This is a genomic window from Xanthomarina sp. (assembly GCF_035306705.1).
In the GTDB taxonomy this organism is placed as follows: Bacteria; Bacteroidota; Bacteroidia; order Flavobacteriales; family Flavobacteriaceae; genus Xanthomarina.
The window spans coordinates 1-47,243 of sequence record NZ_DATGNO010000072.1; the positions used below are offsets into that span (position 1 = coordinate 1).

Sequence of the window (47,243 nt, forward strand, 5' to 3'; positions counted from 1 at the left end):
CACCTCTTACCATTCCGAACAGAGAAGTTAAGCCCATTAGCGCCGATGGTACTGCATTTGTGGAAGAGTAGGTCATCGCCTTTTTTAGAGTCCCGATTCATTTTAATGGATCGGGACTTTTTTTTTATAACTTTTTTTGAAATGTTTTAAATGGCACTATCTACATTTTAGAAGGTTATCTTCAATCGTTAAGTTCCATACAAGCCTTATCACTATTTGTTTTTGAAAGCAGTGTTCTCCTTAGCTTAAAAGCTTACGAAGGATAGTTTAATGCTGTTAAATGGTTTCTTAGTATAAGATTTATGTTTTGAAAGACACTCTCTAATACGATTAAACGAAAACGAGCAAAACTACATGATTGGTTTTAAGTACCCTATAAATGCTTATTTTGAAGAAAGGAATATTTGGAACAGTACTAAACTCTATGTTGATGCATAGCTGAAATTCATATAAATAGTTATACGATTTTTTTAAAGGCTAAATCAGAAGATAATTGCTACTTAAGACAACTCTTAACAGTAAAACGAATAGAACGAGACGGCCAAAAAGAGGTTTTAATCTCTAATTAGAATGTTTTATAGTTATTTAATAGTCCCTTATAAGGTTAAGGACCAATTATGTTGAAGTTTTCTAAACTTTTTTAATTCATTTCGAAGAATGGGAAGATAGTCTTTTCCATTGCTATTTGATTTTTCCAATCGACTGCAATTTTTATATAATAAATTGGTCAATCGTTTAACAGACGCAATGTGCTTGTATTTCTTATCGCTATATTTTTCTAATTCAGCTTTTTCTATTTCTGGCGCTAAAGAGGTAGATTGTTGCACAATATCTCCAGAGAAATAGATGTTTGAGTCTTCCCTACCGTCAGGTTTGAGATATGCCAAATCTTGATTTAAATACGTAGATATACTACGTGATAAAGTTATAATTTCCATTGCCTTTTGATAGATAGGAGAATGGTACAAGTGTGTTGACATAATTAATACGTACTTTTTAAATAATTCTATCAAATTTACCAACAAGTTTTCATTTTCAACTTTAGATATTAAAGTAAAATGGTATATTTACTTTAATTATTAACGTAGAATTCAATTATTCTTTAATATGAGTTTAGATCAATTAAATTGGAAGATTCTAAATTGTTTGCAGAGCAATTCTAGGCTTTCTAATGCCGAAATTGGCCGACAAGTGGGAATAAGTTCTCCTGCCGTTTCTGAGAGAATTAAGAAAATGGAGGATCTTGGAATTATCCAAAATTACCATACATCCGTTTCTCCTTTTGAAGTAGGATATCAATTAAAAGCACTTATTACTATTCGGGCTTTTATGGGAATGCTAAAACCATTTTTAGAAAAGGTGAAAACGTTTGACGAAGTTCTAAATTGCTATAGAATTACTGGTAACGAAAATATAGTTATGGAAGTTGTATTAAAAAATCAGAAACACTTAGAGACTTTTATCGATCAGTTAATTGTTTATGGGGAAACAAAAACTCAAATAGTTTTGTCTCATGTTATTAAACATCATCCTGTAAAACCATTAAAATAGAATTATAAGTCGGTATCATTATCATCAAAGCCGTTATCATTAAAAGGGAGATCGTTATCTGGATCATGATCGTCATAGTTTATTCCTGGTGGATTAAAAAGCCCCCATCTATCTATGATGTAATTCCAGCAATCAAAAGTTTTTACCCATTCAGCAAATAACACTCTAAATACTTCTATTTCTTTTCTTAATAGATCGAGGTATTCTATATCCTTATATCCATGCATTTGCAGGCCCCGCGAATCTGTTATAAGTTCTCTAGCAGCTTGTCTTATTATTGCTGCATTTTCCATTTTAATGTCGTATAGCATGTCTTCATCGCCGGCACCAGCTATTTTGGCAGGAATGATGAGAGAGTTCTCTATAAGGCTTTCAAGATTGTATTTAATCATATCTTCTTCAAATTCCTCTTCAAATTCAATTTCGCTATTTTCTGCAATCTTCACTATATGATCCACTATTTCCTGAATTTCCATGGCTTTCAGAAATATTAGTGATTTTTCCCATTCCTCTTTCATATTAGAACCCTTTTATTCAAACTTAATACTCGCTAAAATCATCTTAAATATAACTCATTTTTTGATTTCAAATAGCGTTTTAAATAATAAAGAAGTCCAACGCATATAAGCCCTAAAATAGCCATGACTCCCCAAGTTATATTAAAGCCATAGCGAGCAACTAAATGTAGACCGGTGTTATGTCCAAAGATATGTGCTACAGAAAAAGCAATTGTATATAAGGCCATATATTCTCCTTGATTACCTTTTTTAGCTCGTTGCAAAGCAAAGGAATTGGAGAAAGGAAAAGCAATCATCTCTCCCACAGTCATTAATAACATTCCAATAACCAATATTCCAACCCAGGCGGTTAAGTCAAGGACTAAAAAGCTAATTAGGGTTAAGAGCGCGCCAAATATCATGAGCCCAGGTTTTGTGTATTTGGTATGTTCTAACCATTTAATAAGTGGCATTTCGAACACAAAAATAAAAAAGCCATTTAAGCCTAAAAGCAAACCAATTTTAAATTCAGATAATTTATGGATGTCTTTATAATACAAAGGCATGGTTGAAAAATATTGTAAAAAAATAATTCCAAATAAGGACATGGCCACCAGAAAAATCCAGAATGCTTTATCTTTATATGCAGATTGGGGATTTTGGTTAATTACTGGATCTAAAGTTTTTACTTTTTTAGGATTTAAAACTTTTATAAGTAGGAAAGTAGCCAAAATACAAGTGAGTCCATCGGCTATAAATAGGCCTCTATAACTAATGCTAGTAATAATTAAACCGCCAATAGCTGGTCCGGCGGAAAACCCTAAGTTTATAGCCAAACGAATTAATGTTACCGAACGTGTTTTATTTTCTGGTTTACTATGGGCACTCAATGCCACGAACATGGCAGGGCGAAACATATCTGCAACGAGCATGATTATAAAAATTCCTACACAAAATGAGGCAAAGCTGTTCAAGTATTGCAATCCGATAAAAAGAACGCCCGTACTTAGTAAACTTCTAACCATGACTTTATAATAGCCTATTTTATCGGTTAGCTTACCTCCCAACCAAGCTCCAAAAACCGATCCGAGACCAAAAGCAGACATCACCCAACCTACTTCTCCAAGGGTAAAATGTAGGCTTTCGGTTAGATATAAAGACAGAAAAGGGATAACCATAGTTCCGGCTCTGTTAACTAAGGTTACCAGGGCCAGCCACCACACTTCAGAAGAGAGTCCTTTAAAAGTGTTTATATAATTGTTAAACAGTAATTTCATTTAAAAGTGATGATTCTTCATTTCCATATAAATGGAAATCTTTTTTATTAATTAGATCCCAACTTCTAGCAGGATTAATTCAATAATATAAAATGAAGCTTCACGGCTTCATTAAAAGTAAAAAAGCCCAACGTTATCGTCGGACTTTTATATATAGCTTCAATTGATAATTTTATGGCTAGTACATATCGTTAGCCTTCTTCTTTAAAGAAGAGGAATGCTTTCTATAAATTACAATATAATTAATCATTGATTTTTACTTTTTAATGAATCAAATCTAAACAAAATAGTTTAAAGTTGTATTTTTGAAATGTAAAAAATATTAAAATGAAATACTTCTTAAATTTTTTTTTATTGCTTTCAGTTTTAAGTTGTTCTCAAAAGAAACAACCAATTTTAGGCGACACTGATTTTCAAAGAAAGATGAATGCAGATTTTAAAGATGCCTCTAAGTCGCCATTAAAAGATAAAGATCGAAAAGGTTTTACGGGCTTGGATTTTTTTAAGTTCGATTCTTCTTATGTAGTTCAAGCTTCGTTTGAAAGAACACCAGATGAAGTTCCTTTTAAAATGAAAACGACTACAGATAGAATGCCTATGTATGTGAAATATGGAGTTGCAACTTTTGAGTTAGAAGGACAAGAGCACCAACTTAATATCTATCAAAGCATGGATTTAATGAATGAAGAAGGTTTTGAAGACTATCTTTTTTTACCATTTTTAGATACAACAAATGGGGAAAGCACCTATGGAGGAGGACGATATTTAGATTGTGAACCACCAACCAACGGAGTAATTGAAATTGATTTTAATACAGCATATAATCCTTATTGCGCGTACAACGAAAAATATTCTTGCCCGATTGTGCCTAGAGAAAATTACTTAGAAGTTAAGGTGGAAGCAGGAGTTAAAGCTTTTCAGAATCATTAAAAAACACGGTTTTTGAAAATATTTCAAGGAAGGTATTTTCTACTTAACCAGAAACATTCCTAAAAAAACTGCAAGAAAGCCCAATACAAAACTTGCAATAGTATAAATAGCAAAGCTCATGAAATCTCCAGCTTTTAAAAAGACATGATTTTCATAAGCAAAAGCGGAAAAAGTAGTGAATCCACCACAAAAACCAGTTGCTAAAAGCAGGGTGTGATTTTGTGAAAGGGCATTGTTTTTGGCTGCAAAACCTAAAATAAGTCCAATAAGTAAACTTCCAATAATATTGGCCACCAAAGTACCATAAGGAATTCCAGTTTCATAGCTGTTTAAATATTTTCCAAGAAGATGTCTTAGTACACTTCCAAAACCGCCACCTATAAAAACGAGTAAAAGTTGTTTCATCTAATAGGTTTTATCTTTTTTTAAAGGTTCTTTTTTATTAATCTAAAGCTAGATATAATTCTGTCACCCAATCGGCCGGATTTAGTATTTTAGATGAATCAGTAACGTGTACCTCAAGCATAGGACCTTGTTCTGCTAACTTTAAATCGTTTTTAGGAATATAATCTATAGAGGTTTCCCAAGCTTCTTTTAAGTTGCTATAATTACCTTTAAGTGTAGTTTTTAAAGCTTTAAACGGCTCTAATTGTCCTGTTAAAATATCGCTTTCTACAGTAATTACTTGATTGGTAGTAGGTACACAGCACGAAAACATAACCGCATTGTTCGCCTCGTCCCAATTATGATAAAGGACAAAAGGAGGTCCTGCAGTTGTAATGTTGTTCTCTTTAGCATAAGCACTAACTTCGGCCATCATTTTTTGTTTGACGGCTTCATGATCGTTCATTTTAGCGGAAGTGGAATTGTATAAATAAAAACCTCCTCCATGTTGAGTAATATAATCAACCTTTATAGAATAAACTTTCATAGAAGCTACAACCACACTATCTAATTTTTCTAAACCTCTCTCAAAATCTGGACCTATCATTTCATCAAATCCCCCAGTAAAAAGGGCATAGGCTTTTAGTTTAAATGGAATTTTGTCTGAACTCAAGGTCCACGAAACTTCTGTTTTATTTTCGGTTCTTGGATTAAATTCCCAATGAATTTCCGATGGCTGAAAATCACCAAATTGTAACTTTTGATCTATAGAACTGTTTTCTGAAGTTGCACTAGTTTTTATCTGGCCTTTGCCATCGTTGTCTTCCCAAGCATAAGAACTTCCAACACCTTTGGTTTGCTCTCCTAATGTAACAACGACATCATGATTGTTTTCGGTCCAAGCAGACCAGGTTTTCCAGTTTTTAAAATCTATCACATTATTATAAATAACTTGAGCAGGCGCTTCAATAGTTCGAGTTCTTTTTATTTCAAAGGAATTTGGCTGTACAGCAATATAAATGGTTAATCCAATAATTAAAATAAGAATTAAAAATAGAATATATTTTAGTGCTTTCATGTTGGGAGTCTAGTTGTTTTTCAAAGATAATCAATTTTGTAGTATCTCAATATATGTTACATTTGTAAAACACTAAATAAAAAATAAAAGATGAAAGTTACACATGTATTAGGTTTTGCTTTAGCCTTAACTGTTTTTGTATCTTGTAAAGAAGATAAAAAAGAACCAGTTGTTGAAGTTGCCGAAGTAAAAGTAGAAAACACCTTCGATTACAATGTTGAGCAGTTTGCCGACATTAAGTTGTTACGTTATCAAATTCCAGGATGGGAAAATTTAACGTTAAAAGAACAAAAATTGGTTTATTATTTAACCCAGGCAGGTTTGGCCGGAAGAGATATTATTTGGGATCAAAATTATAGACATAATTTAAAAATTAGAACAGCTTTAGAAGCTATTTACACCAATTATTCTGGAGATAAAACGAACAGCGATTGGTTGGCTTTTGAAACTTATTTAAAGAGAGTTTGGTTTAGCAATGGAATTCACCATCATTATTCAAACGATAAGTTGAAGGCAGAATTTTCTCAAGACTATTTAAAAACTTTATTAGCTGAAACCAATACGGCACTAGAAGAAGAGGCTTTTAATGTTATTTTCAACAACACCGATTCAAAGAAAGTCAATAAAGCTAAAGGTGTTGATAATGTGGCACTTTCTGCCGTTAACTTTTATGGGCCAAGTGTAACCAATGCAGACGTAGAGAAGTTTTATAAAAGTAAAAAATCTCCAAATCCAGAAAAGCCTTTGTCCTTTGGTCTAAATTCTAAGTTGGTAAAGGAAAATGGACAATTAAAGGAATTGGTATATAAATCGGGAGGTTTATATGGTTCTGCTATTGACGAAATTATTAAATGGTTAAATCTAGCCCAAGGAATAGCCGAAAACAAAGCTCAAGGAGATGCTATTGGCTTGTTAATCCAATATTATAAAACAGGAGATCTTCAAACTTGGGATGATTATAATGTAGCTTGGACAGCTGCCACAGATGGGAATGTAGATTATATAAACAGTTTTATTGAAGTATATAACGATCCAGTAGGTTATAGAGGAACTTTTGAGTCTATCGTTCAGATTAACGATTTTGACATGTCTCAAAAAATGAAGGTCTTATCGGATAATGCGCAATGGTTCGAGGACAATTCGCCTTTAATGGACGAGCACAAAAAGAAAAATGTGGTTGGAGTAACTTATAAAGTAGTTAATGTTGCTGGTGAAGCTGGAGATGCTTCCCCAAGTACGCCTATTGGCGTTAATTTACCAAATGCCAATTGGATTCGTGCTGCTGTTGGGAGTAAATCTGTTTCCTTAGGAAATATAATTGAAGCTTATAACAATGCAGAAAGTTCTGGACGTTTAAAAGAATTCGTAAACGATGAAGAAGAGTTAGAGCTAGAAGAAAAATACGGTCAAGTAGCCGATAAATTACATACAGCCTTACATGAAGTTATTGGTCATGCATCTGGACAATTAAATCCTGGTGTTGGAGAAACCAAAGAAACACTTAAAAATTATGCGTCTACTTTAGAAGAAGGTCGTGCCGATTTAGTAGGTCTTTACTATTTATACAATCCAAAATTACAAGAACTAGGATTGGTCGATGACTGGAAATCTTTAGGAAAAACCGCTTACGATGGTTATATTAGAAATGGATTGATGACGCAATTAATCCGATTAAATTTAGGTGATGACGTTGAACAAGCACATATGCGAAATAGACAATGGGTGAGTGCTTGGGTTTTTGAAAAAGGTAAAGCAGACAACGTGATTGAAAAAATAACTCGCGACGGAAAAACCTATTATAACATTACGGATTATGATAAGTTACATGATTTATTCGGACAATTATTACGAGAAACACAACGAATTAAATCTGAAGGAGATTACCAAGCAGTTGAAACTTTGGTAGAAACCTATGGAGTAAAAGTAGATCAAGATTTACATGCTGAAATATTAGAACGTAATAAGCAATTTACAGGAGCTCCTTATAGCGGGTTTGTAAATCCTATCTTGGTTCCTGAAATGGATGATAATGGCGAAATTACTGCTATTAAAGTAACTCAGCCAGAAACTTTTTCCGGTCAGATGTTGGATTATAGCAAAAACTATAACTTTCTTCCAGAAGTGAATTAATTAGATAATTACTTATAAAAAAGCCTTAATGATTCTTTCATTAAGGCTTTTTTATTGATGTCATTTTGAAGCAGTAATTATTTATTAACGCTAAATTTCAATAAAATAAAGTTTAATACAAGTAATAAAAACAAGATTAATAACGAATTCATAATAGTAGAGTTTATTATATATCGTAAAATTCTCAAAATGTTACCCGTTTTTTAATTATTTTTTTTAAAAATGATAGTTTGATTGGTGAAAATGAATTTATTAAGATTAATAAAATCAAACATTCTTATTGTTTTCTAATAAAATCACTTCATCTACGTTGGGAAGATTATAACAGATTACTTGAAAAACCATTTAATGGAAGCAATAAATATGATAAAAGAAATAAAGGCCAATAAAATCCAAACACTTCCTTTATAGTATTTTTTATGAAGCTTTAAATCGCGTCTATACGTATAGAAAATGGCGATAATAAAAACAACTGCAAATAAAATTCCAAAAACCCATTGTCCTTTAGTAAACATATTCTTAATTTTAGACAAAATTACAAAAACATTCCATTAAGATTTCTGTTTTAAGGAATGAAAAATTTTAATTAATAATTTCCGATCTGTCTGCAACAAACAGGTTCCGAACTAAAAGCAATAAATTTCCATGAAAAATAAAATAGAAGCAGTTAAAGCTTTTCACACAGCATTTAAATTAGGTTATCGCGAAACACCTAAGGCACATTTAGGAATTGAAAAAAACTTGCTTCGTTATAAATTAATGCGCGAAGAAAACGAAGAATATTTAGATGCAGCAAACAACAACGACTTGGTAGAGGTTGCCGATGCTTTGGGAGATATGCTCTACATTCTATGTGGCACCATTATAGAGCATGGCATGCAACATAAAATTGAAGAAGTTTTTGAGGAAATACAACGCAGTAATATGAGTAAGCTTGGGGAGAATGGAGAGCCTATTTATCGCGAAGATGGAAAGGTACTTAAAGGTCCCAATTATTTTCAGCCAGATATTGCAACGATTCTAGAGAAATAGTTGTTAAGAAGATAGAAAAAAGAATAATGTGCGCTTCTTATCAGGATGATTTTGTTTGAAAAGTGTTAGTGTTTTTTTTTAAAAGTGAATGGTAAATGGTAAAAAGCAAACCAAGATATTGAGTTACTAGTACCCTTTAAATTTATTATAAAAAGGTCGAAAAAGACAATCTTATTCAGGCATGCTCAAACTCAGAACTATTTAACTTCATGTCTCCAACCGTGTTTATCCTCAGATATGTTATGTTGGATTTCTTGTAATTGCTTTTTAAACATAGCAGCAAACGATCTATCGTTTTCAGGAATTTCAAACACTTCATTTCCATGTTCGAATGCAGAAATCGGACTCACAACTGCAGCAGTTCCAGCTCCAAAAATCTCCTTTAAACTACCATTTCTTGCGGCTTCTTTAATTTCAGATACGGGAACGCGTTTTACATCAACAGCAATGCCATTGTCTTCGGCTAACTGTAGGATGCTTCTTCTAGTAATTCCATCTAAGATTCTATCGCTAATTGGAGCAGTAACAAGTGTGTCATTTATTCTAAAAAAAATGTTCATGGTACCCGCTTCTTCCAAAAATTCATGTGTACTGGCGTCAGTCCAAATAATTTGTTGATAACCTTTTTCTTGAGCTAAAGCAGTTGGGTAAAACTGAGCAGCGTAATTTCCTGCAGCTTTAGCGAATCCAACACCTCCATTGGCCGAGCGACTGTATTTTTCAGCAAATAGAACACGTACTTTCCCAGAATAATAGGCTTTTGCCGGAGAGCAAATTATCATAAAACGATAGGTGTTTGCTGGCGATGCGGAGATAGCAGGTTCTGTTGCTATAACAAATGGTCTTAGATATAAAGAGTTTCCAACTCCAGGTTGAATCCATGCAGCATCCATTTTTAATAAAGTTTCTAAACCTTTAAAAAAATATTCTTTAGGAAAAGCGGGCATGGCTAATCTAGCCGAAGATTTATTTATACGTTCTTGGTTATCTTCCGGTCTAAACAACCAGATTTTCCCGGCTGCGTCCTTAAAGGCTTTCATACCTTCAAAAACTGCTTGTCCATAATGAAAAACTCTGGCTGAAGGCTCTAAAGTCATCGCCTGATAAGGCATGATTTTAGGTTCTTGCCATGCACCATCTGCGTAATCGCAAACAAACATATGGTCTGTAAATGTTCTTCCAAAAGTTAAATTTTCAAAATCCACATTTACAATCTTGGATGTGGCAGATTTCTCAATGCTCAATGGGGTGTTTGAAGGGTCTATCATGATGCTTTATTTGTTCTGCGAATGTAAAAAATTTATGTCTATTAAAAAACCAAAACTTTTTTTAAAAAAAACGTATATTTGTCGATAGTCTCAATTTAATTTATATTTGTTATGAAATATTTTTTTACCCTTTTTGTTTTTGCAATCCTAATTATTTCTTGTAAAAACAACACAAACGAAACTCCAGAAGTTTCTGAAGATAAAAAAGAATTAGCTTATGTTTCTTTTGGTGATGAAATAGTTGCCGATCAAGCTGTCGAGCTACTTTCTATGGCAGAAGATTATAAAAACATGAAGGTTGGAGATAGTGTTTCAACCAAATTAATAGGGAAGGTCGATCAAGTTTGTCAGTCAAAAGGTTGTTGGATGAAAATGGATTTAGGAAATGACGAACAGGTAATGGTAAAGTTTAAGGACTACGGTTTTTTTATGCCTAAAAATATTGCTGGAAAAGATGTTATTGTTGATGGAAAAGCTTTTGTAAGCGAATTGTCTGTGGACGAATTGCGCCATTATGCTGAAGACGCAGGAAAGACAGAAGAAGAAATTGCAGCTATTACAGAACCTAAACGCACCTATTCTTTTGTAGCTAATGGTGTTCTTTTAATAGAAGAATAGATGAGATTATTATTTTTCAGTATGTGCGCCTTACTATTTGTTTTAAGTTGTAAACAGATCGAGGAGTCTCCAGAAGCAGCTACAGAGTTAATGGTTTACGATATGTATCAACCATCCGAAATGGCCAATCTCATGAACGAGATGTTTGCTCAAAATTTGAAGGTAAAACAAGACATATTGGATGGAAAAGTTCCAACAGAATTCCCGTTGGACTTTTTAAAAATTCACACAGCAGAATTATCAGATTTTAAAAGTAGAAACGAAACTTTTCGGAGTTTTTCTAAACTATTTATAGAAAGTGAAAAGGAAATTTTCAATACAGAATCTCTAATTCCTATTGAAGAACGTTTTAATAATACTGTAAATCTTTGTATTTCTTGCCACCAAACGGAATGTACTGGTCCCATCTCCAGAATCCAGAAATTATTAATTAAATAGATTTTGGAACGTAAAATCATCACAACTGCCGATGGTTCCAAAACAATTCAACTTGTAGAATTAGACGAGCAGTACCATTCTCTCCACGGCGCTTTACAAGAATCCCAATATGTTTTTATTAAACAGGGTTTGCAACATGTTATTAAAACTAGACAAAACACTGCTGAGCCTATTTTAATTTTGGAGATTGGTTTTGGCACAGGATTAAATGCTATGACTACTTTAGTTGAAGCCAAAAAATCCCAGATTTCAATAAACTATGTAGGTGTAGAAGCTTATCCTATTTCAAAGGAAGAGGTTTTGGCACTTAATTATAACAGTCTGTTTCAAGATGGCAGTATTAATCTGCTTTATGAAAGTATTCATTCCAGCTCTTGGGAAAAACCTATTGAAATAACACCATATTTTACCTTAGAAAAACAAAAAAAGCATTTTCATGAGATAGTAGGCACTCAGGCTTACGACCTTATTTATTTCGATGCATTTGGACCACGAGTACAACCTGAACTATGGACAGAATCTATGTTTAAAATCATGTTTGATTCTCTGAAAAATGAAGGTGTTTTAGTTACCTATTCTGCTAAAGGAAGCGTGCGTCGTACCATGCAAGCTGTCGATTTTTTAGTAGAAAAACTTCCAGGTCCTCCAGGAAAACGTGAAATGCTAAGAGCCCGGAGAGGCTCTTAGCATTCGGTTAGCGCAGCGAGTCAAATGCCTTCAAAGAGAGGCTCTTAGCATTCGGTTAGCGCAGCGAGCCAAATGCCTTCAAAGAGAGGCTCTTAGCATTCGGTGAGCCTTACGTACCAAATGCTCTCGAGAATGGAAATTCGTTGATTGTATCTGTAAAATGGCTCCTTAGATAAAAAAACTATAACATGTGGTTAATAGGCGAGCCAAATACGTCTAATAAAAAACAATTCATTCCTTTAAAAACCTATAAACTTTAGTTAAATCTGTTAAACCTAATCTAAAGTGTCTGTTAAAGGCCATGTTAAGCCGTATCTTTAAATAAAAAATGAGCATGAAAGTTTTAATTACTGGAGCTACGGGATTAGTAGGAAATGCCATTGTAGCTCAATGTAAAAAACAATCTATTTCTGTGCATTATTTAACGACTTCAAAGGAAAAGATTGAAACTACGGAGAACTATAAAGGTTTTTACTGGAATCCAGCCAAACAAGAAATTGACAAGTCTTGTTTTGAAGGTGTGGATGCCATCATCAATTTAGCTGGATCCCCAATTTCCAAGAGATGGACAAAAAGTTACAAACAAAATATTTTAAATAGTAGGTTGCAGTCGTTGCAATTATTAAAGACAGCCATTGTAGACGAAAATATAGATATCAAACAATTAATTTCTGCGAGTGCTATTGGTATTTACCCTGATTCCAAAATCAACTATTATGAAGAGGGAGCATCGTCTATTTCTTTAGGGTTTTTAGGAGAAGTTGCAGAGAGTTGGGAAAAAGCAGCGGATGAATTTTCTGATTTGGGTATGGTAGTCACAAAAATTAGAATTGGTTTAGTTATGGATTCCAAAGAAGGTGCATTGCCGCAAATGGCAAAACCTATTAGGTTTGGGGTTGGAGCTGCTTTTGGAAGTGGGCTTCAATGGCAATCTTGGATTCATAAAAGGGATTTGGCTGGTATATTTTTACATGTTTTAGAACATGAATTGGAGGGGGTCTTTAACGGAGTGGCACCAAATCCAGTGACAAATCTGGAACTGACTAAGGCCATTGCAAAAACGCTAGATAAACCCTTGTGGTTGCCAAATATTCCAAAGTTAGCAATGAAACTGGTTTTAGGAGAGATGCATGTGTTGCTTTTTGAAAGTCAGCGCGTGTGTTCCAAAAAAATTATAGATACAGGTTTTGTACATCGTTTTGTAAATCTCAAACCTGCTTTAGACGATTTATTACAATAAAAAAAACCGTTACAATTGTAACGGTTTTAATTTTTTTAGCTTAAAAATCATTAAGATTTTGTTGCTTTCACATCAATTTGAAGTTCGATACCATCGTTAATGAACTTATCTCCTAAGTTATCAAAAAATGATTTTGAACCATATTGTACATTCCATTTAGAACGATCAATTGTAAAAGTTTCACTAGTAATAGCAATAGACTCACCATTTTGGTCAATGTTTACAGGAAAAGTAATGTTGTTAGAAACATCTTTCATTTTTAAATTTCCAGATAACATAGATTTTCCATCTATAGTTTCCAATTTAGTTACTTCAAAAGCAGCAGCAGGAAATTGCTCTACATTAAAAAAGTCAGCACTTTTTAAGTGACCCGTTAATTTGGCATGGTTTTCATCTTCTTCTGGCATGTCTTGTACATAAATAGAGTTCATGTCAATTAAAAATGTACCACTTTCTAAAACATCGTTATGGATAGTAAAAACTCCATTTTCAATGTTTATGGTTCCGTGGTGAGAACCTGTTGGTTTATGTCCTTTCCAAGTAATGCTAGATGTGGCAGAATCTACTTTGTATTTTGTAGAAACATCCGTTTTTTCAGCTACAATTTCGGCTTCACCTGTAGTAGCCTCTTGTGCTTTATCTTTGCAACTTGTTAAAGCTAATGTCATTGCAGCAACTGTTAAGATTGTAAAAAATCTTGTTTTCATAATAAAATATTGTTTATAGTGTTAATTTGCAAAAGTAGTCATTTCCCGATGAATAAATTCTAAAAGAAATATTAAAGTTTTTTAATGACATTTTGACATTTTTATAATAATGGCAGTACTTTTGCCATTCAAAAGAAGTATTAAAAATAATTTATGAGATACGACTATGAGTAAGAAAAATAAAAATACAGATATAAATTCCGAACAAATTGAAGATCAAGTTATTGATCAGGTGGAGCTAAGCAATGAAGAAAGGCTTGAAGAAGAGCTGAAACAAGAAAAAGACAAGTTTTTACGTTTATTTGCTGAGTTTGAAAATTATAAAAGACGAACATCTAAAGAGCGTATTGAATTTTTTAAAACTGCTAACGAAGATGTGATGTTGGCCTTGTTGCCAATTTTAGATGATTTTGACAGAGCTTATATTGAAATTTCTAAAACTGAAGAAAAGGATTTATTGAAAGGTGTGGAATTAATTAGTAATAAATTAAAAAACACTCTGGAAGTAAAAGGCTTAGAAGAAATTCTTTTAAATCCTGGTGACACCTTTAATGCTGATGTCCATGAAGCTATAACTCAAGTTCCAGCTCCTTCAGAGGATTTGAAAGGAAAGATTGTTGATATAGTTGAAAAGGGATATAAGTTAGGCGATAAAACAATTAGATTTCCAAAAGTAGTTATAGGACAATAAGAAGATGGCAAAACGAGATTATTACGAGATATTAAAGATTGAAAAAAACGCCACTGCTGCTGAAATTAAAAAGGCATACAGAAAAAAGGCCTTAAAATATCATCCTGATAAAAATCCGGACGATAAGGACGCTGAAACAAAATTTAAAGAAGCAGCCGAAGCGTACGAAATATTAAGCAATGCCGATAAAAAAGCACGTTACGACCAATTTGGTCATCAGGCTTTTGATGGAAACGGTGGCTTTGCTGGAGCTGGCATGAATATGGACGATATATTCAGTCAGTTCGGTGATATTTTTGGAGGTGCTTTTGGAGGTGGAGGAGGATTCTCTGGTTTTGGAGGTGGCTTTGGAGGTCAGCAACGACGTGTAAAAGGTAGTAATTTACGTATTCGAGTTAAATTAACCCTAGAGGAAATTGCTAATGGGGTTGAGAAAAAAGTTAAAGTAAGACGTAAAATCCAAGCCAAAGGCACTACGTACAAAACCTGTAGTATGTGTAACGGTTCTGGACAAGTAACACGAATTACAAACACCATATTAGGACGGATGCAAACGGCAACCACTTGTACTACTTGTGGAGGAGCCGGACAAACTATAGATAAAAAACCAGAGGGCGCAGATGCACACGGATTAGTTATTAAAGAGGAAACAGTTTCTATTAAAATTCCAGCTGGAGTTGTAGATGGAATGCAGTTAAAAGTCTCTGGAAAAGGAAATGAAGCTCCAGGAAATGGTATTTCGGGAGACTTGTTAGTGGCCATTGAAGAGGAGAAACACGATACTTTACAACGAGAAGGAGATAATTTACACTACGATTTATATGTAAGCTATCCAGATGCGGTATTAGGAACTTCTAAGGAAATCGATACCGTAACAGGAAAAGTGCGTATTAAAATAGAACCTGGAGTCCAATCTGGAAAAATATTGCGTTTAAGAGGAAAAGGTATTCCTAGCATTAATGGATATGGAAAAGGAGACTTATTAGTACATGTTAATGTATGGACCCCAAAAACCTTAAACAAGCAACAAAAAGACTTTTTTGAATCTATGAAAGACGATGAACATTTTGCGCCTAAGCCAGAAAGCTCAGACAAATCTTTCTTTGAAAAAGTTAAAGATATGTTTACTTAAAATAATAAAACCTTGTGAAACCCGCTTAAATTTGCGGGTTTTTTCATTTTTAGGAACTTATTTATTCTTAATTTTCATTTGTTTATTAAAAATGACTATATTTGGAATATCACTATTTTAAAATAGTGGTTTTTTTCTTTTTCATAGCAATTTTTTCCCATCCTAAAATATTTTATATTTCAGGGTGGGTTTTGTTTTTATACCCTTGTTTTGTTGTCTCACTAATTTATAGGTTTATATTAGGGTTTACGTTAGCACATTTAATATCTTTACCATTCTATTTCTAATAATAAACTCGTATGAATAACCTATTAGAAGCCCATTCTGTTTCTAAAAAATTTGGAGATTTTACAGCATTAAACCAAGTGTCTATTGCTGTTCCAAAAGGAAGTATCTATGGCCTACTTGGTCCAAATGGTGCAGGTAAAACAACCCTGATTCGAATAATTAATCAAATTACCATGCCAGATCAAGGCGAGGTTTTTTTAGATGGGGAGCCTTTAAAGGCCCATCATATTAGAGACATTGGCTATTTGCCAGAAGAACGTGGTTTGTATAAATCCATGAAGGTAGGAGAGCAAGCCATGTATTTAGCACGTTTAAAGGGATTGAGTAAATCGGAAGCCAAAATTAGATTAAAATATTGGTTTGAAAGATTGGAAATTGGGGACTGGTGGAACAAGAAAATCCAAGAACTCTCCAAAGGAATGGCTCAGAAAATCCAATTTATTGTCACCGTTTTGCATGAACCAAAGCTGTTGATTTTCGATGAACCTTTTTCTGGTTTCGACCCCATTAATGCCATTCTTATTAAAGATGAAATTTTAAGGTTAAGAGAAAATGGAGCGACTGTTATTTTTTCAACACATCGCATGGAATCTGTCGAGGAATTATGCGATCAAATAGCCTTGCTACATGAGTCCAATAAAATTCTTGATGGGAAATTAACAGATATCAAGAAGCAATTTAAAACCAATACATTTGAAATAGGCATTAGAGCTTCGAACAATTTCTTATTGGAAAAAGAATTGTCTGAAAGATTTATGGTGTCTTCGGCTAATTTTAAAACCCTGGGAGATGATTTGAAACTCAATGTAAAACTGTCTAAAAACGATGTTCCTAACGATTTGTTGAGCTTTCTAACTTCCAAAGGAGAAGTGTCTCATTTTGTGGAAGTCATCCCAAGTGCTAACGATATTTTTATTCAAGCTATTAAGAACAACTAATATGAATCATTTAGGATTAATCATAGAAAGAGAATACTTAACCAAAGTCAAGAATAAATCATTCATTGTCATGACTATTTTAAGTCCAATCATCATGATTGCGCTTATTGCTGTCGTTGCTTATTTATCTCAAATTAATAATAATAAGGAGCGTACCATCTCTATTTTGGACGAATCCGGAATTTTAAAAAGTTCGTTTACAGATACAGAAACCGTTAAATATCACATCCTTGAAAATATAACTTTAGAAGCTGCCAAAAAGCAAGTTCTAGAAAACAAGGAGTATGGCTTGTTGCACATTGACAACTTTAGAGATATTAATGAACTTGGTAATCACATCAAGTTTTATTCCGAAGAACCAGCTTCATTAACACTAATGTCTGCTTTAGAAAGTAAGTTGGAAAAACAACTAACCGATGTAAAACTGGAATTTGAAGGTGTGGATATTGCCCAAATTAAAGCGGCCAGAGTTAGCGTAAACATAGATCAAGAAAGTTTTGTTGGTGAAAAAACCTCTAAAATCGACAGCGTAGTGAAACTTATTTTTGGTGGCCTAGCAGGTTATTTATTATTTATGTTTATCATTATTTATGGTAACATGATTATGCGAAGTGTTATTGAAGAAAAAACCAGTCGTATAATTGAAATTATTATTTCCTCGGTAAAACCAATTCAGCTTATGCTAGGAAAAATAATTGGCACCTCTTTGGCTGGAATTACACAATTTGTAATTTGGATCATTCTTGGAGGTGTTTTAATGACAATCTTATCCTTGGTTTTTGGAATAGATCTTGCCCAATCGCAATCTGGTCAACAGGAATTGTTAAACCAAGCCATGCAAAATCCAGATGTAAATACCGAAATTCAAAACGTTATAACGGCATTCTACAATTTGCCTATTACCAATTTAATTATTGCGTTTATTTTGTTTTTTATCGGAGGTTATTTGCTGTATAGTTCTTTATATGCCGCTATTGGTGCTGCTGTAGATAATGAAACTGATACCCAACAATTTTTATTGCCTATTTTAATGCCGTTAATCTTGGCTGTTTATATAGGTATTTTTACTGTAATTGAAGATCCGCATGGTACAGTTTCTACTGTGTTTTCGTTTATACCATTTACCTCGCCCGTTGTTATGTTAATGAGAATTCCTTTTGGCGTTCCGGTTTGGCAACAATTGCTATCTTTCGTTATATTGGTAGGAACTTTTATGGTAACAGTTTGGTTTGCAGCAAAAATATACCGTGTTGGTATTTTAATGTATGGTAAAAAACCTAGCTATAAAGAGTTGCTTAAGTGGATTAAATATTAAAATAAGTTTAGAGAATATATAAAAGAGAATAAAATATAAAAATGCCAAGAATATTAGTAATAGAAGATGAAGCAGCCATTAGACGTGTATTGGTTAAAATTCTTTCAGAAGAAAATGCCGATTATCACGTAGAAGAAGCCGAAGATGGTTTAATTGGAATTGAAAAAATTAAAAACGAGGATTTCGATTTGGTTTTATGCGATATTAAAATGCCAAAGATGGATGGTGTTGAGGTATTAGAAGCCGCTAAAAAAATAAAACCCGAAATTCCAATGGTTATGATTTCTGGTCATGGAGATCTAGATACTGCTGTAAATACCATGAAATTGGGCGCTTTCGACTATATTTCAAAACCACCAGATTTAAACAGATTGTTAAATACCGTTCGTATTGCATTAAACAGCAAAGAGCTTGTGGTTGAAAACAAACGCCTTAAAAAGAAGGTGAGTAAAAACTATGAAATGATTGGCGAAAGTGAAGCCATTTCAAGTATAAAAAAAATGATTGAAAAAGTGGCACCTACAGACGCCCGTGTGCTAATTACTGGCCCAAATGGAACAGGAAAGGAATTAGTTGCACATTGGTTGCACGAAAAAAGTGAACGCTCAAACGGGCCTTTAATAGAAGTTAATTGTGCTGCCATTCCTTCAGAGCTTATAGAAAGTGAATTGTTTGGCCATGTAAAAGGTGCTTTTACAAGTGCTGTAAAAGATCGAGCAGGAAAGTTTGAAGCAGCTAATGGTGGTACTATTTTTTTAGATGAAATTGGAGATATGAGCCTGTCTGCTCAGGCCAAAGTACTAAGAGCCTTGCAAGAAAGCAGGATTCAACGTGTGGGTGGTGAAAAAGATATTAAAGTAGATGTACGTGTTATAGCAGCTACCAATAAAGACTTAAAAAAGGAAATTGAAGCTGGGAATTTTAGGGAAGACCTATACCATCGATTGGCAGTAATACTTATTAAAGTGCCATCCTTGAACGAGAGGAGAGAAGATGTTCCTTTATTAATTGACTATTTCTCCGAAAAAATATCAAACGAACAAGGCACTGCAAAAAAATCATTTTCTTCAAAAGCTATAAAAATGCTTCAGGAATACGATTGGACAGGAAATATTCGTGAACTTCGAAATGTGGTAGAACGTTTAATTATTTTAGGCGAAAAAGAAGTTGGGGAAGACGATGTTAAAATGTTTGCTTCAAAATAATCCTTAGAAACTCTTTTCTTCATGAAAAAAATAGATGATAAACAGTTTAAAGTTACCAAACCTATTCATTTAAAGGAAATTCCAACCACTTTTAATTTAGAAGCAGATACTGAAAAAATTGAAAAAAAGCTTGGGAAAATTAGAAAAAAACTAGCTATAGTTCAAGATACTATGTATGCGCATGGAAAATATGCGGTTTTAGTGTGTTTGCAAGGAATGGATACAGCTGGAAAAGATAGTTTGATTCGTGAAGTTTTTAAAGATTTAAACGCAAGAGGAGTGGTAGTCCACAGCTTTAAAGTGCCAACATCCTTAGAGTTGAAACATGATTATTTATGGAGACATTATATAGCGCTGCCTGCACGTGGAAAATTTGGTGTTTTTAATAGAACACATTACGAAAACGTGTTAGTAACTCGCGTACATCCCGAGTATATTTTAGATGAAAATCTACCCAATGTAACTTCTTTAGAAGATGTAAACGACGCTTTTTGGGACAAGCGTTTTGAGCAAATCAATAACTTTGAAAAACACATAGCCGAAAACGGAACTGTTATTTTTAAATTCTATTTACACCTTTCTAAAGAGGAGCAAAAAAACAGATTGCTTCGTCGTTTAGAAAAGAAAAATAAAAATTGGAAATTCTCTCCAGGAGATTTAAAAGAGCGAGAGCTTTGGGGTACGTATCAGACGTGTTATCAGGATGCCATAAATAGAACATCTAAACCTCATGCTCCATGGTTTACCATACCTTCAGACGATAAGCCCACAGCAAGATATTTAGTGGCTAACATTATATACAAAACCTTAAAACAATATAAAGATATTAAAGAACCAGAATTAGACGACAAGGTGAAAGCAAATCTGGAACTTTATAAAAATCAACTTGAAAACGAATAAACGATCATTTTTTAGCCTTCTGTTTAACAATTTGATTTTTTAATAATACTATCTTAGTTCTAAAACTCAGCTCATGCGATTTACCATCTTATTTTTCAGTCTATTTCTTGCATTAAATGCTTCGGCACAAACAGATGAAGAGATTTTAAAAAGTCTTTATAAAACCTCTCTAACCAATGGAAATAGTTATCAATGGTTGGACCATTTGTCAAACCAGATTGGTGGGCGCTTGTCAGGTTCCTTAAATGCTGAAATAGCCGTAGAATACACAAAACAAGAACTTGAAAAACTAGGACTTGATAAAGTTTGGTTACAACCCGTTATGGTTCCAAAATGGGTACGTGGTGCTCCTGAATTTGCTTTTATCGAATCGGGTTTAGGATCTACAACCAATGTAAATATTTGTGCACTTGGAGGTTCTATTGCTACGCCTTTAGGAGGATTAAAAGCTCATGTAATTGAAGTGAAAAGCATGGAGGAATTAGAAGTTCTTGGAAAAGAAAATATAGAAGGGAAAATTGTGTTTTTTAACCGACCAATGCAACCAGATATTATTCAAACCTTTGAAGCTTATGGAAGTTGTGCTAACCAGAGATATTCTGGAGCTTTGGAAGCATCCAAATACGGAGCAGTTGGCGTGTTGGTGCGCTCTTTAAGTTTACGTCAAGACAACTTTCCTCATACAGGAAGCATGACTTATGGAAATTTACCAGTATCTAAACGGATTCCATCGGCTGCAATAAGTACGAACGATGCTAATACCTTAAGTACCATGTTGGCCTTGAATAAGAATACAAAGTTCTATTTTAGTCAGACGTGTAGGCAATTAGACGATGTGCAATCATACAATGTTATTGGTGAAATTACAGGGAGCCAATTTCCAAATGAATATATTATTGTTGGAGGCCATTTAGATTCATGGGATTTAGGAGATGGTGCCCACGACGATGGTGCTGGTGTTGTACAATCTATGGAGGTCCTGCGTTTGTTTAAAGAAACGGGTATCAAGCCAAAAAGAAGTATTCGCGTGGTCTTGTTTATGAATGAAGAAAACGGACTTCGAGGTGCTTTAAAATATGCTGAGGTTGCCAAGCAGAAAGGCGAAAATCATATTTTTTCCTTAGAAAGTGATTCTGGGGGCTTTACACCACGTGGCTTTAGTTTTGATTGTAACGATGCCAACTTTAACCAGGTGTTAGGGTGGAAAGATTTATTTAAACCTTATTTGATCCATTATTTTGAAAAAGGAGGAAGTGGAGCAGATGTAGGGCCTTTAAAAACCAATTCTAATGTGTTAGCTGGTTTGCGTCCAGATTCGCAACGTTATTTCGATTATCATCATGCTGCAAACGATACTTTTGATGCCGTTAATAAAAGGGAATTAGAACTTGGGGCAGCTTCTATGGCCAGCTTGGTTTATTTATTTGATAAATACGGCCTGGTTAATTAAAAGCTCTTTTGAAAATTTTATTTAAAGTGAAACAAAGATTTTCTCAATGATGGATTTGGCTTATTTTAATAGGTTCCGGAAACATTCTAATTTATAAATAATTTGTTCTTGGAGGGACATTTCGTACTAATCGAATGTCAAACCTAGGTCTGATAATATTTAGTAGTAACCCCTAAATATTTAAAACTTCAAGCTATTTTGAAAAAAGTAGTAGCTAACAAAGTCATTACTTAAAAGAGAGCAACCGTAGGTAGAACCCTTTAATTTTACATTATTTACCATTCCTTTTATTTGTTTTTTCTACTAGAACCTAGTCTTTTTTACATGGCTATGATATCCTTTATTTGAATTTAGTATTCTAAAATAGAAGTGATTATTAAATTATATGCCAAAGAAACAAGTAAAAATAAAAGGCTTAGAGCCAAAAATCGTAAAGACTTATTTACATATTTAAACTTGATAGAAGCAATTTTTGAAATAATGTAGATTTGCTGTCCCAGTTGGTCGAATAACTGTTCTTCATTAAGACTAATTTTATAAAACGTTTTCGAAAACTCTTTAATCGTTCCAAATTTAGAAATAACATCTTTAAAGAAGAATACGTTTTTTTCGTAGGTAGCTTCAATCCTTGGCATAAAGCAACGGATACTAAAATATATGGAAGTAAGTGTACACATAAAGGATGCTCCTAAGAGTACAAATAGGAGTGTTTTAGATGGTGTAGATGTCAAGATGATTTCAATAAATTTATATGAGAAATTCAGTAAAATTCCATAAAAGGATAGTATTAGACCGGCCTTAATTTCAGAAGCTTTTATAAGTGATGATACATAATTGATGCTTCCCCAATAATGATCGACCAGTTCTTCTGTATACTTATGGTCTCTCATTTCCGATTTTTTTAATTTTTGAAACTCCATAATTTTTGAATATTAATTATTTGAATAAGCCAGAATCGACATCTACAATAAATGAAATCAAACCTTTAAAATATGTTTTCTGGTCGTCGTATTGAGATAAATGGCTTCCATTTGGACAAAGGAAAAAACGTCCGTTTGGAAACTCATTTGCCATCCATTCCATGTATTTAGGATCCATGGTATCATAAGTAGCTCCAATGGTTAAAGTGGGTGTTTTTATAGTTTTTAATTTATCTGAAATATCCCAGCCTTTTAAAGACGCATTTCCTGTTACACCAAATTCGCTATAACCTTGCATGTAGATGTAAATGCTAGGATTTAAATGTGAAAAGCACCGATTAATGGATTCAGGCCAAGAGTCTAAAGGCATTCGCAATACATGTTCTGTGTAGTAATAATTGGTAACTAATTCAGTATATCTTGGGTTACTAAAATCGTTGTTGGCTTCCAGTTCTTTAATTTCTTTAAAGACTTCTGGAGGAAGTTGTGGCCCTAAAACTTCACTTGCATATTTTTCGTATTCCGGAATACTGGCCATCATATTCGAGATAATTAGCCCTTTTAAGTTATCCTGATATTTTAAGGCATATTCCATGGCTAGAATACCTCCCCAAGATTGACCTAACAAATAGAAATTGCTACTGTCCAAATTCAAAGCTTTTCTAACTTGTTCAACTTCTTCAACAAAATGGTCTATAGTCCAAAGTGTTGAATCGTTTGGCTTATCGCTATAATAAGAATCTAGTTGATCGTAATAGATGTATTCAATTTCTTCGTTGGGAAAATAACCGTCAAAGCATTCAAAAGCTTCATGCGTACCACCAGGTCCTCCATGAAGTAATAAGACTTTTATATTAGGATTGTTTCCAATGCGTTTGGTCCAAACCTTAAAGGTGCCTTTTGAAGTTGTAATAGGAACCATGCTGATGCCCCCAGTAAATTGGTCTTTACTGTTTGAGTAGTCCATATAGCTCGAAACGACATCGGTTTGTGGAACAGAAACTTGTTTTTTCTGACATCCAAGAAATATACCTAAACAACAAAATATAACATGAGCTTTCGATTTCATAATTATGTTAGTATTATAAATAGTTTGTACAATTCAATAATCTTTGAATTCTAAGTACGTGATATTTAAGTTACTTTAAAATCGATTTAGGACGAAAGCTCATGATTTTTGTCCGAGCAGGTCAATATTTTTATTTAATAGTTTTGACGTTTAAAAAAAACAGAATTTTTAAGTTGTTATTTCTGTGAATTATTTATAATCTTCACTTTCTTCAATCTCGACAACTTCTGGAACATCTTCAATTTTCATTGGTTTTTTAACAATATCTGACACAATTTCTTCTGAATTTATTTTTTTTATTTCAGACAGTACTTCAGAGGTATCCCAATAGCCAAATTCCGTAACAATTTTTTTATCAATAAATTGAAAAGTAATATGTACCGGAATGATAACCTGTTTATTGTTTCCTTCTAGGTTTCCTTTTAAAAGACCCCAAAAATTCACCCAAGATTTTCCGTTATTATCTTCAATCATTTCATATTCCCTGCTTTCATCTTCAAAAGCACGGGTAGAAAAACCTGCATCATGATTTTTATGAAAGCCCTCAAGATCTGTGGGAGATAAAATTGTAGTTCTAGAGTTGTAATAAATGTGTGCGGTATCATGATAATGAGACATGAGGTTTTCCCATTCTTGATAGTTGTAATCGCTAATAACAGCTTTTACAATTTCTATTTCTTCTGAGTTTTGTGTGTATCGATGTTCATTGCCGCAAGATGTGAAAATTAAAAATAAACATCCAATTAAAGTAAGATTTTTCATAAGTTAAGATTTTTAGGTTAAAATTTATTGTTGTGCTTTTAAATAAGATAACTTTTTAGAAGCCTATAACAAAGAATGCCGTTTTGAGTGTCAAAATGGTTGTTAGAGCGTTATCTTTTAGTTAATAGCAAAAGGGGCTGATTGCTATTAAAGCAAAAAACATATAAGTACGTAGATGATTTAAATATCTCGTACTCAAGTAAAAATACAAAAATATAGTGAATGTAATCTTGCAAGCGATAATTTTCTTTTTAAAGAAAGAGTGAGTTCCTTAAAAGAAAGCGCAAAAAAAATATTTATTTGGTATTCAGTCCAAAATCCTGTTCAACCAATTTACACCAATCTTCATCACTAGCAGCATTCCAATATACCCATTGTTCATCTGTCAAGGAAGCTCGCCATGTCATAAACGGTACTGCATCTGGGCCAACTGGATGTCTTAGCTTCTAGGAATTGCTTTCCCATATTTCCAAAATTTTATCTACCACAAGCGAAGGTGGAGTGGGCATTTTTAGTGCTGCAGCAAAAGGACCAGCTTGCCGTTTGGAATTTGGATAGTATGGAGTTGCCTCTTATTATGTGCTTTATAATGTTGGCGTAAATCCAGATTCTCGTACTTAAAGCATACGTGATTATTCATGATGAAAATATTTTTAATTCCTCAGACGAAGAGTGTCTTCTGGACTGCAAGCAGTTAGATTATAAACAAGCAAGTACAAATTAAGAAGAGGATTTTCGAATAGTCTTCATGTTGAATAATTATTTAAAGTTGTTTTTACAGCTCGAAAGGACACATCTAAATCGTCTTTAGCTAATTGGTTTTGATATATTGTTTTGGGTGGTTTTTTTGGTTTTTTACGATTTAACATCAGTGAAATGTCTGAAACAGAATAAGTTTCACTGCTTAATAAATAGTTTTTCCTATTTAAATCAGTAGTCGTTGCTGCGTTAAAAACTGCTTTTGCAACATCTCTTACATCTACAATGGCAAATTCTGCATTAGTATCATAAAGCATTTGTACGAACGGATTTGGAGCAAGTTTGTTTTTGATTAAATATTGTAAACCTGTGGAAGTGGAATCTTCTCTGTGCGACATAGACTTTCCAAAAACCAAAACGGGTAACACACTGGTTATTTCGAAATTGAGATTAGGGTGTTTTGCAATAAAATCGTTCACCGTTTGGTGAGCCAAGAATTTGGCTTGTGCATACGGATGACTTTCTTTACTAAAAAAAGGTGTGTCTTTTTCACTAAATAAATCATCTGAAGTTTTTCCTCCTGCTGGTAATGGGAAATTCGTATTTAATGCAGCCACAGAGGCAATTATAACTACCTTTTTTATTCCTGGTGTTTCCTTGATTATTTCCAAGAAATTTTCGGTGCCTTTAATGGTTGGATCGAATAATTCGGTTTGAGCATCTTTAAAATCCAATTGAAAAGGTGTGCCACCATGAATTATAATATCGCAGTTTTTAACAAATTCCTTTAAGAGCGTTTTATCCTCCATTTTGAGTTCACTCAGATATAGATGGTCTGAATTTTTTAAATCCATTAAATGCTCGTATTTTTTTTGGTTTGAAATGTCTGTGGTCGACACCTTAACGTCAAAACCTTTATTTAAAAATAGTTTGGTAATATGGCTTCCTATAAAACCAGAACCTCCTATAATACCTGTTTTTTTCATGATGTTTTTGTATTATGTGATAATTAAAAAGCCGTTGTTTAAAAAAATAGGGCAGATGACTTTTGTTTTTAACTTTTTGAGAAGCTTTTTAATAGCAAGAAAAATCGTCTCTAGTTAAATAATTTTAAAAACTCTCCCTCTATAGATTACCATCTGCCCATTTTTTAATTGAGGCTTGATTGCTGGATGATTTTTATAGGTATGCCATTTTGTATTACCCAATTATGTTGAAAAGCTAAATAATTTATCATGCCTTTCTCCATGTTTTTTCCTGATAGAAACCCCGTTACCAATATGTTCTCACTATCTATTTCTGTTATCTGGATGTCGCTAAATATTACATACTCCCAATTTACTTTGAAGTCTGCAATTAGGTTTTTTACAACAGTAGAATTAAATAAAAAAATGGAAGCAGCCATATTTGTCCCTGGTATAAGACAGTTTGTTGTTTGTGGCCAGCATGGATTTGTATCTGAAACTTCGTTAATTAGAATATGATTATAAACTTCTTCAACGGCTATCACTTCGTTACTTTGGATTTGAGAATAACCTGTAAGCGAAAAAATAGTGGTCCAAATTACTAATACAATTATGGATTTTGAAGATTTCATTTTATGAGTTGTTCAGATTAATAGCTTGAACTAAGTTCGCAATTAAATGATGTATTTGAAAGGGAGTTAGGACGAAGAACAAGAATGTTTGTCCGAATAGCTATTATTATTTATCGAACCAATTAGTTGTTAATTGATTGGTATTCAGCTGTAGAAAATAATATTAAATGGTATGTAGACGCTTTAGAAGTTCAGACTTTAGTTGCTTGCTAATGGGAATGGCTTTTCTTGAAACCACGACATGACTGGTAGCAATTTCATCTATTTGCGAAATATTTACGATAAACGATCTGTGAATTCTTAAAAAATGATCTTGTGGTAATTTCTCATCAATAGCTTTTAAAGTAGTTACCAATAAATACTCTTTATCTTTGGAATATATGCGGCAATAATTTCTTTCGGCTTCAATATAGAGGATGTCTTTAATGCTGATTTTTACCATTTTTTCGTGATGGCGTACAAAAATACAGTCGTTTAATATTAATGGATCTTCAATTTCTAGGTTGGGTTCTTTATTTGTTTTCTCTTTAGGTTTTAAGAGATTTTCAGTTAACTCAATTGCTCGTTGTAAATCTAGTTTTTTAAAGGGCTTGGAAATAAAAGCGTAAGGATTTGTGGCTTTGGCTCTATCAAAATGGACATTATCTGCATTGGCCGTTAAATAAATAATGGGGATATTAAAATCCTGTTGCATTAAAAGGGCTGTTTCAATTCCATCTATTTGTCCTTTTAAATTAATGTCCAATAAAACGATATCGGGTTGATGTTGTTTAATGTGAAGGAGCGCTTCTTCTCCACGTGGAATAATTCCTGTTACATCGTAGCCTAGCGAAGTTAGTTGTAATGAAATGTTTGCAGCAATAATCATTTCATCTTCAACTATTAATATCTGTAAAGGAGTTTTCATTTTATGCTGCTGGTTTTATATTAAAGTGAAATAAAACAGAAGTGCCATTTCGGTTGCTTTCTTCCATTTTCCCATTCAATTGTTGCGTTAAAAGTGTGATTAATTTCGAACCAAAACCCGTTCCTTTTGGTGCAGTACCTTTAGGTTTTCCAATGCCATTATCCGCTACCTTTAGTGTTAAAACATCTGGTTTATTACGTAAGAGGCTAATTTCTATATTGCCTTTTTTGTTGTTTGGAAAGGCATATTTTAGTGCATTGGTCAATAATTCGTTTACAATAAGCCCGATTGGAACAGCTGTGTCCACATCTAATTCCAAATGATCCATGGTACATTCAATTTTTACTTGATCTTCTAAATTGAACGTGTCTAAAATTCCTTCGCTTAAATTGATGAAATAATCTTTCATTTCAATGCTTTCCAGATTTTCACCTTGATATAACTTTTGGTGAATAATTCCCATAGACTGCACTCTGTTTTGACTTGCAACCATAGCATCTTTAGTAGCGGAATCTTCTAATTGTGACGCTTGTAAGGAAATTAAGCTTTTTACCAATTCCAGATTGTTTTTAACCCGATGATGGATTTCTTTGAGCAAAAGCTCATTTTGTTTATTTTTTTGTTCTAATTCTAAATTTAAAACTTGTAGTTTCTCACGTTTTCGTCTTATGGTTTTCATGCTGGAAAGCATGCCAATTAAACTTATTATAGCCAAACTGGCAATGGTTATATACAGTATCTGTATTTTTTTTTGTTGTGATATTTTCGCTTCTTGACTTGCTATGGTTTCTTCTTTTTTAACAGTTTCATATTGAGTTAATAGCTTAGACATGGCTTTGTCGCTTTCCATGGTAGCAATACTATCTCTCATAGCTCTTGCTTTTTTTTGATATTCCAAGGCTTTCGGATAGTTCGCTAATTTCTCGTAAATGGTACTTACGTGGTCGTAATTCTCTGTAAGGTTAGAGACATCATTGTTTTTTTCTTGTAAAGCAACCGTTTGAAGTTGATGTTTTAGGGCATCCTTATAATTTCCTAACAAAAGATTTATTTCGCCTAAATTTGCAGTTATTACATAAATGGCGTTTTCATAATTTACTTTTTCTGCTTTCGAGAGAGTGCTTTCATATTCACTTTTAGCTTCTTGATATTTCCCTAAACGCTTTAGCGCATTGGCTCGATTATTTGAAAAATTTATCAGATTGAAAATTGAAAAATCCAAGGATTTAGCCAATTGAAGCGTTTGATTGAAATGGTTAAATGCTTCCAGATTGTTTCCCATAGAAATATAGCTATCTCCTGCAGCTGTGTAGGCAAATACCAATTCATTATCCAATTGATTCTCTTTGCAAAAGTCGATGTTTTTTAAAGCATATTCAAGGGCTTCGTTAGGTCTTCCCTGCTTGGTTAAATCTTCAGAAACACGACTGTAAGCACCAGCTATGCCTTCTTTGTAGTCAATTGACTCCATGAGCTTCAAGGCATCTAGATCGACTTTTAGGGCTTGGTCTAAGTCTCCTCTTCTTTTATAAATCCAGCCTATTTTAAAATAGGTAGTTGCTTGACCTTTTTTATCATTAATAGTTTTGTAGCCTTTTAAAGCGTTATTAAAATAACTAGCAGCTGAATCCAAATCCAAAAGATTGGCATGCATTCTTCCTTGCATTTCATAAAATTTTGGTTGCCATTGTATATTTTTGGTTTTCTCTGAAAATTCCACTCCTTGTCGTGCATATAGTAAGCCTTTTTCCAAGTCTGTTTTGGCGGCCTCCAAAACTAATTCACTTAGTATATTAAGTTTAACGGCGTCGTTGGTTGTGTTGTGAAGAATAAGAGATAAACTGTCTAATTTGTTATTTTGACCAAGAGCAGAATGTATAAGAAACACAAAAACAATAAATAGATGAAATTTAGTGGTTTTGTAGTTAGAAGTAGATTCGAAAAGGTATGTTGTTTTTGGGGCACAACAATAAAATGCTGTGCTATAAAGCGCGATCGGCTTAAATTTGTTAGTTTTCATAAGTCTTTTCAGCTATTAATAAAAAGACTCAAGGAGATTTTAAAGATACTAAAAAAAAAGTTTTAGCTTGTGGTTTCAGATATTTTATTCTGAAGAAAATTTATTAAAAGTTGATTTTTACAAGGAATAGATGTCGATTTACTATAAAATGGTTTCTACCATAACGCTTTATCGTTAATTTTCAACAATTAACTTGCTTATTGTTCATCAGGTATGCTTTTTAATAGTTTTGATGAAAACTAACTTTTATTAAAACAAAATTACCTTTCTTATTTTTCCTAATTACTTTATTCACTTTTGGACAAACACCTATCAATTCGTTCTATAGTTTACCACAATCTAATTTTGCTCTTGTAACATCTTCTACGGCTGTCGACCAAAATGCAAATGGAGCTAATTTAACTTGGAACTTTACTAATTTATCTTCTGTTGACACTTCTTTAGATGCTTATGCGGCTCCAACACCTGAAGAACTTACATCCTATCCAGGAACGACTTCGGTTTTAACTATTACTGAAAATGCCACAAGTGCTTCTAGTAAAATATTTACTAGAGATGTTGCTGGACACGTATCCATAACTGGAGCTGAAGCTACTGGATTAGAGCTAAACTATACTACAAATAATGCGGTTATTGGAACCTTTCCATTAAACTATAACGCCACCAATACAGACGCCGTTGCAGGTAACTTTAACTTCGATACGTATGCAGGAACTTTTTCTGGGTCTATTATTACAGCAGTAGATGCTTATAGGACACTTAATATGAACGATCTTGGAGAAGGAGCATATAGTGGTGCTGTAACACGATTAAAAACGGTTCAAAATTTAAGTTTGACTTATATGTTTCCAAATGTGGGTAACATAACACAAACTAGTTATTACTATTATGATGCCAACGATGGAACTTTGGTTTTTAGAACAAATACAGTTCATGTTGTAGTTTCTTTAATTGGTGTAAATGAAACAGTAACGGTTATGGAAAGTTTCTTATCTAGTCCTTTGAGTGTTTCTTTGAATCAGTTTGTAAGTAATGATATGAAGCTAATACCTAATCCAGTTGGAGATGTATTAAATATTCATTTAAATCAATATGAAAAAGTTCGTGCAATCACTTTAACAGACATGAGTGGAAGAACCGTCTTAACTGTAAATGATAACTTGACATCTGTTTCAGTTTCTAATTTACAAGTAGGAATGTATATTGCCAACATTACTACTGATAGTGGCATTTACACTAAAAAGTTCTTAAAAAAGTAAGTTGAAATTATATTATAAAATGGAGAAGAAGCTGTCCGAAAAGTATGGGATCTTGTCATTTTGAGCACAGTCGAAAAATCTATATTCTTGATTCGTAATAGATTTCGACTGTGCTCAATGTGACATGTTTTTTTTTATGAAATATCAATTTCAATTTGATTCTTGATAATGTCCTCAAAAGTTTCCCGCTTTCTAATTAAATGTGCGGTGTTATTATGCCATAAAACTTCGGCTGGACGGTATCTGGAATTGTAATTGCTAGCCATAGAAAAGCAATAAGCTCCAGCATTCTTGAAAGCTAAAATATCTCCTTCAGTAATTTCAGTAATACGTCTGTTGTTAGCAAAAGTGTCAGTTTCGCAAATATATCCTACTACCGAATAAAAACGTTCTCTGCCTTTTGGATTGGAAATATTTTCAATTTCATGTTGCGATCCATAGAGCATGGGGCGGATTAAATGATTGAATCCCGAATCAATTTGGGCAAAAACGGTAGATGTGGTCTGTTTTACCACATTTACTTTGGTTAAAAAATAACCGGCTTCACTTACTAGAAATTTTCCGGGCTCGAAAACTAAAGTTAATTCCTTGCCGTATTCTTTGCAAAACCCATTGAATCTTTTAGTGAGTTTTTTTCCAAACTCTTCAATGTCTGTTTCGATATCGTCTTTTTTGTAGGGCACTTTAAAACCAGAACCAAAATCTATAAACTCCAAGTTTTTAAAATGTTTGGCTGTTTCAAAAAGTATTTCACTGGCATATAAAAACACCTCAATATCGAGAATGTCACTTCCAGTATGCATGTGAATGCCATTTATAGTCATTTTTGTGTTATCTACTATGCGAAAAATATGTGGAATTTGATGAATGGAAATTCCAAATTTACTGTCAATATGCCCCACAGAAATATTGGTATTTCCGCCAGCCATCACATGTGGATTAATACGAATACAAACGGGTATGTTAGGATATTTGGTTCCAAACTGTTCCAAAATGGATAGATTGTCAATATTAATTTGAACTCCAAGCTGTGCTGCAATTTCTATCTCTTCCAAGGAAACTCCATTTGGCGTATAAATAATTTTATCTGCCGAAAACCCGGCTGCCAAACCCAATTTTACTTCTTGAATTGAAACAGTGTCCAATCCAGCTCCAAGGGTGTGCATAAATTTTAAAATTGAAATATTGGATAAGGCTTTAACAGCATATTTAATTTTCACCTGTTTCACCTTATTAAATGCAGCTGTTAAACGTTTGTATTGAGATGCTATTTTCTCCGAGTCGTACACATAAACAGGACTTCCAAAGTCCGATGCAATTTGTAATAAGGTTTTGTAATTCATTTTAATTGTTTTTTGTGAAGTGTAAAATTATCAAGTAATTTTATATAAACATTCGTATTTATGAGATAATTATTTCAGATTTCAGTCATTTGTAAAGTATAGAAATAGTTCCTATAAAAATTATTGGTAAAAAGCAATAGGTTGTTTACTTTTGCAGCACAATAGATTTAAGAGTTTCCTTTCTTAAAGGGAATGACAACTAAATTAATAAAGATGAATTTACACGAATATCAAGGAAAAGACATATTAGCAAACTTTGGCGTACGTATTCAGCGTGGTATTGTTGCAAAAAATGCTCAAGAGGCTGTTGCTGCCGCTAAACAATTAACTTCTGAAACCGGTACGAGCTGGCATGTAATAAAAGCCCAAGTTCACGCAGGTGGACGTGGAAAAGGTGGAGGTGTTAAACTTGCTAAAAACCTAGGAGAGGTGGAAACAATTGCTGGACAAATTATAGGCATGACCTTAATTACGCCTCAAACGTCTGCTGAAGGTAAAAAAGTACATCAAGTACTAGTTGCTGAAGATGTTTATTATCCTGGAGAAAGTGAAACAAGCGAGTTTTATGTGTCTGTATTATTAAATCGTGCTACTGGACGTAACATGATTATGTATTCTACTGAAGGTGGAATGGACATTGAAACAGTTGCAGAAGAAACTCCACATTTAATTTTTACAGAAGAAGTGGATCCATCTGTAGGATTAATGCCTTTTCAGGCAAGACGTATTGCTTTTAACTTAGGTTTAGATGGATTGGCTTTTAAAGAAATGACGAAATTTGTCACTAATCTTTATACAGCTTATGTAGAATCTGATGCTTCTTTATTTGAAATCAACCCAGTTTTAAAAACAAGCGACAATAAAATTATGGCTGTGGATGCGAAAGTAACCATTGACGATAATTCGCTTTTTAGACATAAAGATTATAAAGACTTACGCGATTTACGCGAAGAAAACCCAATTGAAGTGGAAGCAGGAGCTTTAGGCCTAAACTATGTAGATCTAGATGGAAACGTTGGATGTATGGTTAATGGAGCTGGACTTGCCATGGCAACAATGGATTTAATCAAGTATTCAGGTGGAGAACCAGCTAACTTTTTAGATGTTGGTGGAACTGCAGATGCTGCTAGAGTAGAGGCTGCTTTTAAAATTATTTTAAAAGATCCTAATGTAAAAGCTATTCTAATTAATATTTTTGGTGGAATTGTTCGTTGCGATCGTGTAGCTCAAGGAGTTATTGATGCATACAAAAACATGGGAAATATTACTGTGCCAATTATTGTACGTTTACAAGGAACCAATGCAGACATCGCTAAGGAATTAATCGATAATTCTGGATTGGATGTATTAAGTGCTACAGAATTCCAAGAAGCTGCAGATAAAGTACAGGAAGTACTAAAGAATCAATAAATTTTTACTCGAGGCAAAGCCAAAGAGTTTTAACGATAAAAAAAGAGCAACTTTAAATTTAAAGTTGCTCTTTTTTATTGTTTTATATTTTTAAGCTATCTGCTTATAAATGCAAACCACATTCTGTTTTTGGGCTGTTGTTCCATCTGCCATCTCTATCTTCTCCAGGAACCGTACAGTGGCTGCACCCAATAGAATTATAGCCTTTGGCTACTAAAGGATGAAAAGGCAACTGATGTTCCTCAATATACGCATCACGCTCTTCTTTGGTAATATCCAATAGAGGATAAAACTTTAAAATCTCACCGCGCATTTCAAAAATATCTAAGGTTGCTCGGTGGTCGCTTTGCCATTCCATTAATCCGGAAACCCAAATTTTATATTGCTTTTTAATGGTTTCTAAAGGCCTTACTTTGTTTATAGAACAACAGAAATCCGGATTGGTTTTCCAAGTTTCGTTTTTTGTGGTAAACTCGTGTTCTTCTTTTGTGGCGCTAATAGATTTAACCTTTAGTCCATAAAGCTTTTCTAATTTTTCCTTATATTTTAAGGTTTCTTCAAAATGATAACCGGTATCAATAAAAAATACGGGTTGTTCTTTATTCACATCAGAAAGTATTTTGAGTAAAAATGCAGAAGTTGCCGCAAAGGAACTGGTAAGCATAATATCTTTAAGCTCGAAGTCTATATAAAGCTGCTTTATACGGTTGGAAGGCGAAAGCGCTTTGTATTTTTTATTTAAAAATTTAATAGCCTCTTCTGAAATTTCAGAAGGATTTATAGTAGTAGGATTGTCGAACATAGTATTTAGGACGATTTAGTCTTATTTGTGCAATGTAAGAATAATCGATTACTAATAAAATATTTTATAGTTTTTTTTGGTTTTTATCTGTTTCCGGTTTTTTTTCAGCTTTCTTTGGCATAGGTCCACGAAGATGTATGACCAAGCCATTTAAGAAGTTTCTCAGAATTTGATCGCCACATTCCATATATTTGGGATGGTCTTCTTTTCTAAACAAAGCACCTAATTCGCTTTTAGTAATTCTAAAATCCACTAATTCTAAAATCTTTACTATTTCGTCATCCCTAAGTTGTAAAGCGACCCTTAGTTTTTTAAATATATCATTATTAGTCATGTACAAAAATTTAATGTTTTATTTTCTCACAGAAGCAAAACTTCGGTGAAACGCATGTTTTGGGTATTTAACTGAAAATCAGGTATTTAGTGTTTAATGTGAGATTAATGTAAAATATTAACGATAAACCGCACATTATTTTTCGACAAGTTACAAATTATCATGGATTATTAAATATGGTTTATAAGTATCTTTATAAGGTAAATATTAATCCATTCCTCACAATGATTAACAGGGTCGAAAAATTAAGCCTTTTGTCCGAAATGATTTCATTTGCAAAAAGCGAAAACGATTTAAAGCCAATTGAATATAGCTTTTTGTTGGCAATTGCAAAGCAACTTGAAATCTCGAGAGAAGATTTTGATTACCTAATAGAGTACCCTATAAATTACTTTCCTTTAAAATCGCATAGCGAACGGATTGTTCAATTTCATAGATTGGTTTTACTAATGAATATCAGCGAAGAACACACACATAAAGAAAGAATAAAGCTCTTTAATTATGGCATTCGTATGGGTTTAAGTCACGAATCTATCAATAAAGTATTGTATTTAATGGAAAGCTTTCCTAATAAAATTGTTCCACCCGATGTGTTGATTGATATTTTTAAGGTACAGTATAATTAGTTCTAAATTCAGGGTTTAAAACTCTTGATTCAATATTCTAGATAAAAATTTCTTGCCACGAACTTACCTTGCTGTCTGGCAGGTACACGAATATTTTTTATTGAAATTTCCTGAAAAGGATTAGATCATCTTCAACTTATCAACATTTGTTAATCTTTGGATTTTTGGAATTTAGTGTTTGCCTGTCCATCCGAAACTTTAGCAAAGGCGAGGAATTTCATACAATAATTTCTAGCTATTCAAAGCTTCCAGTTTCCCTTGATAGGCTTTAATTTCATCTCTAAATTTCGCAGCTTGTAAAAAGTCCAAGGCTTTGGCTGCCTCTTCCATGAACTTCCGTTTTTCACGAATTTTCTTTTCCAGTTCGCCTTTAGAAAGATATTTGCTTTCTGGCTCAGCAGCTTTTATAGCTTCTAATTCATAGCTATACGTGCTTACAGAATTTCTAGATAAGGCATTGTCCAAACTTTTATTTAAAGCTGTTGGCGTAATGTTATGTTTAGTGTTGTAAGCAATTTGCTTTTCACGTCTGTAATCTGTTTCGTCCATCGTTTTTTGCATGCTCTTGGTAATTCTATCGGCATACATAATGGCTTTCCCGTTGAGGTTTCTTGCAGCTCTTCCTACGGTTTGAGTCAATGATCTTGCCGAACGTAAAAACCCTTCTTTATCTGCATCTAGAATAGCAACCAATGAGACTTCAGGTAAATCCAAACCTTCACGAAGTAAGTTTACACCAACTAGTACATCAAACAAGCCTTTTCGTAAATCCTGCATGATTTCTACACGCTCCAAAGTATCTACATCACTATGGATATAACGTACGCGAATCTGGATTCTACTTAAGTATTTGGTCAATTCTTCGGCCATACGCTTGGTTAAAGTTGTTACTAAAGTACGTTCGTCTTTTTCTACACGTAATTGGATTTCTTCAATTAAATCGTCTATCTGATTTAGGCTTGGTCGCACTTCAATTACAGGATCTAAAAGTCCAGTAGGTCTAATAACCTGTTCTACAAAAACACCTCCCGATTTTTGAAGTTCATAATCTGCTGGAGTTGCACTTACATAAATCACCTGATTTTGTAGCGCTTCAAACTCCTCAAATTTTAAAGGTCTATTATCCATTGCGGCAGGAAGTCTAAAGCCATATTCCACTAAATTTTCTTTTCGGCTTCTGTCTCCTCCATACATGGCGTGAACTTGCGAAATGGTGACGTGACTTTCATCCACAACCATTAAATAATCGTCTGGAAAATAATCCAATAAACAGAAGGGTCTGGTTCCAGGCTGTCTGCCATCCAGATATCTAGAATAGTTTTCAATTCCTGAGCAATAACCCAATTCACGAATCATTTCTAAATCGAATTCGGTGCGTTCTTTTAATCTTTTGGCTTCAAGGTGTTTGCCTATTTCCTTAAAATAATCGTATTGTTTTACTAAATCATCCTGAATGCTTTTTATGGCTCCTTGCAAAACTTCAGGTGAAGTCACAAACATATTGGCCGGATAAATAGTGACCCTATCGTATTTTTCAATCACTTCATTAGTTTGAATGTCGAAAGCTTCAATTTCCTCTATTTCATCACCAAAAAAATGAATTCTAAAAGCGTGATCGTCGTAACTTGGGAATATATCAACTGTATCTCCTTTTATTCTGAAATTTCCATGATTAAATTCGGCTTCGGTTCTAGAATATAAACTTTGAACCAATCGATGTAGTAATTTTGTTCTGGAAATAACCTGATCTTTTTCAAGTGAAATGACGTTTTTCTGAAATTCTACAGGATTTCCAATTCCATATAAACAAGATACCGAAGCAACTACAATAACATCTCGTCTACCAGAAAGTAGGGAAGAGGTTGTACTTAATCGCATTTTTTCGATTTCTTCGTTTATGGATAAATCTTTTTCAATATAAACTCCAGAAACAGGAATATAGGCTTCGGGTTGGTAATAATCGTAATAGGATACAAAATATTCGACAGCATTTTCAGGGAAAAACTGTTTAAACTCCGAATATAATTGCGCTGCTAAGGTTTTATTATGTGCCAAAACCAAAGTGGGTTTTTGTACTCTTTCTATAACATTGGCAACAGTAAAGGTTTTTCCAGAACCGGTAACACCAAGTAAGGTTTGATATTTTTCTTGGGCATCAAGACCTTCAACTAATTGATTAATTGCTGTGGGTTGATCTCCTGTTGGACTGAATTCTGATTTAATCTTAAATTTCATAATATAAGTGCCTCGAGTGTCTAAAGTATTTAAAAGTGCCTAAAGTTATGAGTGCCTAAAGTTATTAAAGTTTTGCTTAATGCTTAACACGTATATCAACTTTAAGTATTCAAAAAATCATCTCTTTAGTGAAAAATGACCACGATATTCTTTTCCGTTGCTCAAGGTTGTTACAAACCAATAATCGTCGCTAGGAAGTAAATTACCATTAAACGTACCATCCCAACCAGTTTCAGTAGGATTCAATTCTTTTAATAGTTTTCCATAGCGATTAAAAATCTTGACTCTCATAGAAGGTGAAGAATAATCGATTCCAATAGGGTTCCAATAATCGTTATAACCATCTCCATTTGGAGTAAAAAACTTTGGAAAACCTAATACGGCAACTACCTCGGAAACAATACCACAACCGTTTTTGTCTTGAATGTACACGGTATGATATCCAGCTGAGACATAGTTAAAAGTATTGCTGTCTTGGAAATTGCTATCGTCTAAAGCGTATTCATAATCGCCTTCTCCCGAAACTGTAATCGTAATCGAATTATTGGTTGATGCTTCAATTATAAAAATGTCTTCAACAGTAGCTAGGTTAGAAGGAAGCACCGTTATGTTTCTTGAACTAGAACAGTTATCGCTATTGGTAACCGTAACAGTATAAATTCCAGTTTCATTCACTAAAACTTGTTCGGTATTTAGCATTAAGTCTACACCATCCAAATGCCATTGATAGGTAAAGTCTGAAGCAGTTCCGTTAATTATACCAGCATCTAAAGTGATGGTTTGTGGAAAAAGATTTAAACAATAAGAAGTTTCTTCGTTTGGAGCCAATTCTGGACTTGGATAAACCATGAGATAAAGAGACGCATAGGCATAGCAAATACCGTTATCTGTAATTTGTACATATAAATAATCGAAATATGGTGTATCTGTATTTTCATAAGTTCCAGAAAGTGCATTTACCTGATTCTCTAAATCTTCTTGAGAATTGTAAAATGTGACATTTGCGGTATTTGGAACATTGTTTTGGGCAAGTACATAGGTTGTTAAATCCTGGAGATTAAAAACGATAATCCCATCGTTTGTTTCGTCGTCGCAAGCAAGATACATAGGGAAAGCTACAGGATTGTTTGCGAAATCCAAAGTAACTTCAGCCACTGAAATACAGCCATTGGCATTCGCAACTCTTGCATAAACAATTTGGTTTAAAATGGTGTTTTCAAAACTAGTAGGAGTAGGAATTGGATCTGTTCCAACGATAGCCTCGGCTTGTGATAAATAGAAATCCTCTAAAGTTAAACTCTGGTCATTATTTGTAACATCGGTTTCAGCATGGTACAAATTATAAGTTGTAAAGCCATCTAAATTATAATCGCAAGTAATAAGGGTTGTGTTGAAAACAATTGGATTTGGAGCTACTTCAATTTGGATATTGCCATAAGAGAAACAAGTTCCATCTATAATAACTTCCACACTATATGTTCCAGCTTCTGTAACCTCATAAGTTGCGTTGGTTTCAAAAGGAATTTCAACACTATTTCTAAACCATTTATAGGTATTTGTACCCAACTGTGTGGCATCGAGTGTAACGGTTTCGCCAGTACACAACGCGCTGTTGTTGGCAATTAGCATGTCTTGACCTAAATTGGTACTTAGTTGAAAACTACCAGCTTCTAAAAATACTGCCGAATCGTATCTGTAATTTATATGGTCGGCAATAACTAATTTTACATGGTAGACTTCATTTGGAATCACATCTGCAATAGCTGTCAATACCGCCGTTTGTCCGTTGAAATTTATGGGAGCATCCAAGCCGTTCCAGCCTCCAAAATAGGCCTCGTTAATGGGGTCGCAGACTCCAGGGATTCCTGAGTGAACTGTAGTTACTTTTACTGGAGTATAAGTTCCAGGAATGACCGCAATGTTTTCGTATCGACCACCATTTTCTTCTTTAATTAAAAACCCGAATAAATCGGAATAACGACAGGTATTCGCATCACCTTGTTGGTATTCTTCAGAAGCAAAAAGATATCTAAAGCTAATTCGGTCTGCCACAGCTCTAAAATTAAATTCTAAAATGGTCGCATTTGTAGTTCTCGATTCGTTTAAAACATATTCTAAATCCGAGTCTCCGCGCCAGTTGGGAGCATCATCATCACTTAAAGTTGTATTTGGACCTTGAACATTTGCCAGTTTGCCAGTGCTTAAAACAATACCGTTTTGGAATGGAAAGTTAGCGCCATTGGATTCAAAATAACCATAGCTTTCGTCCGTGCCATTAAAATTACCTCCTAAAACATTGGTAACAACCACATTTGTAATACAATTGCTATCAATTAAAATGTCTTCAATAAGTTCTTGAGCAGTATATGTTCTGCTGTCTGTGGTTACATTTTGGGAAAAGCCAACACAGGAAACCAATAAGAATGTGAGAGATAAAAATTGTTTCATCAAGAGTTATTAGTCTGCAAAGATAACTAATATTGATTTTTTAAAGGAATAAAGTTTGTTAAAGACTTTTTCGGACTTCAGATTATCGTTTTAAAGCAAAATGACGTTTTACTTCAAAGGAAATATCGTCTTTTTTAACAAAGGCTACAAACCAGTAATCGTTTGAAGGTAGATTTTCTCCTCTATAAGTTCCGTCCCAACCTGGAGAACTATGGGTTAGCGTTGTTATTAATTTTCCATATCTATCGTAAATATATACGATGGTGCCTTCTAATTGATTGACTCCAGTAATATGCCATGTATCGTTGTAACCATCACTATTGGGAGTGAAAAATAACGGTGCATCAATAATAACAATCTCTTTTATGGCAGAAGCACAACCGTTTAAATCGATGATTTCAATAATATGTGGACCTAAGGTCACATTGTAAAAGATGTTAGATTCCTGTGGAACGCCATGATCTAAAGTATATAGATAATTTCCAATTCCGCTAATGGTTACCGTAATGTTATTTGGATTTGAAAAATCGACCGTTTCTGTAAATTCTATGGTGGCTTGTTCGGATTCTATTACATCAAATGTAGATGTGGTTTGGCAGCCATGAATTGAAGTAACAGTTACAGAATAAGTTCCAATTTGTGTGATTTCAATTTCAGAAGTTGAAGCATTTGTAGACCATGAATAATTATCGTCTGCGAAACCTGTTTCTGCTGAAACTACTAAAGGCAAATTGTCCAAACAAACTGTTTGATTTGGAATGTTGACCTCTGGTTTTCTATTTACAATGGTATTAAAAGATGTTGTATTAAAGCAACCTGTTGAATTGTTTTCGACTCTTACATAAATGGTTTGCTGATTAAAAGCTTGATAGTTTAAATTTTGAATAGCGTTGGTGTTATCCATTGCTTCTTCAGCTAATTCAAAATAACCAATTGAATATTGATTTGGGTTTTGTGTTCCTAGAATGATGGATGTTTGTTGTGACAAATTGAAAACCAATAATCCGTCAAAATCGTCATCGCAAGCTACCATATTTGCAGGTTGGTTTGCTATTGGATTTGGATTTACCAACAAATTAAAAGAACCTATCGTCGAGCAACCTGTATCTGTGTTTATGGCATTTATGAAGATGGTATCGTTATTTGATGTGTAAATGTATTCTAGTGCTAAAGGGTTTTGACCATTTTGAGCATCTGATAAATTTGAGTAAAACATCAAATCTATTGGCGTTTGCGTTCCAATTAAATCCTCGACAGCATCTAGTAAATTATAGGTGTTTGTTTCGTTTTCGCAAATTTCAATAGTGTTCGTATTAATTGTAGGAGGTAAGTTTACAATTAAATCCAAAGGAATGGTAACATAGCAATTGGAAATGGTATTGGTTACACGAATATAAACTGTTTGCGGATTTGAAGTATTGCTATAAGCGCTCGGGTTTGGAATGGTGATATGGTTATTCTCTACATCTTCGATAGTTTCATGGTAGGTAACCAAAATATCATTTTGTCTAATATCTAAAACTTCCGATTCTGACACTGTTAGGTTAAAAGTAACAGAACCGTCTTGATCTGTATCGCATGCAGTTAAAGCAGAAGCAGAGTTTACCAAAGGTACTTGAATAACATTTAAACCAAATTCCGCAATGGCATGGCAGTAAGTGCCATTTTCCACTCGAGCAAAAATTTGTTGCGGATTCGTTGTATTTGTATAATCTAGAGGTAATTCGTTTTGCTCGTTTTCAGCATCTAACAAATTCGCGTAAAAAGTGATGATTAAATTTTCTGGACTATTTTCAGACATTTCAGAAATAATGGCATTTAAATCGAAAGACTCTTTTCCGTCATTCGATCTGTCATCACATAAATACGTGTTTAAAGGTGCGTCGAAAAGTGGAACAGAACCAATTTCAATGATAAAAGAGGATACTCCAAAACAACCTGGATCGCTTATGTTTTCCATACGAACATAAATGGCCTCAGGATTCGATTGATTGGTGTAAGCTATTGTTTTATCAATAATATTTACTCGGTTTAAAGCATCGTCTGCAGATTCAAAATACAAAACGTGTTTTCCAATTTGTCCGTTTAGGATTTCAGCATCTTTATCTTCAAAAAAGAATTCTGCTGTTTGATTTCCGTCTGTTTCACAATTTCTAAAGTTGCTGATATTTGTAAAAACAGGTTCTGTATTTACAATAATTTCAAAACTAAGTAGCGCATAACAAGTTGTTAGTTCACTTTCAACTCTTACAAAAACAGTTTGCGTATTGGCATTGTAAGCAGTGGTGTTTGGAACGGCGTTTGAGTCGGCATTGGCATCATCTTCAGATGTATGAAAAGTAATTTTCAGGTCGGTTGAATTAGAAACTATTTCAGCAATTTTAGCGTCTAAGTTTACTAATGAAAAGGCATCTTGATCTTCGTCGCAAATAAAAACATCTATAGGTTGCGTAACCGTTGGTGCAGGAATAACGTTGATTTCGAGAGGAGCAATATCATGACAGCCAGTGGTTCCATCGGCTACACGTACATAAAGAATTTGTGGATTGCTAATGTTTGTGTAAAATGGCGGTAAGATATTTTCATTGTTTTCGGCATCTACTTCATTTAAGTAGTATCTAACCGTCGGATTTGTAACTCCAGTACCAACATAAGCATTAAAAGTAGCTAATTCTATGGCTGTAAAACCATCGTCGTCTGTATCGCAATAATTTACAGGATCTAAAGTCGGTAAAATGATTGCTGGATTGATATATAAATTAATATCTGTAAAATAAGTGCAATCCGTACTTTCAATGGTTATAAATAATTGATGAGGACTAACGGTAACTTCGTAAGGAATACTTTGGTCTATTGGGTTTGTTTCGTTGGTTTGATCGATTTCAGTTTCGTAAAATGTTACTGTCACATTCACGAGATTGTTTACTATTACATTTCTGATATTTTCAAAATTAAATTCGGCAATCCCATCATTTGAAGCATCGTCACACACATAAAAATCTCTAATATCGGTTCCAGATTCTAAAATATTGGTATGTAAAACGATGTTTGAAATAGAAACACAACCCGTTAGATCGTCTACAACCCTAATAAAAACGGTTTGTACGTTTGGTGTTGTATTCTCGTAATTTTCAATGTCTTGAATTGGATTTTCTCCTGTTTGCGCATCTGGATAAGATGTGTGAAATGTGGTTGAAACCCCTGTTAAACCATCTAAAATAGTATCTATAACTGAGGATAAATCAAAGTTGTCAAAACCATCGCCATCTTGCTCGCAAGCATTAATGGTTTGTGGTTCCATGTTAATAATTGGATTGTCTAAAACTCTAATAACTATGGATGTTGTGCTTTCGCAACCTGTATCAGCGTCTATAACCCTAATAAAAAGTTGTTCTGTTTGGTTGGTATTTACGTAAGGTGAAGCGATAGGATTATCTCCCGAATCTGCATCCGTTTGCGAATAGTGATAAGTAACAATTAAATCTGGATTGCTATTTGTTATTTCGTCATTGAGTTGAGTTAAATCTATTTGGGTATAACCATCTGCTGTGGAATCATCACAAACTTCCAAGGGTTGAGGATCTGTAATAACAGGAACAGGATGAACAACTAAATTAAAATTGGCATAAGCCATGCAACCATTATCCGAGTCTAGAATTCTAACATAAATGGTTTGAGGATTCGTTGTATTTTGAATTGGATTTGTAATCGCGTTTAAATTATTTTCAGCTTCGGTTAAAGAATAATGATAACTAATAATATAATTTGAAATCGGGACTGAGGCAAGAATTTCGTTATTTTTAGTGTTTAAATGGAAGGTTTCAATTCCATCATTACTCACGTCATCACAAATTTCGTAATCTGAAATTGGGCCAGCAGGTTGTTCAGAATTTAGAGTCACTTCTATGGTGTCTTCAATAACACAAGTGGTGTTGCTAATAGGTATAGTAACAACTATAGAATACGTGCCAGAGGTTACAGCAGTTAGAGTTTCTGCAGTTTCTCCAGCTAAAGCTTGTCCATTTAAAAACCATTCATAAGTAGCTAAAGGATTTTGAATGTCTCCATTTAAATCTACGTTATCTGCACAAGTAGCTATATCTGGACCTAGATTTACTGAGGCGTTAAAACTATTTCCTTCAATAAAAACGGCAGAATCGAAATTCTCATCAGATTGATCTGCGATTACTAATTTAATATGATATTGAACGTTGGGTTGAATGCTTGCAATGGCTGATAAAACCTTTGTTCTTCCATTGAAATTGGTGTCGCCAAGATTATGACCGTCAAAATATTGTTCATTTTCTGCCGGGCAAAAACCAACTATTTCTTCGTGTACAGTACTCGTATTTACAGGAATATTAGTTCCAGGAATTAAAGCCACATTCTGATAAGGTGCTCCAGAACCAGTTTCTTTTATTAGGAATGCAAAACCATCGGAATAATCGCAAGGATAATTGGCATAATATTCTTCGGAAGCTAATATATAATTGAATTGCACTTGATTGGAAACTGAAATGAAATCAAATTCAATAGAGGTCGCATTTAAGGTATTTGTAATTCCTAAAGCTGTTTCTAAATCGGGATCTGTTCCCCAAGAAGGATCTCCTTCATTTAGTAGATTTGCATTTAGAACATTTCCTGCGGAACTGGCAGCTCCTGTAGAAAGCATGATGCCATTTTCAAAAGGAAAATTAGAATTATCTCTTTCAAAATAACCATAACTAGCCAATTGATTTACAGAGCCGTTAATAACCGATTGTATATTTGAAACCTCCACACAACCTTGAACAAGGTGTGTTTCTATCAATTCGTTTAAAGGGACGTTGTCGTTTACGGAAATTTGTTGTGCGTAGGAAACTTGAATAAAGGCTGTAAAAAAGACAACTAATAAATAGCCAGAAATTTTAAGCTTTAATGAGTTGCTATTAAAGTGTACTTTCAAGGTGTTTTGATTTGGGTTTAATCTTGGGCAAAGAAACGGAAAAAAATAGACAAAATGCATAAATTAACGACAAAACGCATTATTTTAACACCTTATCTATTTAAGTATACCCAACCTGTTAAGGTTTTATAATTGGAATCGTTCAAGTTTAAGACATAGAAGTAGGTCCCGGTTGGTACTGTTTTACTAGAATTATTTAATCCCCGATTGGCTTTTCCGGTCCATGGGTTGTCGTTATTACCTTCAAAAATAAGAGTTCCGTAACGGTTGTAGATTAGCAGTTTATGCTTTTCGAAAATATCATAGAGTCCTTGAATGTTGAACCAATCGTTAAAACCATCATTATTTGGTGTAAAAACTTGTGGAATATGTGGCGGGCAATTTTCAATCAATAAATCGAAATAATATATTTGGTAACAAGGATCGCCATCAACTTTTAAATAAATGGTTTGTGAAACCGTGCTGTTTTGATAATGGTACCGATTTAGAATTTCGTTGGTATTTGTTTCTAAATCTTCAAGACTTTCATAAAAAGAAGTTGCTTGTCCATTGGTTTCTATGTCTTCTATAGCTAAATTTAAATCGAAATAAGCTGTATTAAAACCTTCATCGCAATTTATTAGAGTTGGTAGAGGCGTTATTGAAATTTCCCAAAGCTCCATATCTTGGGAAGTTGAGTTGTTTAATTCATTTAATTCGGTAACAATTCCAGTGCCATTTCCTAGATCGTCAACGACTATGGTTATGGTTAAATTATTTGGTAAACTTTCTGGAATGCTTAAAGTAATTTCACCATTTTCTGAAGCTCCAATTTCAAGCTGTGTCGTGGTATTTGTATTACCAATAAGTTGAATGTTTGCATAAATAGACATAGGAACTTGCGCAGGCAAAAAATCTGTGCTATTGGTGTTGTAAACGGTATAATTGATAGTAATCTCTCTGCTAGAACATTCTTGATGGATATTATTTATTTGAACGGTTGCATCTGGAAGCTGACTGTTTAAAACGGTTATGATGTTATTGATTATAATTAAATCGGCTTGAAAAACACCATTTGCATCATAATCTCCCGTAGTTAATTTTATTTCTACGGATGTATCGCCAATAGCAATATTATCTTGAATATCATAAACATCTAAATCGCCATTATAAAAAGTATTGCTGTTTGTGAAGGTATTTGTTCCATTAAAAGCATTGTTGGCCGGATTTAAAGGTGGATTGGAAATGATGTTATTATTGATTAGTAAAGATTCGCCATAGGCTAGATTGGAATCTCCTTCCCAAGCTAAAAAACCAATTTTAGCACCTTGGTTATCTAAAACATTGATATTATCTAGGATGATGGTTTTTTCAGGCACATTTCTATTAATGATTTCCAAGCCTTGAAATAAATTCACTTGATTTAGTGGAAGTTGTTCGTCTTCATACACCACATACACGCTCCAACCTGCAAAGTTGGTCCGGTTGGCACAATAACCTGGATTGTTTTCTAAGGTTTCCGTAATAACTAAATCGGTTAATGTGTAGTTTCCAGTTCCTGTATTTGTTACCAGTTCAGTGATATCTGAAACACAGGAAAAATAAGTGAGGGTTCCATAATTATTGTCGTTAAATTCCACAAGATAATTGTGGTCTGCAACTACGGAAGTATTGTTTAAGCTTACTTCTAAATCACCTTCGCCCGAACCTGCCCAATACAAATAAGCTGCTACAATATTAGTGTTTACTGGTAGTAGGAAATCTGCTTCAGATTCTTGGAGAACATCGCAAAACGAACGATCTAAATTATTTTCAGCAGGATTTAGGGTATTCCCAAATGCCACATAATCGTAACGTCCATTAAATTGTTGAAATAAGCTGACTTCTTGACTGCAAATAAACTGACTAGTTAGAAGAAAAACTAAAAAAATGTATTTAAGAGATCGAAACATTCATTTGTAATAATTGAAATAAATGTACAACTTTTAAGTTTATCGTTTTAATGAAAAATGACTTTGAAATTCCCTACCGTCTTGTAAAGTGGCCGAAAACCAATAATCGTCAGCTGGTAACGGGTTTCCGTTAAAAGTTCCATCCCAACCTGTGCCAAGAGGGTTTATTTGTTTTACCAG

41 protein-coding genes and 1 rRNA gene are annotated in these 47,243 nt (G+C 33.7%); 19 read left to right on the plus strand and 23 right to left on the minus strand.

The features are described 5' to 3' along the window. Positions 1 to 84: ribosomal RNA gene (rrf, locus tag VKY47_RS05730) — 5S ribosomal RNA — on the plus strand; the annotation flags it as partial. Positions 85 to 596: 512 nt separating this feature from the next. Here the strand turns inward: rrf and VKY47_RS05735 are convergent. Then, positions 597 to 980 (minus strand): hypothetical protein, encoded by a 384-nt coding sequence (locus VKY47_RS05735; protein WP_324311122.1) that lies wholly within the window; start codon positions 978 to 980, stop codon positions 597 to 599. A gap of 127 nt (positions 981 to 1,107) precedes the next feature. Between VKY47_RS05735 and VKY47_RS05740 the strand changes: the two genes are divergently transcribed. Next, on the plus strand, positions 1,108 to 1,551 hold the full coding sequence (locus VKY47_RS05740) for an Lrp/AsnC family transcriptional regulator (protein ID WP_324311124.1): 444 nt from the start codon (positions 1,108 to 1,110) through the stop codon (positions 1,549 to 1,551). A 2-nt stretch (positions 1,552 to 1,553) separates the two neighbouring features. Here the strand turns inward: VKY47_RS05740 and VKY47_RS05745 are convergent, their stop codons facing one another. Then, positions 1,554 to 2,009 carry a hypothetical protein gene (locus VKY47_RS05745; RefSeq protein WP_324311126.1) on the minus strand — a complete coding sequence of 152 codons (456 nt, stop codon included), beginning with the start codon at positions 2,007 to 2,009 and terminating at the stop codon, positions 1,554 to 1,556. A gap of 98 nt (positions 2,010 to 2,107) precedes the next feature. Beyond that, a complete protein-coding gene (locus VKY47_RS05750) occupies positions 2,108 to 3,325 on the minus strand; it encodes an MDR family MFS transporter (protein ID WP_324311127.1) in 1,218 nt (405 codons plus the stop codon). Between the two features lie 327 nt (positions 3,326 to 3,652). On the opposite strand from VKY47_RS05750, the gene VKY47_RS05755 reads away from it, so the two are divergent. Beyond that, on the plus strand, positions 3,653 to 4,255 hold the full coding sequence (locus VKY47_RS05755) for a DUF1684 domain-containing protein (RefSeq protein WP_324311129.1): 603 nt from the start codon (positions 3,653 to 3,655) through the stop codon (positions 4,253 to 4,255). Between the two features lie 39 nt (positions 4,256 to 4,294). Here VKY47_RS05755 and crcB read toward each other — a convergent pair whose 3' ends face one another. After that, the gene (gene crcB, locus VKY47_RS05760; protein WP_324311131.1) at positions 4,295 to 4,660 is read right to left on the minus strand and encodes a fluoride efflux transporter CrcB; all 366 of its coding nucleotides are present in this window, start codon (positions 4,658 to 4,660) and stop codon (positions 4,295 to 4,297) included. Between the two features lie 37 nt (positions 4,661 to 4,697). Then, positions 4,698 to 5,717, minus strand: coding sequence for an SRPBCC family protein (locus tag VKY47_RS05765; RefSeq protein WP_324311132.1), 1,020 nt, complete (start codon positions 5,715 to 5,717; stop codon positions 4,698 to 4,700). A 90-nt stretch (positions 5,718 to 5,807) separates the two neighbouring features. On the opposite strand from VKY47_RS05765, the gene VKY47_RS05770 reads away from it, so the two are divergent. After that, complete coding sequence (locus VKY47_RS05770; protein WP_324311134.1) at positions 5,808 to 7,847, plus strand: dipeptidyl-peptidase 3 family protein; 2,040 nt, start codon at positions 5,808 to 5,810, stop codon at positions 7,845 to 7,847. A gap of 329 nt (positions 7,848 to 8,176) precedes the next feature. Here the strand turns inward: VKY47_RS05770 and VKY47_RS05775 are convergent, their stop codons facing one another. Next, on the minus strand, positions 8,177 to 8,362 hold the full coding sequence (locus tag VKY47_RS05775; protein ID WP_324311136.1) for a hypothetical protein: 186 nt from the start codon (positions 8,360 to 8,362) through the stop codon (positions 8,177 to 8,179). 130 nt (positions 8,363 to 8,492) lie between these two features. On the opposite strand from VKY47_RS05775, the gene VKY47_RS05780 reads away from it, so the two are divergent. Continuing rightward, positions 8,493 to 8,879, plus strand: coding sequence for a nucleoside triphosphate pyrophosphohydrolase family protein (locus tag VKY47_RS05780; protein WP_324311138.1), 387 nt, complete (start codon positions 8,493 to 8,495; stop codon positions 8,877 to 8,879). A gap of 197 nt (positions 8,880 to 9,076) precedes the next feature. Here the strand turns inward: VKY47_RS05780 and VKY47_RS05785 are convergent, their stop codons facing one another. Further along, complete coding sequence (locus VKY47_RS05785; RefSeq protein WP_324311140.1) at positions 9,077 to 10,147, minus strand: branched-chain amino acid aminotransferase; 1,071 nt, start codon at positions 10,145 to 10,147, stop codon at positions 9,077 to 9,079. A 111-nt stretch (positions 10,148 to 10,258) separates the two neighbouring features. Between VKY47_RS05785 and VKY47_RS05790 the strand changes: the two genes are divergently transcribed. The 4 genes from VKY47_RS05790 to VKY47_RS05805 all read left to right on the plus strand — a co-directional run bounded on the left by VKY47_RS05790 (position 10,259) and on the right by VKY47_RS05805 (position 13,130). Then, complete coding sequence (locus tag VKY47_RS05790; RefSeq protein ID WP_324311141.1) at positions 10,259 to 10,765, plus strand: DUF4920 domain-containing protein; 507 nt, start codon at positions 10,259 to 10,261, stop codon at positions 10,763 to 10,765. Then, positions 10,766 to 11,203: a hypothetical protein gene (locus VKY47_RS05795; RefSeq protein ID WP_324311142.1), complete on the plus strand. Its 438-nt coding sequence runs from the start codon at positions 10,766 to 10,768 to the stop codon at positions 11,201 to 11,203. It abuts the gene before it with no gap. A 3-nt stretch (positions 11,204 to 11,206) separates the two neighbouring features. Continuing rightward, complete coding sequence (mnmC2, locus tag VKY47_RS05800) at positions 11,207 to 11,890, plus strand: tRNA (5-methylaminomethyl-2-thiouridine)(34)-methyltransferase MnmC2 (protein WP_324311144.1); 684 nt, start codon at positions 11,207 to 11,209, stop codon at positions 11,888 to 11,890. 334 nt (positions 11,891 to 12,224) lie between these two features. After that, positions 12,225 to 13,130, plus strand: a complete 906-nt coding sequence (locus VKY47_RS05805) for a TIGR01777 family oxidoreductase (RefSeq protein ID WP_324311190.1) — start codon at positions 12,225 to 12,227, stop codon at positions 13,128 to 13,130. 50 nt (positions 13,131 to 13,180) lie between these two features. Here the strand turns inward: VKY47_RS05805 and VKY47_RS05810 are convergent, their stop codons facing one another. After that, positions 13,181 to 13,837: a YceI family protein gene (locus tag VKY47_RS05810; RefSeq protein WP_324311146.1), complete on the minus strand. Its 657-nt coding sequence runs from the start codon at positions 13,835 to 13,837 to the stop codon at positions 13,181 to 13,183. Positions 13,838 to 14,003: 166 nt separating this feature from the next. Between VKY47_RS05810 and VKY47_RS05815 the strand changes: the two genes are divergently transcribed. The 7 genes from VKY47_RS05815 (at position 14,004) to VKY47_RS05845 (ending at position 21,756) form a co-directional block, all read left to right on the plus strand. Beyond that, on the plus strand, positions 14,004 to 14,528 hold the full coding sequence (locus tag VKY47_RS05815; RefSeq protein ID WP_324311147.1) for a nucleotide exchange factor GrpE: 525 nt from the start codon (positions 14,004 to 14,006) through the stop codon (positions 14,526 to 14,528). Between the two features lie 4 nt (positions 14,529 to 14,532). Beyond that, positions 14,533 to 15,660, plus strand: coding sequence for a molecular chaperone DnaJ (gene dnaJ, locus VKY47_RS05820; RefSeq protein ID WP_324311149.1), 1,128 nt, complete (start codon positions 14,533 to 14,535; stop codon positions 15,658 to 15,660). Between the two features lie 299 nt (positions 15,661 to 15,959). Further along, entirely contained in the window at positions 15,960 to 16,886 is a 927-nt protein-coding gene (locus tag VKY47_RS05825) for an ABC transporter ATP-binding protein (protein ID WP_324311151.1), read from the plus strand. A gap of 1 nt (position 16,887) precedes the next feature. Further along, positions 16,888 to 18,201, plus strand: a complete 1,314-nt coding sequence (locus VKY47_RS05830) for an ABC transporter permease (RefSeq protein WP_324311153.1) — start codon at positions 16,888 to 16,890, stop codon at positions 18,199 to 18,201. Positions 18,202 to 18,242: 41 nt separating this feature from the next. Beyond that, positions 18,243 to 19,406 carry a sigma-54-dependent transcriptional regulator gene (locus VKY47_RS05835; protein ID WP_324311155.1) on the plus strand — a complete coding sequence of 388 codons (1,164 nt, stop codon included), beginning with the start codon at positions 18,243 to 18,245 and terminating at the stop codon, positions 19,404 to 19,406. Between the two features lie 21 nt (positions 19,407 to 19,427). Continuing rightward, the gene (locus VKY47_RS05840) at positions 19,428 to 20,306 is read left to right on the plus strand and encodes a PPK2 family polyphosphate kinase (protein WP_324311157.1); all 879 of its coding nucleotides are present in this window, start codon (positions 19,428 to 19,430) and stop codon (positions 20,304 to 20,306) included. A 73-nt stretch (positions 20,307 to 20,379) separates the two neighbouring features. Beyond that, positions 20,380 to 21,756, plus strand: a complete 1,377-nt coding sequence (locus VKY47_RS05845; RefSeq protein ID WP_324311159.1) for a M20/M25/M40 family metallo-hydrolase — start codon at positions 20,380 to 20,382, stop codon at positions 21,754 to 21,756. 350 nt (positions 21,757 to 22,106) lie between these two features. Here VKY47_RS05845 and VKY47_RS05850 read toward each other — a convergent pair whose 3' ends face one another. From VKY47_RS05850 to VKY47_RS05880, 7 genes are all read right to left on the minus strand, one after another. Next, positions 22,107 to 22,646 carry a Pycsar system effector family protein gene (locus VKY47_RS05850; RefSeq protein WP_324311160.1) on the minus strand — a complete coding sequence of 180 codons (540 nt, stop codon included), beginning with the start codon at positions 22,644 to 22,646 and terminating at the stop codon, positions 22,107 to 22,109. Positions 22,647 to 22,692: 46 nt separating this feature from the next. Further along, on the minus strand, positions 22,693 to 23,745 hold the full coding sequence (locus tag VKY47_RS05855; RefSeq protein WP_324311162.1) for a proline iminopeptidase-family hydrolase: 1,053 nt from the start codon (positions 23,743 to 23,745) through the stop codon (positions 22,693 to 22,695). 189 nt (positions 23,746 to 23,934) lie between these two features. Then, positions 23,935 to 24,507: a nuclear transport factor 2 family protein gene (locus VKY47_RS05860; RefSeq protein WP_324311164.1), complete on the minus strand. Its 573-nt coding sequence runs from the start codon at positions 24,505 to 24,507 to the stop codon at positions 23,935 to 23,937. A 746-nt stretch (positions 24,508 to 25,253) separates the two neighbouring features. Continuing rightward, on the minus strand, positions 25,254 to 26,192 hold the full coding sequence (locus VKY47_RS05865) for an NAD-dependent epimerase/dehydratase family protein (protein ID WP_324311165.1): 939 nt from the start codon (positions 26,190 to 26,192) through the stop codon (positions 25,254 to 25,256). A 164-nt stretch (positions 26,193 to 26,356) separates the two neighbouring features. Then, positions 26,357 to 26,803 (minus strand): hypothetical protein, encoded by a 447-nt coding sequence (locus VKY47_RS05870; RefSeq protein WP_324311167.1) that lies wholly within the window; start codon positions 26,801 to 26,803, stop codon positions 26,357 to 26,359. Between the two features lie 163 nt (positions 26,804 to 26,966). Next, entirely contained in the window at positions 26,967 to 27,710 is a 744-nt protein-coding gene (locus VKY47_RS05875; RefSeq protein WP_324311169.1) for a LytR/AlgR family response regulator transcription factor, read from the minus strand. A gap of 1 nt (position 27,711) precedes the next feature. Then, positions 27,712 to 29,730, minus strand: coding sequence for a tetratricopeptide repeat-containing sensor histidine kinase (locus VKY47_RS05880; RefSeq protein ID WP_324311170.1), 2,019 nt, complete (start codon positions 29,728 to 29,730; stop codon positions 27,712 to 27,714). Positions 29,731 to 30,494: 764 nt separating this feature from the next. On the opposite strand from VKY47_RS05880, the gene VKY47_RS05885 reads away from it, so the two are divergent. Further along, positions 30,495 to 30,989, plus strand: coding sequence for a T9SS type A sorting domain-containing protein (locus tag VKY47_RS05885; RefSeq protein ID WP_324311172.1), 495 nt, complete (start codon positions 30,495 to 30,497; stop codon positions 30,987 to 30,989). 134 nt (positions 30,990 to 31,123) lie between these two features. On the opposite strand, the gene lysA is transcribed toward VKY47_RS05885, so the two are convergent. Then, positions 31,124 to 32,332, minus strand: a complete 1,209-nt coding sequence (gene lysA / locus VKY47_RS05890) for a diaminopimelate decarboxylase (protein WP_324311174.1) — start codon at positions 32,330 to 32,332, stop codon at positions 31,124 to 31,126. Positions 32,333 to 32,545: 213 nt separating this feature from the next. On the opposite strand from lysA, the gene sucC reads away from it, so the two are divergent. After that, a complete protein-coding gene (sucC, locus tag VKY47_RS05895) occupies positions 32,546 to 33,742 on the plus strand; it encodes an ADP-forming succinate--CoA ligase subunit beta (protein WP_324311176.1) in 1,197 nt (398 codons plus the stop codon). 103 nt (positions 33,743 to 33,845) lie between these two features. On the opposite strand, the gene VKY47_RS05900 is transcribed toward sucC, so the two are convergent. After that, on the minus strand, positions 33,846 to 34,544 hold the full coding sequence (locus VKY47_RS05900) for a phosphoadenylyl-sulfate reductase (RefSeq protein ID WP_324311178.1): 699 nt from the start codon (positions 34,542 to 34,544) through the stop codon (positions 33,846 to 33,848). Between the two features lie 64 nt (positions 34,545 to 34,608). Beyond that, on the minus strand, positions 34,609 to 34,878 hold the full coding sequence (locus VKY47_RS05905; protein ID WP_324311180.1) for a DUF1456 family protein: 270 nt from the start codon (positions 34,876 to 34,878) through the stop codon (positions 34,609 to 34,611). Positions 34,879 to 35,102: 224 nt separating this feature from the next. Here VKY47_RS05905 and VKY47_RS05910 point away from each other — a divergent pair, with 224 nt between their 5' ends. Beyond that, positions 35,103 to 35,504 carry a TerB family tellurite resistance protein gene (locus VKY47_RS05910; RefSeq protein ID WP_324311181.1) on the plus strand — a complete coding sequence of 134 codons (402 nt, stop codon included), beginning with the start codon at positions 35,103 to 35,105 and terminating at the stop codon, positions 35,502 to 35,504. Positions 35,505 to 35,735: 231 nt separating this feature from the next. Here VKY47_RS05910 and uvrB read toward each other — a convergent pair whose 3' ends face one another. From uvrB to VKY47_RS05935, 5 genes are all read right to left on the minus strand, one after another. Beyond that, positions 35,736 to 37,739 (minus strand): excinuclease ABC subunit UvrB, encoded by a 2,004-nt coding sequence (gene uvrB / locus VKY47_RS05915; protein WP_324311183.1) that lies wholly within the window; start codon positions 37,737 to 37,739, stop codon positions 35,736 to 35,738. 117 nt (positions 37,740 to 37,856) lie between these two features. After that, positions 37,857 to 40,187, minus strand: a complete 2,331-nt coding sequence (locus VKY47_RS05920; protein WP_324311185.1) for a choice-of-anchor L domain-containing protein — start codon at positions 40,185 to 40,187, stop codon at positions 37,857 to 37,859. Between the two features lie 82 nt (positions 40,188 to 40,269). Further along, positions 40,270 to 45,132 carry a choice-of-anchor L domain-containing protein gene (locus VKY47_RS05925; RefSeq protein ID WP_324311186.1) on the minus strand — a complete coding sequence of 1,621 codons (4,863 nt, stop codon included), beginning with the start codon at positions 45,130 to 45,132 and terminating at the stop codon, positions 40,270 to 40,272. Between the two features lie 92 nt (positions 45,133 to 45,224). Continuing rightward, on the minus strand, positions 45,225 to 47,063 hold the full coding sequence (locus VKY47_RS05930; protein ID WP_324311188.1) for a T9SS type B sorting domain-containing protein: 1,839 nt from the start codon (positions 47,061 to 47,063) through the stop codon (positions 45,225 to 45,227). Between the two features lie 39 nt (positions 47,064 to 47,102). Then, entirely contained in the window at positions 47,103 to 47,243 is a 141-nt protein-coding gene (locus tag VKY47_RS05935) for a T9SS type B sorting domain-containing protein (protein WP_324311192.1), read from the minus strand.

Coding starts and splice junctions, on each gene's coding strand:
- VKY47_RS05735 (WP_324311122.1), bottom strand. CDS start 980: ATGTCAACACACTTGTACCATTCTCCTATCTATCAAAAGGCAATGGAA.
- VKY47_RS05740 (WP_324311124.1), top strand. CDS start 1,108: ATGAGTTTAGATCAATTAAATTGGAAGATTCTAAATTGTTTGCAGAGC.
- VKY47_RS05750 (WP_324311127.1), bottom strand. CDS start 3,325: ATGAAATTACTGTTTAACAATTATATAAACACTTTTAAAGGACTCTCT.
- VKY47_RS05755 (WP_324311129.1), top strand. CDS start 3,653: ATGAAATACTTCTTAAATTTTTTTTTATTGCTTTCAGTTTTAAGTTGT.
- crcB (WP_324311131.1), bottom strand. CDS start 4,660: ATGAAACAACTTTTACTCGTTTTTATAGGTGGCGGTTTTGGAAGTGTA.
- VKY47_RS05765 (WP_324311132.1), bottom strand. CDS start 5,717: ATGAAAGCACTAAAATATATTCTATTTTTAATTCTTATTTTAATTATT.
- VKY47_RS05770 (WP_324311134.1), top strand. CDS start 5,808: ATGAAAGTTACACATGTATTAGGTTTTGCTTTAGCCTTAACTGTTTTT.
- VKY47_RS05775 (WP_324311136.1), bottom strand. CDS start 8,362: ATGTTTACTAAAGGACAATGGGTTTTTGGAATTTTATTTGCAGTTGTT.
- VKY47_RS05780 (WP_324311138.1), top strand. CDS start 8,493: ATGAAAAATAAAATAGAAGCAGTTAAAGCTTTTCACACAGCATTTAAA.
- VKY47_RS05785 (WP_324311140.1), bottom strand. CDS start 10,147: ATGATAGACCCTTCAAACACCCCATTGAGCATTGAGAAATCTGCCACA.
- VKY47_RS05790 (WP_324311141.1), top strand. CDS start 10,259: ATGAAATATTTTTTTACCCTTTTTGTTTTTGCAATCCTAATTATTTCT.
- VKY47_RS05795 (WP_324311142.1), top strand. CDS start 10,766: ATGAGATTATTATTTTTCAGTATGTGCGCCTTACTATTTGTTTTAAGT.
- VKY47_RS05805 (WP_324311190.1), top strand. CDS start 12,225: ATGAAAGTTTTAATTACTGGAGCTACGGGATTAGTAGGAAATGCCATT.
- VKY47_RS05810 (WP_324311146.1), bottom strand. CDS start 13,837: ATGAAAACAAGATTTTTTACAATCTTAACAGTTGCTGCAATGACATTA.
- VKY47_RS05815 (WP_324311147.1), top strand. CDS start 14,004: ATGAGTAAGAAAAATAAAAATACAGATATAAATTCCGAACAAATTGAA.
- dnaJ (WP_324311149.1), top strand. CDS start 14,533: ATGGCAAAACGAGATTATTACGAGATATTAAAGATTGAAAAAAACGCC.
- VKY47_RS05825 (WP_324311151.1), top strand. CDS start 15,960: ATGAATAACCTATTAGAAGCCCATTCTGTTTCTAAAAAATTTGGAGAT.
- VKY47_RS05830 (WP_324311153.1), top strand. CDS start 16,888: ATGAATCATTTAGGATTAATCATAGAAAGAGAATACTTAACCAAAGTC.
- VKY47_RS05835 (WP_324311155.1), top strand. CDS start 18,243: ATGCCAAGAATATTAGTAATAGAAGATGAAGCAGCCATTAGACGTGTA.
- VKY47_RS05840 (WP_324311157.1), top strand. CDS start 19,428: ATGAAAAAAATAGATGATAAACAGTTTAAAGTTACCAAACCTATTCAT.
- VKY47_RS05845 (WP_324311159.1), top strand. CDS start 20,380: ATGCGATTTACCATCTTATTTTTCAGTCTATTTCTTGCATTAAATGCT.
- VKY47_RS05850 (WP_324311160.1), bottom strand. CDS start 22,646: ATGAGAGACCATAAGTATACAGAAGAACTGGTCGATCATTATTGGGGA.
- VKY47_RS05855 (WP_324311162.1), bottom strand. CDS start 23,745: ATGAAATCGAAAGCTCATGTTATATTTTGTTGTTTAGGTATATTTCTT.
- VKY47_RS05860 (WP_324311164.1), bottom strand. CDS start 24,507: ATGAAAAATCTTACTTTAATTGGATGTTTATTTTTAATTTTCACATCT.
- VKY47_RS05865 (WP_324311165.1), bottom strand. CDS start 26,192: ATGAAAAAAACAGGTATTATAGGAGGTTCTGGTTTTATAGGAAGCCAT.
- VKY47_RS05870 (WP_324311167.1), bottom strand. CDS start 26,803: ATGAAATCTTCAAAATCCATAATTGTATTAGTAATTTGGACCACTATT.
- VKY47_RS05875 (WP_324311169.1), bottom strand. CDS start 27,710: ATGAAAACTCCTTTACAGATATTAATAGTTGAAGATGAAATGATTATT.
- VKY47_RS05880 (WP_324311170.1), bottom strand. CDS start 29,730: ATGAAAACTAACAAATTTAAGCCGATCGCGCTTTATAGCACAGCATTT.
- VKY47_RS05885 (WP_324311172.1), top strand. CDS start 30,495: ATGAACGATCTTGGAGAAGGAGCATATAGTGGTGCTGTAACACGATTA.
- lysA (WP_324311174.1), bottom strand. CDS start 32,332: ATGAATTACAAAACCTTATTACAAATTGCATCGGACTTTGGAAGTCCT.
- sucC (WP_324311176.1), top strand. CDS start 32,546: ATGAATTTACACGAATATCAAGGAAAAGACATATTAGCAAACTTTGGC.
- VKY47_RS05900 (WP_324311178.1), bottom strand. CDS start 34,544: ATGTTCGACAATCCTACTACTATAAATCCTTCTGAAATTTCAGAAGAG.
- VKY47_RS05905 (WP_324311180.1), bottom strand. CDS start 34,878: ATGACTAATAATGATATATTTAAAAAACTAAGGGTCGCTTTACAACTT.
- VKY47_RS05910 (WP_324311181.1), top strand. CDS start 35,103: ATGATTAACAGGGTCGAAAAATTAAGCCTTTTGTCCGAAATGATTTCA.
- uvrB (WP_324311183.1), bottom strand. CDS start 37,739: ATGAAATTTAAGATTAAATCAGAATTCAGTCCAACAGGAGATCAACCC.
- VKY47_RS05920 (WP_324311185.1), bottom strand. CDS start 40,187: ATGAAACAATTTTTATCTCTCACATTCTTATTGGTTTCCTGTGTTGGC.
- VKY47_RS05930 (WP_324311188.1), bottom strand. CDS start 47,063: ATGTTTCGATCTCTTAAATACATTTTTTTAGTTTTTCTTCTAACTAGT.